Source organism: Sphingobium sp. YR768, assembly GCF_900111125.1.
GTDB lineage: Bacteria > Pseudomonadota > Alphaproteobacteria > Sphingomonadales > Sphingomonadaceae > Sphingobium.
Map to the genome: position 1 here is coordinate 1 of NZ_FOGE01000037.1, position 42001 is coordinate 42001.

General features: G+C 60.4%; 68 protein-coding genes. 44 read left to right on the plus strand and 24 right to left on the minus strand.

Annotation, left to right across the window (positions count from 1 at the left end):
• Positions 1–76: 76 nt before the first annotated feature.
• The 11 genes from BMX92_RS27090 to BMX92_RS27545 all read right to left on the minus strand — a co-directional run bounded on the left by BMX92_RS27090 (position 77) and on the right by BMX92_RS27545 (position 5811).
• Positions 77–274, minus strand: a complete 198-nt coding sequence (locus BMX92_RS27090; protein WP_143066864.1) for a hypothetical protein — start codon at positions 272–274, stop codon at positions 77–79.
• A 50-nt stretch (positions 275–324) separates the two neighbouring features.
• Positions 325–552, minus strand: a complete 228-nt coding sequence (locus BMX92_RS23515) for a hypothetical protein (protein WP_093021109.1) — start codon at positions 550–552, stop codon at positions 325–327.
• A complete protein-coding gene (locus tag BMX92_RS23520) occupies positions 552–875 on the minus strand; it encodes a hypothetical protein (protein ID WP_093021111.1) in 324 nt (107 codons plus the stop codon). The genes BMX92_RS23515 and BMX92_RS23520 overlap by 1 nt, the downstream gene beginning before the upstream one ends.
• 11 nt (positions 876–886) lie before the next feature.
• Positions 887–1102 carry a hypothetical protein gene (locus BMX92_RS23525; RefSeq protein WP_093021113.1) on the minus strand — a complete coding sequence of 72 codons (216 nt, stop codon included), beginning with the start codon at positions 1100–1102 and terminating at the stop codon, positions 887–889.
• Between the two features lie 14 nt (positions 1103–1116).
• Entirely contained in the window at positions 1117–1386 is a 270-nt protein-coding gene (locus tag BMX92_RS23530; RefSeq protein ID WP_093021115.1) for a hypothetical protein, read from the minus strand.
• On the minus strand, positions 1383–2060 hold the full coding sequence (locus BMX92_RS23535) for a hypothetical protein (protein WP_093021117.1): 678 nt from the start codon (positions 2058–2060) through the stop codon (positions 1383–1385). The genes BMX92_RS23530 and BMX92_RS23535 overlap by 4 nt, the downstream gene beginning before the upstream one ends.
• A complete protein-coding gene (locus tag BMX92_RS23540) occupies positions 2057–2887 on the minus strand; it encodes a lambda exonuclease family protein (RefSeq protein WP_093021119.1) in 831 nt (276 codons plus the stop codon). The genes BMX92_RS23535 and BMX92_RS23540 overlap by 4 nt, the downstream gene beginning before the upstream one ends.
• 2 nt (positions 2888–2889) lie before the next feature.
• On the minus strand, positions 2890–4038 hold the full coding sequence (locus tag BMX92_RS23545) for a hypothetical protein (protein ID WP_143066865.1): 1149 nt from the start codon (positions 4036–4038) through the stop codon (positions 2890–2892).
• 390 nt (positions 4039–4428) lie between these two features.
• Positions 4429–4800 carry a hypothetical protein gene (locus tag BMX92_RS23555; protein WP_143066866.1) on the minus strand — a complete coding sequence of 124 codons (372 nt, stop codon included), beginning with the start codon at positions 4798–4800 and terminating at the stop codon, positions 4429–4431.
• A gap of 62 nt (positions 4801–4862) precedes the next feature.
• On the minus strand, positions 4863–5588 hold the full coding sequence (locus BMX92_RS27540) for a hypothetical protein (RefSeq protein WP_177185223.1): 726 nt from the start codon (positions 5586–5588) through the stop codon (positions 4863–4865).
• Between the two features lie 55 nt (positions 5589–5643).
• Entirely contained in the window at positions 5644–5811 is a 168-nt protein-coding gene (locus BMX92_RS27545) for a hypothetical protein (protein ID WP_177185224.1), read from the minus strand.
• A gap of 203 nt (positions 5812–6014) precedes the next feature.
• Here BMX92_RS27545 and BMX92_RS23570 point away from each other — a divergent pair, with 203 nt between their 5' ends.
• Positions 6015–6854: a DUF3800 domain-containing protein gene (locus tag BMX92_RS23570; RefSeq protein WP_093021129.1), complete on the plus strand. Its 840-nt coding sequence runs from the start codon at positions 6015–6017 to the stop codon at positions 6852–6854.
• A 363-nt stretch (positions 6855–7217) separates the two neighbouring features.
• On the opposite strand, the gene BMX92_RS27095 is transcribed toward BMX92_RS23570, so the two are convergent.
• A complete protein-coding gene (locus tag BMX92_RS27095; protein WP_143066867.1) occupies positions 7218–7658 on the minus strand; it encodes a helix-turn-helix domain-containing protein in 441 nt (146 codons plus the stop codon).
• 90 nt (positions 7659–7748) lie between these two features.
• Between BMX92_RS27095 and BMX92_RS23580 the strand changes: the two genes are divergently transcribed.
• On the plus strand, positions 7749–7952 hold the full coding sequence (locus BMX92_RS23580; RefSeq protein ID WP_218145834.1) for a hypothetical protein: 204 nt from the start codon (positions 7749–7751) through the stop codon (positions 7950–7952).
• Entirely contained in the window at positions 7949–8149 is a 201-nt protein-coding gene (locus tag BMX92_RS23585; RefSeq protein WP_093021135.1) for a hypothetical protein, read from the plus strand. Before BMX92_RS23580 ends, BMX92_RS23585 begins: the two co-directional genes overlap by 4 nt.
• 1 nt (position 8150) lies before the next feature.
• Here BMX92_RS23585 and BMX92_RS23590 read toward each other — a convergent pair whose 3' ends face one another.
• On the minus strand, positions 8151–8348 hold the full coding sequence (locus BMX92_RS23590; protein WP_093021137.1) for a hypothetical protein: 198 nt from the start codon (positions 8346–8348) through the stop codon (positions 8151–8153).
• Positions 8349–8431: 83 nt separating this feature from the next.
• Between BMX92_RS23590 and BMX92_RS27550 the strand changes: the two genes are divergently transcribed.
• The 28 genes from BMX92_RS27550 to BMX92_RS23720 all read left to right on the plus strand — a co-directional run bounded on the left by BMX92_RS27550 (position 8432) and on the right by BMX92_RS23720 (position 28320).
• The gene (locus BMX92_RS27550; protein WP_177185225.1) at positions 8432–8602 is read left to right on the plus strand and encodes a hypothetical protein; all 171 of its coding nucleotides are present in this window, start codon (positions 8432–8434) and stop codon (positions 8600–8602) included.
• A 3-nt stretch (positions 8603–8605) separates the two neighbouring features.
• Positions 8606–9004 carry a hypothetical protein gene (locus BMX92_RS23595; protein WP_093021140.1) on the plus strand — a complete coding sequence of 133 codons (399 nt, stop codon included), beginning with the start codon at positions 8606–8608 and terminating at the stop codon, positions 9002–9004.
• Positions 9001–9480, plus strand: coding sequence for a hypothetical protein (locus tag BMX92_RS23600; RefSeq protein WP_093021142.1), 480 nt, complete (start codon positions 9001–9003; stop codon positions 9478–9480). Before BMX92_RS23595 ends, BMX92_RS23600 begins: the two co-directional genes overlap by 4 nt.
• A complete protein-coding gene (locus BMX92_RS23605) occupies positions 9477–9662 on the plus strand; it encodes a hypothetical protein (RefSeq protein WP_093021144.1) in 186 nt (61 codons plus the stop codon). Before BMX92_RS23600 ends, BMX92_RS23605 begins: the two co-directional genes overlap by 4 nt.
• A 2-nt stretch (positions 9663–9664) precedes the next feature.
• Positions 9665–9853 (plus strand): hypothetical protein, encoded by a 189-nt coding sequence (locus BMX92_RS23610; RefSeq protein ID WP_093021146.1) that lies wholly within the window; start codon positions 9665–9667, stop codon positions 9851–9853.
• Complete coding sequence (locus BMX92_RS23615; RefSeq protein ID WP_093021148.1) at positions 9850–10281, plus strand: hypothetical protein; 432 nt, start codon at positions 9850–9852, stop codon at positions 10279–10281. Before BMX92_RS23610 ends, BMX92_RS23615 begins: the two co-directional genes overlap by 4 nt.
• Complete coding sequence (locus BMX92_RS23620) at positions 10278–10847, plus strand: hypothetical protein (protein WP_143066868.1); 570 nt, start codon at positions 10278–10280, stop codon at positions 10845–10847. Before BMX92_RS23615 ends, BMX92_RS23620 begins: the two co-directional genes overlap by 4 nt.
• Before the next feature lie 49 nt (positions 10848–10896).
• Complete coding sequence (locus BMX92_RS23625; RefSeq protein ID WP_143066869.1) at positions 10897–12390, plus strand: AAA family ATPase; 1494 nt, start codon at positions 10897–10899, stop codon at positions 12388–12390.
• Between the two features lie 172 nt (positions 12391–12562).
• Positions 12563–12754, plus strand: a complete 192-nt coding sequence (locus BMX92_RS23630) for a hypothetical protein (protein ID WP_093021154.1) — start codon at positions 12563–12565, stop codon at positions 12752–12754.
• Positions 12754–13242: a hypothetical protein gene (locus BMX92_RS27100; RefSeq protein ID WP_143066870.1), complete on the plus strand. Its 489-nt coding sequence runs from the start codon at positions 12754–12756 to the stop codon at positions 13240–13242. Before BMX92_RS23630 ends, BMX92_RS27100 begins: the two co-directional genes overlap by 1 nt.
• Positions 13243–13290: 48 nt before the next feature.
• Positions 13291–13602 carry a hypothetical protein gene (locus BMX92_RS23635; protein ID WP_093021156.1) on the plus strand — a complete coding sequence of 104 codons (312 nt, stop codon included), beginning with the start codon at positions 13291–13293 and terminating at the stop codon, positions 13600–13602.
• Positions 13599–14891 carry a PBSX family phage terminase large subunit gene (locus BMX92_RS23640; protein WP_093021159.1) on the plus strand — a complete coding sequence of 431 codons (1293 nt, stop codon included), beginning with the start codon at positions 13599–13601 and terminating at the stop codon, positions 14889–14891. Before BMX92_RS23635 ends, BMX92_RS23640 begins: the two co-directional genes overlap by 4 nt.
• The gene (locus BMX92_RS23645) at positions 14891–16954 is read left to right on the plus strand and encodes a cell envelope integrity protein TolA (protein ID WP_093021162.1); all 2064 of its coding nucleotides are present in this window, start codon (positions 14891–14893) and stop codon (positions 16952–16954) included. The genes BMX92_RS23640 and BMX92_RS23645 overlap by 1 nt, the downstream gene beginning before the upstream one ends.
• Positions 16955–16997: 43 nt before the next feature.
• Complete coding sequence (locus BMX92_RS23650; protein ID WP_093021165.1) at positions 16998–17243, plus strand: hypothetical protein; 246 nt, start codon at positions 16998–17000, stop codon at positions 17241–17243.
• 66 nt (positions 17244–17309) lie between these two features.
• A complete protein-coding gene (locus tag BMX92_RS23655) occupies positions 17310–18239 on the plus strand; it encodes a hypothetical protein (RefSeq protein WP_143066871.1) in 930 nt (309 codons plus the stop codon).
• Positions 18240–18294: 55 nt separating this feature from the next.
• Positions 18295–19260 (plus strand): SU10 major capsid protein, encoded by a 966-nt coding sequence (locus tag BMX92_RS23660; RefSeq protein WP_093021172.1) that lies wholly within the window; start codon positions 18295–18297, stop codon positions 19258–19260.
• Between the two features lie 53 nt (positions 19261–19313).
• Positions 19314–19505: a hypothetical protein gene (locus BMX92_RS23665; RefSeq protein ID WP_093021175.1), complete on the plus strand. Its 192-nt coding sequence runs from the start codon at positions 19314–19316 to the stop codon at positions 19503–19505.
• The gene (locus BMX92_RS23670; protein ID WP_256213581.1) at positions 19498–19833 is read left to right on the plus strand and encodes a hypothetical protein; all 336 of its coding nucleotides are present in this window, start codon (positions 19498–19500) and stop codon (positions 19831–19833) included. Before BMX92_RS23665 ends, BMX92_RS23670 begins: the two co-directional genes overlap by 8 nt.
• Positions 19834–19840: 7 nt before the next feature.
• Positions 19841–20233: a hypothetical protein gene (locus tag BMX92_RS23675; RefSeq protein ID WP_093021181.1), complete on the plus strand. Its 393-nt coding sequence runs from the start codon at positions 19841–19843 to the stop codon at positions 20231–20233.
• A gap of 1 nt (position 20234) precedes the next feature.
• Positions 20235–20894 (plus strand): phage adaptor protein, encoded by a 660-nt coding sequence (locus tag BMX92_RS23680; protein WP_093021184.1) that lies wholly within the window; start codon positions 20235–20237, stop codon positions 20892–20894.
• A complete protein-coding gene (locus BMX92_RS23685) occupies positions 20888–22288 on the plus strand; it encodes a hypothetical protein (RefSeq protein ID WP_093021187.1) in 1401 nt (466 codons plus the stop codon). Before BMX92_RS23680 ends, BMX92_RS23685 begins: the two co-directional genes overlap by 7 nt.
• Positions 22288–22503, plus strand: coding sequence for a hypothetical protein (locus BMX92_RS23690; protein ID WP_256213582.1), 216 nt, complete (start codon positions 22288–22290; stop codon positions 22501–22503). Before BMX92_RS23685 ends, BMX92_RS23690 begins: the two co-directional genes overlap by 1 nt.
• Positions 22470–22877 carry a hypothetical protein gene (locus tag BMX92_RS23695; RefSeq protein WP_143066872.1) on the plus strand — a complete coding sequence of 136 codons (408 nt, stop codon included), beginning with the start codon at positions 22470–22472 and terminating at the stop codon, positions 22875–22877. The genes BMX92_RS23690 and BMX92_RS23695 overlap by 34 nt, the downstream gene beginning before the upstream one ends.
• Positions 22877–23746, plus strand: a complete 870-nt coding sequence (locus BMX92_RS23700) for a tail fiber domain-containing protein (RefSeq protein ID WP_093021196.1) — start codon at positions 22877–22879, stop codon at positions 23744–23746. The genes BMX92_RS23695 and BMX92_RS23700 overlap by 1 nt, the downstream gene beginning before the upstream one ends.
• Positions 23747–23751: 5 nt before the next feature.
• A complete protein-coding gene (locus BMX92_RS23705) occupies positions 23752–24471 on the plus strand; it encodes a hypothetical protein (protein ID WP_093021199.1) in 720 nt (239 codons plus the stop codon).
• A gap of 164 nt (positions 24472–24635) precedes the next feature.
• Complete coding sequence (locus BMX92_RS23710) at positions 24636–26969, plus strand: hypothetical protein (RefSeq protein ID WP_143066873.1); 2334 nt, start codon at positions 24636–24638, stop codon at positions 26967–26969.
• Between the two features lie 509 nt (positions 26970–27478).
• Positions 27479–27793: a hypothetical protein gene (locus BMX92_RS23715; RefSeq protein WP_143066874.1), complete on the plus strand. Its 315-nt coding sequence runs from the start codon at positions 27479–27481 to the stop codon at positions 27791–27793.
• Positions 27790–28320 carry an NUMOD4 domain-containing protein gene (locus BMX92_RS23720; RefSeq protein ID WP_093021208.1) on the plus strand — a complete coding sequence of 177 codons (531 nt, stop codon included), beginning with the start codon at positions 27790–27792 and terminating at the stop codon, positions 28318–28320. Before BMX92_RS23715 ends, BMX92_RS23720 begins: the two co-directional genes overlap by 4 nt.
• An 84-nt stretch (positions 28321–28404) precedes the next feature.
• On the opposite strand, the gene BMX92_RS23725 is transcribed toward BMX92_RS23720, so the two are convergent.
• Positions 28405–28704, minus strand: coding sequence for a hypothetical protein (locus tag BMX92_RS23725; protein WP_093021211.1), 300 nt, complete (start codon positions 28702–28704; stop codon positions 28405–28407).
• Positions 28701–28961 (minus strand): Arc family DNA-binding protein, encoded by a 261-nt coding sequence (locus BMX92_RS23730; RefSeq protein WP_093021214.1) that lies wholly within the window; start codon positions 28959–28961, stop codon positions 28701–28703. The genes BMX92_RS23725 and BMX92_RS23730 overlap by 4 nt, the downstream gene beginning before the upstream one ends.
• Positions 28962–29043: 82 nt before the next feature.
• Here BMX92_RS23730 and BMX92_RS23735 point away from each other — a divergent pair, with 82 nt between their 5' ends.
• From BMX92_RS23735 to BMX92_RS23780, 11 genes are all read left to right on the plus strand, one after another.
• Positions 29044–29208, plus strand: a complete 165-nt coding sequence (locus tag BMX92_RS23735) for an Arc family DNA-binding protein (RefSeq protein WP_093021217.1) — start codon at positions 29044–29046, stop codon at positions 29206–29208.
• A gap of 38 nt (positions 29209–29246) precedes the next feature.
• On the plus strand, positions 29247–30020 hold the full coding sequence (locus BMX92_RS27770; RefSeq protein ID WP_218145835.1) for a Rha family transcriptional regulator: 774 nt from the start codon (positions 29247–29249) through the stop codon (positions 30018–30020).
• Entirely contained in the window at positions 30017–30226 is a 210-nt protein-coding gene (locus BMX92_RS23745) for a hypothetical protein (protein WP_093021220.1), read from the plus strand. Before BMX92_RS27770 ends, BMX92_RS23745 begins: the two co-directional genes overlap by 4 nt.
• A gap of 75 nt (positions 30227–30301) precedes the next feature.
• Positions 30302–30598, plus strand: coding sequence for a hypothetical protein (locus tag BMX92_RS23750; protein WP_143066875.1), 297 nt, complete (start codon positions 30302–30304; stop codon positions 30596–30598).
• Positions 30599–30776: 178 nt separating this feature from the next.
• A complete protein-coding gene (locus BMX92_RS23755; RefSeq protein ID WP_093021227.1) occupies positions 30777–31391 on the plus strand; it encodes a hypothetical protein in 615 nt (204 codons plus the stop codon).
• A gap of 2 nt (positions 31392–31393) precedes the next feature.
• Entirely contained in the window at positions 31394–35401 is a 4008-nt protein-coding gene (locus BMX92_RS23760; RefSeq protein WP_093021230.1) for a hypothetical protein, read from the plus strand.
• A gap of 20 nt (positions 35402–35421) precedes the next feature.
• Entirely contained in the window at positions 35422–35688 is a 267-nt protein-coding gene (locus BMX92_RS23765; RefSeq protein WP_093021233.1) for a hypothetical protein, read from the plus strand.
• Complete coding sequence (locus BMX92_RS27555) at positions 35672–35809, plus strand: hypothetical protein (RefSeq protein ID WP_177185226.1); 138 nt, start codon at positions 35672–35674, stop codon at positions 35807–35809. Before BMX92_RS23765 ends, BMX92_RS27555 begins: the two co-directional genes overlap by 17 nt.
• A 14-nt stretch (positions 35810–35823) precedes the next feature.
• The gene (locus tag BMX92_RS23770; protein WP_093021236.1) at positions 35824–36183 is read left to right on the plus strand and encodes a hypothetical protein; all 360 of its coding nucleotides are present in this window, start codon (positions 35824–35826) and stop codon (positions 36181–36183) included.
• Positions 36183–36776: a hypothetical protein gene (locus tag BMX92_RS23775; protein WP_143066876.1), complete on the plus strand. Its 594-nt coding sequence runs from the start codon at positions 36183–36185 to the stop codon at positions 36774–36776. The genes BMX92_RS23770 and BMX92_RS23775 overlap by 1 nt, the downstream gene beginning before the upstream one ends.
• Positions 36773–37042: a hypothetical protein gene (locus tag BMX92_RS23780; RefSeq protein WP_143066877.1), complete on the plus strand. Its 270-nt coding sequence runs from the start codon at positions 36773–36775 to the stop codon at positions 37040–37042. The genes BMX92_RS23775 and BMX92_RS23780 overlap by 4 nt, the downstream gene beginning before the upstream one ends.
• A gap of 191 nt (positions 37043–37233) precedes the next feature.
• Here BMX92_RS23780 and BMX92_RS23785 read toward each other — a convergent pair whose 3' ends face one another.
• From BMX92_RS23785 to BMX92_RS23795, 4 genes are all read right to left on the minus strand, one after another.
• Complete coding sequence (locus tag BMX92_RS23785) at positions 37234–37650, minus strand: thermonuclease family protein (RefSeq protein WP_177185227.1); 417 nt, start codon at positions 37648–37650, stop codon at positions 37234–37236.
• Positions 37647–37874, minus strand: coding sequence for a hypothetical protein (locus BMX92_RS27560; protein ID WP_177185228.1), 228 nt, complete (start codon positions 37872–37874; stop codon positions 37647–37649). Before BMX92_RS27560 ends, BMX92_RS23785 begins: the two co-directional genes overlap by 4 nt.
• Positions 37867–38124, minus strand: coding sequence for a hypothetical protein (locus BMX92_RS23790; protein ID WP_143066878.1), 258 nt, complete (start codon positions 38122–38124; stop codon positions 37867–37869). Before BMX92_RS23790 ends, BMX92_RS27560 begins: the two co-directional genes overlap by 8 nt.
• A 258-nt stretch (positions 38125–38382) precedes the next feature.
• Positions 38383–39117: a hypothetical protein gene (locus BMX92_RS23795; protein WP_093021269.1), complete on the minus strand. Its 735-nt coding sequence runs from the start codon at positions 39115–39117 to the stop codon at positions 38383–38385.
• 97 nt (positions 39118–39214) lie between these two features.
• Here BMX92_RS23795 and BMX92_RS23800 point away from each other — a divergent pair, with 97 nt between their 5' ends.
• The gene (locus BMX92_RS23800; protein ID WP_093021250.1) at positions 39215–39394 is read left to right on the plus strand and encodes a hypothetical protein; all 180 of its coding nucleotides are present in this window, start codon (positions 39215–39217) and stop codon (positions 39392–39394) included.
• Between the two features lie 5 nt (positions 39395–39399).
• Here the strand turns inward: BMX92_RS23800 and BMX92_RS28185 are convergent, their stop codons facing one another.
• Positions 39400–39627 (minus strand): hypothetical protein, encoded by a 228-nt coding sequence (locus tag BMX92_RS28185; RefSeq protein WP_093021253.1) that lies wholly within the window; start codon positions 39625–39627, stop codon positions 39400–39402.
• Here BMX92_RS28185 and BMX92_RS23810 point away from each other — a divergent pair.
• Positions 39529–40680 (plus strand): ISL3 family transposase, encoded by a 1152-nt coding sequence (locus BMX92_RS23810; RefSeq protein ID WP_256213583.1) that lies wholly within the window; start codon positions 39529–39531, stop codon positions 40678–40680. The two genes, BMX92_RS28185 and BMX92_RS23810, sit on opposite strands and share 99 nt — an antisense overlap.
• Positions 40681–40717: 37 nt before the next feature.
• Here the strand turns inward: BMX92_RS23810 and BMX92_RS23815 are convergent, their stop codons facing one another.
• The 4 genes from BMX92_RS23815 to BMX92_RS27105 are packed head-to-tail and all read right to left on the minus strand — an operon-like array spanning position 40718 to position 41911.
• A complete protein-coding gene (locus BMX92_RS23815) occupies positions 40718–40960 on the minus strand; it encodes a hypothetical protein (RefSeq protein ID WP_093021259.1) in 243 nt (80 codons plus the stop codon).
• Positions 40957–41361, minus strand: a complete 405-nt coding sequence (locus BMX92_RS23820; protein ID WP_093021263.1) for a hypothetical protein — start codon at positions 41359–41361, stop codon at positions 40957–40959. The genes BMX92_RS23815 and BMX92_RS23820 overlap by 4 nt, the downstream gene beginning before the upstream one ends.
• A complete protein-coding gene (locus BMX92_RS23825) occupies positions 41358–41678 on the minus strand; it encodes a hypothetical protein (protein ID WP_093021266.1) in 321 nt (106 codons plus the stop codon). The genes BMX92_RS23820 and BMX92_RS23825 overlap by 4 nt, the downstream gene beginning before the upstream one ends.
• Positions 41675–41911: a hypothetical protein gene (locus BMX92_RS27105; RefSeq protein WP_143066880.1), complete on the minus strand. Its 237-nt coding sequence runs from the start codon at positions 41909–41911 to the stop codon at positions 41675–41677. Before BMX92_RS27105 ends, BMX92_RS23825 begins: the two co-directional genes overlap by 4 nt.
• Between the last annotated feature and the right edge of the window lie 90 nt (positions 41912–42001).

The window sequence follows — 42001 nt, forward strand, 5'->3', positions numbered from 1 at the left end:
TAATGCGACACAGCGGGCGATATCATCGCGCGATGACTCGGCATGCTCGATGGCGCGCGGGTCCAGATGTTGGCGGTCATGCTGGCACCTGTTCGACCGGGCGCACGACATATACGCCATAAATCGCCATGCCGATCGAATCGATGATGCCATTTTCTGCCAGCAGCGCGCCAACGACGCGGGCGCCGATGTCCGACGTTTCGCCGTTCATCTTCAGCAGCATGTCGAACAGCATTTCAGTGTCGACTTCGAATGTCACTGTACGGGTTGCCATATTCCTTACCGGGCGGCTTGTTAGGACCGCCCGGCTCCCTTGGTGAATGGTTAGGCCGGAGCGAAATAGACGCCGGCAATGTTGTGCTGGCAGAACTCGGCGAGGCACGTTTCCCCAGCCCAGACGCGGACATATGGGATGTTCGCGTGAAGCCCAGATTTCTGGCATGCTTCGATCCGGGTGACGCCGCTGCGGCCAACGACATATTCACTCTCGACGCCGGGGATGGTGTCGATCTGGACGGCCTTGATCGGCTGCTGAATGGGATGCTCTTCCATCACGCCACCACCTTCTTCGCCTTTGCCTTCGCCCGCCGCGCCTCATTGGCAGCGATCAGCGGGGCCATCCGGCGTTCGCGCTCGGCTTTCAGGGTGGCGAGTTCGGCAGCAACGCGAGCGTGGCCTTTGCGCGATTCCTCGTAGGCCATTTCCGCCGCCGTCATATCAGAGCGCAGTTGACTCGCCTCCCCCAACAGCCGCGCATTCTCCCGCTGCAACCGCCCGATCGTCTCGGCGTCGCGCACCGCATTTGCCGCGCGCTGGGCCAGCAAATCATCACCAGACTTCTTCATCTGGTCGTACCGCTTCTTCGTCACGAACATGTGGATTCTCCTTAGAAATCAGGTTCGTTGCTGACCGGATGATCAGCGATGACTTTTTCGGGATTGGCGGCTATCGCGTTCAGCACGGCGAGCGCCTGAACCAAGCCGTTGAAATAGGTTTCGCCAGTTTCAGACCTCGAATAACCGACGCCGTGCTGGACGCTCACATGGCCGACAAATCCGTTTTCGATCTTGCGGATGTGAACATTGACCGAATTAAAATTCATATCTCGTCTCCCTGTCAGGCCGCGCGCGTCCGGCGGCGATAATCAACCCGGTTCTGAAACCGCCGCTTTTCGGCGTAGAGCCAGTCATCGGCGTAGCGGTCACGCTTGCGCGCATTGATCTCGGCGCGGCGCTTGGCGTGGTTCAGGCGCTTGATCTCATTGTCCCGCGCCCGCTGTTCAGGCGTACGGCTGTAGTAGCGGACGAGGCAGGCGAGGCGCGCGGCCTCCTGCTCGGTCAGCGGGCGGGTTGCGGCGATCGCGTTAAGGCGGTCTAGGGCGGTCATTCCCCATCGCTCCAGTCTTCAGCGCCGGTAAACCCCTCGCCCATTTCGCTTTCCGGCTTGCCTTCGCCCGGCGTCAGCATGTCGCGACGCACGGCATAGGCGTTCATCACCTTCTCATGCAGGTCAGGGCGATTGGCCTCCAGACGTGCAACGAACTTGGCACCCTTCTCGATATGCGCATTCAGCGCTTCGAGACTGTCGATCTGGCCGAGGTGCGCCATATGCTCGTTGGCCCAATTCGCGGCGGCGGCAGGGTCGGGCTGGCGCTGCTGCTGCATCTGGAGCGGCAAGACTTTGATGCCAGCCTTCTTGCCCTTGGTCTTCATGACGACGACCATGGTTTCCTTGTCCATGTGGCTCATGTGGCTGATGCGGATGCCGCCGACATTCAGGCCGCCGAACGTCACGCCATCGTCACGGTAGAGCGTCATCGATCGGCCGACATATTCAGCGGCATTGCGGCCCCAGATGGCCAGCAGGATGCGTCGGATGGTCTTGCAAGGCTTGAACGGCTTGTTGTTGTCGCCTTCGTAGAAGATCGACACCGGCTGATCGCCGTCATTTCCTGCCACCTTGCGAACGGTGATCGTGCGGGGGGCTCCCATTAGATCGTCCGCATTGAGCTGGTCGCTTTTCGCCTCCACGAATTGCGACATGTCCACCATGTCGTTCATATCACTAGCTCCTGATGTTCCCGCCGTTCGGTCGGCGTAAGGCTGTAGCGGGCCACGGTGGCCTCATAGATCGCCAGCTTTTCAGCCAGCTTCCGCTCAAATTCCCCGGCGGCGTTGATGATGGCGTCCTGAATCTGATGGTCAGGATGGACGCGGATGAAGGCTGTCGGCAGGCCGCCGCTGTAGCTAATGAAGTCGATCCACTGGCGTTTGGACACGGCCATGCCGGTCTGATGCTGGATCAGGTAATCGGCCGGGATCGTCTCGCATTGTGCGACCCCCATGTTCTCGATGATGGTCTGCACCTGATACTTGGCCCGGCGGCTTTTCGCCTCGATCGCGCCGTCATCGCCGACAAGGCCATCCGGGCTGTAACCCAGCGTAAAACCCCATTCATCGTTGGTGATGAAGCCGCATTCCGTGACCGGCGCGAACTTCTCTTCATACTCGGCGCGGGCGTAAATCTCGTCTTCCTGACCGCGCAGCATGTCGTCGCTGATGTATTTCGGCTCGACATATTTGGTGATGCGTTGGGCCAGTAATTCGTAGAGGTGTGCCCGTTCCTTGTCGTTGTTGGATACCTTAAGCGTCGGCGTGATGATCAGCTTCATTTCCGAAGCCGTCAGCAGACCGCAGCGGGCTTGCAGCCATTCGTCGGTGCCTTGCTCCAGCTTGAAAAAGTGGGTGATGCTGCCCGACTTCGCGCCGGAAGGCTTGGCGGTCTCCGGCTTAGGCTTGGCGACCTCCACGCGCTCGCGATCGAACGCATCGTAAATGTCGTCCTGCTTCGGCTCGACATAATCGAGGGCAAAGGGGTTGTCCGTCATGGTCAGAACCTCAGCGTCACGTTGGGGACTTCGCCGGCAAGTATGGCGACCACAATCTTGCGAGCCGTTTCCTCGTCAGCGCCGCAGGTCATGAGCGCCTGCTTTGCGGCAGTCTTGATGGCGGTCCGGTGCGCCTGATCGGCGTCACGCTTGGCCTGCTCTGCGGCAAGACGGTCGATTTCAGCTTGGCGATCAGCCTCAGCCTTTGCGATGCGATCACGCTCGGCCTGCGCCTCGGCAAGCTGTGCGGCATGTTCGCGGTCGCGGCGCTCCTGCTCGGCGCGGGCGGCCTGCTCGGCTTCACGCTGCGCCCGTTCGGCGGCTTCGACCTTGGCGCGCTCGATGCGTTCGGCCTCTGCCTTTTCAGCGGCGAGGCGGCGTTCCTGTTCAGCCTGCGCGCGCTCCGCAGCTTCTTGAGCGGCGCGTTCGGTAGCGGCCTTTTCAGCCTCGATCCGCGTCGCTTCCTGACGTTCAGCTTCGGCTTTCTCGGCGGCAATGCGATCGGCCTCAGCGCGCGCGGCAGCTTCGGCCCGCAGCTTTTCCAGTTCGGCGCGCTCAGCCTCTTCCCGTTTCAGGCGGGCGAAGGCGGCCTTGAGCATGTCGGTCGCATGATCCTTGGCCTTCTGGGCCGTGTCCAACTTGTCGCCGAACAGGGTGGGATCAAGAACCATTTCATGGACTGTAAAACCGCGCGTCCGGACATCTTCCGCAGTCTCATCCAGGCTGACCATAGCATCGCGGGCAAGCTGGTTGATAATCGCATCTGCCTTGGCAACGCGAGCCTTTTCAGCCTCTTCCCACTCGGTCAGCGGCTTGCGCACCGACTTCGCCAGTTCGTCCAGCGTCTCGCGGGCGTCACGTCGGGCAGCATCGACAACGCCGATCTTGGCCCGCGCCTCCTCGTTCAGCTTCTTGCCAGCATCATCGATCGCCGTCTTGGTGCGGGTGATCTTGAAGGCGAACGACTTGATCGCGTCGCGCCCCTTGGCGGTAGACACATCAGGCTCGAAAGCCTCGATCTCCCGGCGGATATGGGCGAACAAATCGTCGCGCTTCCCGGCATCCACCAGCACAAGCTGCGGCGTCTGAGCTACGATTACCGTAATGTCACCGGCGGTTGCAGACTGATCAATTGCGACGGCACTAGCCATTTTCAAAACCCTTCCGGATTAGGGCAGGCAAGCAGAAGCCCGCCGCCGATGAGGATGATTGCCAGCGCTACGGCCAGCATCTGGGGGAGTGTGAGGAGGCGGGGCGTCATGACTCCCACCGCCGCGCAATCTGGGTGGACAGTGGGGGTGTTAGGCGCGCCTGTCCGCCGTGACCGGGCATATCCTGCTCAAGCCGAAGCGCGGCCCGATAGTCGCATGAATACGAGCAGACGAAGCCGCCATAATGGTTAACCTTGGCCTGTCCGCCACCTTCATCCAGAGGCAGATAGGCCGGCTTGCCCATATAATATGGATGTCCACGGAGAGCCTTGCCGCATCCTCGACATTCGGCGCCATGATAGCCGTTTTCGGGCGTTCTGGTTTCCTGCCTCACGCCGCAGCCCTCCCCGCATCACGAAGGACAGGCGGGACATAGGCCACATAGACCGGCGCTTTCGAAATCCGCTCAACCTGCTCGATCAGCGTATCAACCTTGGCCAGTCGACCATTCGGGCCGAGATAGCCGCACAGATACGACCCATCAGCCTGAACCTGATCAGCCCGCCCCAGATAGTTGCGGCGGTTGCACATCAGTTCGTCACGAACCGCATCAAAGGTAAACGGGCCGCAGCGGTGGCGGTTGTTCTCTAGCTTGGATATCGCAGCATCGATGCGCGCGACTGTCGTCTGGATCAAATCCGCAGCACGAACAGCGGCGTCGGCGTGATACTCTGCGCTTGTTGCGAAATCGGAGCGGGGCATTCTCGTCTCCTGTTGAAACTGAACTCATCCGCGCGGGCGCTCTGACCGCCCGTCTGGGGAGGTCAGGCTTGCCCGTAAGTTTCGGGGCGAGCAGGAATGTCGTCGGGCGTTGCGAACCCGAAAAGCGGCAGGAAGAAGAAGGATTGCCCGCGCTCGTTCATGAGGCTGGCGCCTTGAATTTCATAAGAGGCCCCTGCGGCGTCCCCTGCGGCGGCCCGTGCGGCGGCCCGTGCGGCGGCCCGTGCGGCGGCCCATGCGGCGTCCCCTGCGGCGGCCCGTGCGGCGGCCCATGCGGCGTCCCCTGCGGCGGCCCGTGCGGCGTCCCCTGCGGCGGCCCGTGCGGCGTCCCCTGCGGCGGCCCATGCGGCGTCCCCTGCGGCGGCCCGTGCGGCGGCCCATGCGGCGGCCACCTTCTGCCAGTCAGCCGGCGTGAACTGATCCAGTACCCACCAGAAATCGAGCAGCTTCGACCACTGATCACCAAGCACCTTGCCCGGATCGGTCAGAACAACGGCAGGAGCGCCATCCACAGTGTCGTTGACGTTACGCAGCAGGATAGCGTGCGCGCGGCTGATCTTGAGCAGGTCCGCCGTCATGCGGTCAGCGTTTCCCTGCGCGGTGCGGTTCAGGTCTTCGGCCGACATGCCGCCGATCAGGTGGAGAACCTGGCCCTGCGCGCACATGCACGACAGGTTGCCCTCCTCATATTCGGCCATGTCGATCAGTTCACCCTTGTAGGGCTGGCCGTCTCCGCTGTTCCAGCGCTCCAGGATTTCCGCGAGCTGCATTTCCGTCCTCCATCTAAACTCATCCTCGCCCCGACCGCATCGGGGTCCGGTCAGTTCAGGCAGCAACAAGATTGGCAGCAGGCGCGCCCAGCTCACGGCGCAGCGATGCGACCGAGCGGCGAAACATCGCGCGCATCTGGGCATCAAAGCGGCTGTCGAGCGCGTTGACTTCGTTGCGGCGGATCGCGGCAACCAGTTCGTCAGTGGTGCGGGGGTTGGTCACTTGCTTCTCCATCATAGGGAGCGATGTGCTGCCCTGATGGAGTGGTTATAGGTTGGTTCAATCCAACCCGTCAAGCGAAAAGGTTGGTTCAATCCAACTTTCTTCACAGCCCACGAAAAACCCCGCCGATCCGGGGATGGCGGGGTGGTAGAAGTTGACCGAAAAGATTCGACTCTTGGTGGGCCTCGCAGCAATAAAACGATATGGAATTCACGGCATATATTGACGAGGCAGGTGACGAGGGAATCACCAAGCTAAGAGACAAAAAGAACGGCGATCCTGGAGGCCAGTCGCGCTGGTTGGTGCTTGGCGGCATCCTCGTTTCGAAGGACACCGATAGGTCGCTCCCGAAAATCCGAGACGACATCGTGGCTTTGTTTGTAAAAAAGAAAGGCCGGGATCTTCACTTCCGCGAACTAAAGCACGAACAGAAGGTTGTGGCAGTAGATGCCCTGTCCGAAAAACGCATTGGAATTTGCGGCATATGTTCGTGCAAGGAGACACTCCTTGATGGCGGAAAATTCGAACAGTTGTACCAGCAGAAGGGCCATCTTTATAACTACCTAACGCGCTTCTTGCTTGAGCGCCTGACTGCGGCTGTGGCGGCGGCGGGACGGCGCGCCGGCGAGCAGGCTCGTCTAAAGGTAGTCTTCTCGCGGCGAATGAACACGGACTATCACGCTATGCGCGAATACCTGATGCTCATGCGAGACGGGAAGGAGAAACAACAGCCGGTAAGAAGCATAGACTGGTCCGTATTCTCCCCAGATGACATATGGGTCGAGAACCATTCAAAGTGGGCCGGCCTTCAGATTGCCGATGTCGCTACCAGTTCGATATTCAACGCGCTCGAGCAAAATTTTTACGGAAAATACGAGCCGCGATACGCACTAACCCTGGCCAAACGCTTTTTATCTGCGAACAAGTCTGTGATGAACTGCGGAATGACGCTTATCCCAAAACTCGCATCTTGCCCGCTGGACAAGGAGCAGAGAGACTTCATCAACGAGCTGCAAAAAATGTGGCAGGCCCCCGGACCCTGATGCACATCCACTGGATGCTGCTGCTCGAAAGCAACTCGGGCTTACTCCGGCGCATGCCTGCCGCAACCCATATGACATCAAGGCATTTGCAGGTCAATAATTGACAATCCAAAATCACCGATTTCTCGCGATTCGCGGATCATTGTTCTGATTTTGTTCGCTGGAATTATTGTTGTGCCGGCGCACTTACCCACAGGTTTGTGTGTCGACAGATAGGAAATCTCCTTTCCTACAACCCCGACTCGGGATAAGAACAAAATAAGAACAAGTGAGTCGAGACGTTGGAGATGGAACGTGTCCTGCTGGAAGCCCCGGTCTGCCCGGAAGATTGCCCAGAGTGCAATCTGCACTGCGCCGGGATCGTCATGCTGCTGGCCGATCTCCGGCGGGATCAGGAGATGCTTCTGAGGGAGCGGAGCTTGCACCTTCGCTCAGGCCTGCGTGAAGATCTGAAACTCGTTGAAGGGCATTTGGAAACTGCCGCGCAAGCCTTTGAGCGCGTTCGTCCTGGAACGGGTCGATCCCCACGGACTCAAGTAGCATTGCGAAGGTCGACGTCAGCACGTTTGCATTAGGCAGCGCTATAGAAGCGCCAGGCAGCAGATCGCGCACATCGATTTCGAGGGCGTTGGCAAGGCGTGTCAGTGTCGACAGCTTGATATCTTTGCCGTCTTCCAAAATTTCTTTCACGAGCGACTTACTTTTCCCGACCGACTGCGAAAGTGTCGTCGGCGCTATGCCTTTGCGCTTTATCTCCCGCGCCAAAGCCGAACGTATAGAATCAAAATTAAATTGCTCACCCATGGGGAGATTTTCCCACGGGCGGGCTATAATTGCATAGGTACTCGCAATCCAACTTGACGGGTTGGGTGTATCCAACCTATACCATTGGCTATGGCCGATCTCATCCACGACATCGAGACGTTCTGTCAGCAACAGAGCATGTCCCCCTGGCAGTTTGGCGTTCTAGCGCTGAACGATAAGCCATTCGTCAAGCAGGTAAAGGCGGGGCGGCGTGTTTGGCCCGAAACCGAACGCAAGGTCCGCCACTTCATGGCCACATACCGCCCCACCCACCCCAAGGCGTCGGCAGCATGATCCGCGCCGCAATCCTCCGCTGGCTGGGCATCCCGACCCGCGCTGAAACCCGCGCCATGATTCTGCGCGAGATAGACGCCGACCGCGCGTGGCTTCGCGATGACGACGACATCGGACCGATCCGGCACCGTCAAAGAGGCGAGATGCGACGCTACCTCGCTATCGAGAGCGGCAAGCGGGAGGATACCCGTGGCTAAGTCATTCCACCAGTTTGGCGGTGCTATGCGCCGGCTTGATGTCAACCTCGCGAACCGCGTCCCGGAAGGTGATGTACGTTTTGGCGATCGCTTCTTCCAGCGTGATATGCGGCTGGGGCGTCCATGTTCCGGTCTTTGCAGCCCACGCAGCAGTAAGCTGGGCAGCAACAAGCGCGGCGGTATCATCGCTGATAGCCATAGCAATTCCTTTCGTGGTCGTTTCGCACCCACCACGATGACCGAAGCTGGCGGGGAGTCAATCTCCGCCAGTGGAGGCCGGGCATGATCGCGCCTCTCACCGAATTGCAGGCGCTTGGACAGGCGTTTGACGCCGACGACATCGATGTCTGCGCGACCTGCGGCGAAATCGTCTGCAACCATTCGGACGCTGATTACCGGGGCTGGATCGATCCTGCCGCCGGTGTCGTGCCTTCGCCTTTTCTGGAGAACTGAGTGATGGGTGAAAATGCATACCGCATCGAAGGCCCGGCGCTGATCTCCTTTTCCGGCGGGCGCACGTCTGCCTACATGCTCAACAGCCTCCCCAATCGCCTGCGCGCCGCGCCGCACCTGATCCGCGATGTCGATGGCGACGGCCTCATGCTGACCGTCGAGCCGCTTGCCTTCCATCGCGTCGGCCACAACGGGCGCGGCGTCTACGTCCACAAGAAACCCACAGCCGTCGCCCCTAGCGACGCAACCGGCGGGCGTCCTGCCAAGGTCGCTGACAGTTCTCCCGCCACCCTTTCGGTTCCGGCCTGCACGCCGGACAGCGCCAGCCGGGGTGTTCGCCCCTCTCTCGCTTCGGCTGGCGCTGATGTTTCTGACCTCCTTCATGGGAGCATTCTTAAATGATGCAGCGCAGCAATGTCCTACCGCCCGCGATCCCTCTCACGGTGGAAGACGCCCGCGAAATCCTATCGCACCCGCTTTTGGCGCTGTGCAGCGAGTACGGCCCAACCGCTGTTGCGCGCGCGATCGGTGTTCGTGAAGACAAGACCGTTCGTGATGCTCGCGACGAGAAGGCCAGCCTCAGCCTGCATAGCGCCGCCAACCTGCTACTGCTGGACGGAGCTGCCCTAGACGGCTTCCTGGCCCGCGTTGGCCGCCGCTCGGTCCCGGTGGATGCCACATGCTCGACCGACGCGCTCCCGTCGATGACCGGTGCAGTGCACAAACTGGTGACAGCCACCAGCCCAAGCAGCCCCGGCGGATCGGTGCTGACGCACTTCGAGTTGCTCGATAGCGAGGCAGAGTTGCGTCAGGCGTTCGACGCGATCGGGGCGCTGCTGATCAGGATTGACCGGATTAAGTCCGGTGTCGCCGCATGAACCTCACCCAGGAACAGGCGATGGAGATCGCTAGCCGGAAGGCGCGGCGGCATGATGCGATATCGCCTGCCGAACGCGATATGATCATAGCGCAGCTTGAGCGCTTTCCCCTGCCGGTGGTGAAGCGGAACACGGGGCGGTCCTACGTCACACTGCTGCGGATCGCGCAGGTGGCTCTATGAGAATGCGCACCAACGCCAAAGACAGCGCCGTCACGATCGCAACAGCCTGCGCACAGTTGAAAGCGATGCTCGCGAATGCGAGGTCGCTGGATCACCTGACCGTGGAGACGCTGGTGCGGTCTTATCGGGTTCCGGTCAAGGAAATTGAATATGAGCTGGCGATCGCGCGTCAGAAGCGTGGCGCGCAATGAATGCGCTCGGCATCTTCCCCGCGGAGCCGGAAGGCGATGAGCCGTGGCACATTGATCCGAAGGACAATGACCCGCGCGACGAATTGAAGCGCCAGTCCGCGTTCCTGCGCGATGCGAAGATCATCTGCCCCGGAGTCGATATCTTCGCCGTGCCGAATGCCGCCAAGCGCAGCCAGTGGGCCGCCAACAAGGCGCGCCGCGAAGGTATGACTGCCGGCGTCCTTGATCTGGTGGCGACATGGAAAGGTGGCGGTGCTGCCTTCCTGGAATTCAAGGATGGCAAGAAGATGCCGGACGCCAACCAGCGCGATCGGCTCAATCTCCTGATGCGTCAGGGCCATCACTGCGGGGTGTTCCGGCAGGAGAAATCCGCGCTCGACTTCCTGCGCCGGTGTGGCGCGCCGTTCATCGATCGGAGGGGGCTTTGATAGCAGACGCCCTTGCCAGCGAAATGCGCGCGATGGCCGGAACGGTGACGTTTCGCCACGTCGAGATTTTGCGCGGCATGGGCGTGCCGGTTCCCTCGCTACTGGCCCGCGATCTGATCGGGGTGACCAAGGTCGAAACGGACAGCCGGGATTTCTGGCAACCGTGCCCGACCGGCAAGACCATGGTCGTCACGCCGCTGTTCGAGGTCGGGCAGACCGTCGACCTGATCGTGTTCGACCTAAAGGCGCCGGATATCTGGTATTTGCGGACCGGTCGCGGCTGGGCTTTGGGCGCCGCCCACATCGAGGACATTTTTCGCAACATTGGATGGGCCGAAACGCAGCAGTGGGTGGACCTGTGCGCCACACCGCTCGACTGGCTCCGCGGTGGCGCTGCGGGGGCCTGCGTGACGCAATGGACGGACGAGGCCCGGCGCACGCTGCGGATGCACCAGCAGGTGCAGGTCACCAGTCCGAAATTCGCCCGCGCGCTGAGGCTGGAACTGACCCGGCCGCCGCGCATCCCGGAAATCGAAGTGAGGGGGATGCAGTCGCGTGCCGCGTAACATCGAGACAGAAAACGACTTCGACAATGACAATGGGCCGCCTCGCTGGATGGACGAGGCGCGCGACGCCATGTTCATGGAGGACGACACCCCGCCGCCCGCACCGCCGCTGCTAAGCCTTATAGACCCATCCGGCTGGGCCGGCCTTGGCGTTCCTGAAAGATCGTGGAAGGTCAAGGATTATATCCCTGATCGGCAGGCAACCCTCCTGACCGGCAAGGGCGCTGCGGGCAAATCTCTGGTGTCCCAGCAGCAGGCGACATGCATCGCGCTCGGCCTCCCTTTTCTTGGCCTGGAGACGGTCCAGACGAACGCGCTCTATGTGACCTGCGAAGATGATGCGGACGAACTGCATCGGCGCCAGGTGGCGATCTGCGCCAATCTCGGCGTGGATATCGAGGCGCTAAGCGGCAAGCTGTTCCTGCTCTCCCTGCAAGGCGAGATGGCCAACGAACTGGCCACCTTCGACCATGACGGCCGGATGCGCGTGGCGCCGCGCTACCAGCAGATAGAGGCGGCCTGCATAGAGAATAGCATCAGCTTCGCCGTGCTGGACAATACCGCCCACCTGTTCACCGGCAATGAGAATGACCGGCATCAGGTGGCGTCTTTCATCAACCTGTGCAACCGGCTGGCTATCTCCATCGACGGCGCGGTCGTCATCGTGGGCCACCCCAACAAGGCCGGCGACAGCTATTCAGGATCGACGGCATGGGAAAATCAGGTGCGATCGCGCCTGTTCATGGAGATCCCGGTCGATGACGACGGCAACTGTCCCGATCCGGATGCGCGCGTCATGCGCCGCGAAAAATCCAACTACGCCCAGCGCGGCGGCGACCTCAATTTCATGTGGTTCAAAGGGTCGTTCGTGCTGCCTGAGGCGGTTCCTGAAGAGCAGAAAATCGACACGGCTAGCATCGCCAAGGCCTCGCGCGAAAACGACCTGTTCATGACCTGCCTCGCCAAGGCTGCGAGCCAGAAGCGCGCCGTCAGCCACCAGAACGGCATCAACTATGCGCCGCGTATTTTCGCCCACATGCCGCAGGCCAAAGGGGCCAAGGAAGCGGACATGCGCGCCGCCATGGAGAGGCTGCTGAGCCTTGGTAAAATCGAGCTGGAAGCCAATCTCTGGAAGGGGTCAAATCGTCACTGGAAAGTGGGCATCAGGGCCACGGATGAGGTGCGCCAACCCCCCTCAGAAAATGGCGGAAATGCGTGCGCCAACCCCGCGCCAACCCCCTGCGCTGACCCGCGCCAACCCCATAGCCAAGTCATTGAAAATACTGCGCCAACCCTGCGCTGCGCTGACCCCCTCCCCCTAAAGGGGGAGACAGGCGGCGCCGTTGGCGCTCCGCCGCCTGTTCGTTCGGAGGACTGGAAATCCAACCCGATCCTGAACCCCAGGGCAGAGGTTGCGCGCCCGGCGAACGACCCGCCGGACTGGATGAACGAGACGCCTCCGATCGGGGAGGATGATTGGTGTTTTGATGGTGATGACGATGGCGATGGTGGCCGCAACGATATGGGGAGGTTTGAGGGATGAGCATGAACAACCGAGGCCGCCCACCCATCACCCGCGCCCGCGTCCTGACCTACTGGCGCAAGCATGGGCCGTGTTCGATCATGCAGGTCTGTCGGGTGACCGGGGCTGAGCGGAGCCATGTTAAGCGGATATTGCGGGCGCAAGAAATCTCAATCTAAATAAAGAGGTGCCAATGAAAACGCTATCAGACGTAAAAAGCGACATGAGCGCTCTGTATGAAGAAGTGAGGAGCGGGACATGTGATTTGAAAATCGCGGCAGAACTTGCAAACATAACGGGGAAATATTTGAAAGCTGCCCAGCTTGAGTTTGCTAAGGAATTGTATAGCGAGAGGGTGGCCACGGAGATGCAGAAGAGGCTGTAGTGACTTACCCGTCCAGAACTCCAGAAGCGCGCCGCGCCGAATATTTAAGAAATATTGAAGCAGTTAAAAGGAGGGAGGCGCGGCGCAAGGAGTGTATCGAATATGCTAGGAGGATTCTGGCAAGAGAGATTGGGTGCCAGCAAGCCGATGTGCCGATTGCCATGGCAGAAGCGCGGTTTAAGCAGATAAATCTGCGGCGGGCGATTAGGAGCGCGCAACAGGATGCTTTGTACCCGGCGGCATGCGGTGACTATGAAAGTGGACTTACCGTTCGCCAGATAGCGGAAAAGTATGGGTTTGATCGCGGGCGAGTTACGGCGATTTTGAAGGCGGTCGGCATTATCCCCAAGTTTAGAGCGTACTGCAAAAATGGACACGAATTTTCAGGCTCCAATCTGCTAATTTCGAAAGAAGGGTTCCGTCGCTGTCGGCAGTGCAGTCGTGATAATTCAGCTAGGCATGCCCTGAAAGTTAAAGCAAGCAACTGATTTTTGCCCCATGCACAGGCTTAGGCCTGTGCTGTAGATGGTTTGCCCATGAGCGCGGGCCAGCCTTCCGTAAAAGAAACGACCGGGAAACGGAAAGTCGGGGATGGCACCCCCGGCCCCGGCCGGCGCAAGGGCGTTCCAAACAAGACTACGACCCTGCTCAAGGACGCGCTGCTTGAGGCGGCTACCAAGGCGGGCGGTAAGGATGGGCTGGTAGGCTACCTGACCGTTCAGGCCACCGCTAACCCGCAATCCTTCCTCCCCCTGCTCGGCAAGGTATTGCCGATGCAAATCACAGGGGAGGATGGCGGACCCATCAAGGTCACCCGCATCGAACTAGTCGGGGTGGCGCCGGAATGACCGCGGCGCAGATCAAAATCCCGGCCAAGCTGGTTCCGGTGTTCGATGGTGAGGCTGATGTGCGTGGCGCGCATGGTGGCCGTGGGTCAGCCAAGACCCGAACCTTCGCCCTGATGACCGCAATCCGCGCCTACAAATGGGATCAGGAGGGCCGCCAAGGCATCATCCTGTGCGCCCGGCAGTTCATGAACTCGCTGGCCGATTCCTCGCTGGAGGAGATCAAGGCGGCGATCCGTGAAACGGAATGGCTGGCCCCGCACTTCGACATCGGCGAAACCTATATCCGCACGCTTTCGGGCCGGGTCAGCTATTCGTTCATCGGTCTGGCGCGCAACCTGAACAGCATCAAGTCGAAATTCCGCATCCTCCTGGCGTGGATCGATGAAGCCGAGCCGGTCACCGAGGAGGCGTGGGTCAAGCTGATTCCGACGCTGCGCGAAGAGGATAGCGAACTGTGGCTGACATGGAACCCGGAGCGCAAGAATAGCGCGACAAATCAGCGTTTCCGCCACGCCAATGACAACGACCGCACCCGCATTGTCGAGATGAATTTTCGGGATAACCCATGGTTCCCGGCGATCCTCGATCGCGTTCGGCTCAAGGACAAGAATGAGCGGCCTGATCAATACGGGCACATCTGGGAGGGTGAGTATCTCACCGTTGTTGAAGGTGCCTATTACGCCAAGCACCTGACCCAAGCACGCTCGGACGGTCGTGTCGGCCGCGTTGCCGCCGATCCGCTGATGACCATTCGGGCCATCTGGGACATTGGCGGTACAGGCGCAAAGGCTGATGCCACCGCGATCTGGATCGTGCAGTTCATCGGCAAGGAAATCCGGTTCCTCGACTATTACGAGGCGGTGGGCCAGCCGCTCGCCACCCATATCCATTGGCTGCGATCACATGGATACGAGAACGCTTTGTGTGTGCTGCCGCACGACGGCGCGGCGCATGAGAAGGTCTATCAGACCACCTACGAGGGCGCGCTGCGGCAGGCTGGCTTCGCGGTTGAGGTAATCCCGAACCAAGGCGCAGGCGCGGCGATGCAGCGCGTGGAGGCGGCGCGCCGGCTGTTTCCGCAAATGTGGTTCGACGCCGACAAGTGCGCCGGCGGTTTGGATGCAATCGGCTGGTATCACGAAAAGAAGGACGAAGAGCGCGGGATCGGTCTTGGCCCGGATCATGACTGGTCCAGTCATGGTTCGGACGCCTTTGGGCTCGCCGCCGTGTCCTATCGTGAGCCGAAAGCCTCCCGCCCCATCAACTACAACAAGAGAGGGATCGCCTGATGCCCGGCGCGCCAGACATCACGCTCGAATATGACGCTGAAGCACCGGACAACACCGCGCTGGTGCAGTTCCTCATGGACGAGGAAAAGCGCGCAGAGGATGGCGCGTTGCAGGAGGAGCGTGAAGTAGCGCTGGATTTCTACAACGGCGAGCCATTTGGTGACGAGGTCGATGGCCGCAGTCAGCTTGTGACGCGCGATGTGGCAGAGGTGATCGATGACACAGTGGCCGAGCTGCTGGACATCATGGTCAGCGGCGACAAGGTGGTCGAGTTCAGCCACCCGGACAAGCGCATAGCTGAAGAGGCCACCCACGCGGTCGGCCGGCAATTTCATGAGGGCCAGGACGGCTTTCGTATCCTGCATGACTGGATCAAGGCGGGCCTGCTGGAGAAAACCAGCGTTGCCAAGGTCTGCGTTGAACCTCAGCCGCCGAAACGCCGGGAGGCCGTGTTGTCGGTTGAGGAAATGACGGCGCTTGCGGACCAGGGCGTCCAGTTCATTGCGTCGGTGCAGATGGATGATGCGGGCCTGCAATGGGGCGCCGCTTGGCTGGAAGAGCAGCCGCCCAAGTTCATCGATTATGTCACCCCAAACGAGGAGTTTGGTGTTGCTTCGGATGCCCGCGATCTGGACGACGGATGCGTCTATGACGTGTTCAAGATGCGCCGGACGATCAGCGACATTGCCGAAATGGGCTATGATGTTGACGGCCTGTGGGATGATGGCAACGTCACGCTGACGACGCTGTCCTCGGTGCGCGACAACGGCCTCAACGCCAATGACGTTGACTATCGCACCGGCACCAACCGGTCGGTGTGGTTCCTCGAAGAATATGCGCGCTTCGACCTGAACGGTGATGGAATTTCAGAACTGATCAAGGTCCACCGCGTCGGCAAAACAGTCCTCAACATCGAAGAGGTGGAAGAGCAGCCCGGCGTCGTCTGGTGTCCGTTCCCGATGCCGGGCCGCATCGTTGGCCAGTCTCTCGCTGACAAGGTGATGGATATCCAGCGCACCCGGTCGGTGGCGCTGCGCCAGACGATGGACGGGTTCTACTTCTCCAATAATCCTCGCACTTTCCTGAGCGAGTCATCGATCGGAGATAACACGATCGATGACCTGTTGACCGTCGTGCCGGGCGGCATTGTCCGCCATGCCGGGCCGACGCCGCCGACCATCGCCACGCCAAGTTTCGATATCGGTTCTGGCATCACCCTCATGGAGACGCTGGCGGGCGAGAAGGAGAGCCGCAGCGGCGTCACCCGCTTGAACCAGGGTATGAGCAACCCCGATACGCTGAACAAGACGGCAACCGGCACGAAGCTTATGCAGGCAGCGGGCAAGAAGATTGCCCGGCTGATCACGCGCAATTTCGCCGAAGCCTTCGCCCGGCTGATGCTCAAGAAGTACCGGCTGATGCGACAGTTCGGCCGGCCCTACACGATCGTCATCGACGGTGAAGAGCGCCGCATCGATCCGCGCCAGTGGCCTGACGACATGAACATCAAAGTCCGCGTTGGTCTCGGCACGGGCAACAAGGATGAGATTCTGGAGCGGCTGATGATGCTCCTTCAGATCGCGCAGGCGGCCATTCAGAGCGGTTCGCGCACTTTCAACGACACGAATATCTACAACATCATTCGCGCCCTCATCGAAACCGGCAATCTCGGCAACATCCGTGAACTGGCCACCGATCCCGAAACGCTTGGGCCGCCGGAAGAGAAGCCGGACCCCGAAATGGCGAAGGCGCAGGCGGAAATGCAGATCAGGGCGGCCGAGGTCGATGCCAAGAAGCAGGAGGCCGCGCTCAATCTCCAGCTCAAGCAGGATGAGGCGGCGGCGAAGATCCAGCTTATGCGCGAAGAGGCCGCCGCCAAGCTGGAACTGGAGCGCCAAAAGGCGGCGGCAGAGCAGAATCTAGCACTTCGCCAGCAGGACTTCGAAATGGCCATGGCGCGCGAGCAAATGGCGCTCCAGCGCGAGCAGGCTGAGCATAAAGCCAAGCTCGATGCGGAAAACGCTGTGAGCAAGAAGCGGCCAGGAGGCGATCTTGACAAGTGATCCGGAAGAACGGCGGCGGCGCGGCCTGGCGGCGCAGAACGCCATGGAGTTTGTCGGCCCCGCGCTTGAGGCGCTGCGCAGCGAATATCAGGTAGCCCACATGAAGCTGTGCGTCGATGACCCAACGGCCACAGACAAGATGATCAAGTTGGCTGTGGCCCAGCGCGTCATCAATGCGGTCGAGGGTCACATCAAGGCGGCGATGGCTGATGGCGCTTTCGCCATGAGCGAAAAGGCCCGCGCCGACGAAATTGCCAAACTGCCGGAAGCTAAGCGGCGCTGGATTTGATGGAGGTGAATGATCATGGACGAAAGCACGCTGGAGAGCGTCCTTGGCCCCGAACTGGACGTGCTGATGGGGGAGGAGCCGCAAGACGAACAGGAACTGGTCAGTGAAGACGAGTTGCTGGGCGAGGAAGCGGGAGAAGAGGCGGCGGATGATGCCGAGCCGGGCGAGGACAGCGAAGAAGAGGCGGCGGCAGAACCGGACGCGGTAGCGCCGCCGCATAGCTGGTCGAAGGAAGACAAGGAGGCGTGGGCGGAGTTGACGCCCAAGGCGCAGGCGATCGTTGCCCGCCGGGAGGCTGAGCGCGATCGCTTCGTGCAGCAGAAGTCCGTCGAGGCGGCTACCACCCGCAATCAGGTGGCCAATGAGGCGCGCGAGATCATCGTGAAGATGCATGAGGATCACGCGGAGAAGCTCGCCACCTATGCACGGATGATTTCCCCGCAGGCGCCCGACGAAAAGCTGCTTTACAGTAACGATCCCGATGCTGTAATTACCTATCAACGCCAGATGGCGGCCTACCAGCGCGCGCAAGGCCAGCAGCAATCGCTGCACCAGCAGATCGCGCAGGCCCGTGCCGCCGCAGAATCTGAGCGGGAACAGTCGCAGCAAGCCGAACGCGCTTCGGATGCCCAGCGCCTGCGAGAACAGCTCCCGGAATGGTTCGACCCATCCAGCGGTCCGAAGCTGCAACAGCGGTTGCAAGCGATCGGCGCGGAACTCGGATATCCGCCTGAGCTGATGGCTGAAGCATCGTCCACCGACATTCTGGCGCTGCACCGCGCGGCTGAGAAATTCGACAAGGCCGCAAAGTACGACGCCCTGATGGCCCGGAAAATGGAAACGGTGCGCAACGCCAAGGGCCTGCCGAAGATGGCACGCCCCGGCGCTCAGCCGAGCAAGCAGCAATCGAATGCAGCCAAAGGTCAGCAGGCGTGGGATCGCCTCAAAGCGAACCCCAAGGACGCAGAAGCAGCGGCGGCATTTCTGGGCATCTGAACAACGGGTTTCCGCGTCGTGATGACGCCGACCCTCCCTTGATGGAGATTTTTCAATGGCTGTTCCTTCGAACACAATTCAGGCGGTTGGCCGCGTCGGCGTCCGCGAAGACTTGTCCGACCGCATCGGCGAACTGTTCCCCGACGACGCGCCGGTGAAGCGCGCGATCGGCACCGGCCCCAAGGCCCGGCAGGTCTATACCGAATGGCAGACCGATGGCCTCAAGGCCGCCAACGGCGACAACAAGGCGATCCAGGGTGATGATCTCACCAACGAGAGCCGGCCCAACACCGTTCGCGTCGGCAACTATACGCAGATCATGACCAAGGTCATCAGTTCGTCCACGACCATGGAGGCCACCGACACCGCAGGCCGCCGCTCGGAAATGGCGCGCGAATCGATGAAGGCGCTCAAGGAGCTGCAAACCGACCTCGAAACGCGCATCTGCTCGAAATCGCCCGCCGTCCCGCCCACGACTTCGGTTGCTGGCGAAATGGCCGGCATGCTGGCGTGGATCAAGACGAACGACAGCCGGGGCGCGGGTGGCGCCGACCCGACCTATTCGGGCGGCGCATCCGGCTATCCCAGCGCGGCCATGACGAACGGCACGCTGCGCAGCTACACCGAACCGCTGCTCAAGACCGTGCTGGCCAATGCATGGAACGCGGGCGGCAATCCCAAGCTGGTCGTCACCAGCATCGGCCTGAAGCAGACGGCGGCCACCTTCGCCGGCCTGGCCACCCAGCGCCGGGAGGCTGGCAACAAGCGTCTGACCATCGTTGCGGGTGCGGACTTCTATGTCTCCGATGTGGGTGAGGTGCAGTTCGTGCCGAGCCGTTTCACGACCGGGCGCGATGCGATCGTCCTCGATCCGGACTATTGGGAGCTGGCCTACCTCGATCCGCTCCAGCCGCGTGAGCTGGCTGTCACCGGCCTCGCCACCCGCAAGGCCTGGTATCAGGAAGTCACCCTGCGCTCGATCAACGAGGCAGCTTCCGGCGCGGTCTGCGACATTCAGTGATGATGGCGGGGCGGGCTAGTGTCCGCCCTGCTCCTTTCGTTCAGGAGCCTGATATGACAACCATCGAAACGAAGCCGGTCAAGGTCCAGTGCATCACGCACAATGTGGCGCTTGGCGAGCAATATGACATCGCCCGCGACAAGGAATCGCTGCGCGACGACGAACTGAACAAGGGCGATGCGGCAGAACTCCCCGCCGACCTCGCCAAGTATCTGATCGATCGCGACCAGGTGAAGCGTGTCTGAACGCTGGGAGCTTATCGACCATTGCGCTGACACTGGCCTGCGCAAGTGGATGAATTATGAAGCGGACGGCGACCAAATCCAGATCGCATATGATCAGGATCGCGCCGCGCAGAATGTCATCCTTGACCGCAACAAGTCCAGTCAAGCCGATGGTTTCGATAAGCGATCCGACATGTGGCACGCCGCCCATATCCCGGTCGGCGTGATGTACGAATGGCTGGTGAAGCACGGCGTCAATGCTTGGGATCCAAGTCATATCGACGGAGTCAAACGGCTCCTGAACGACCCGGAGTATCGCTATCTCCGGGTCAACCACTTCATCATGTGAGGCTGTTATGTGGTTCGGTATCTTCAGGTCATCGCCCGGCACGCTCACGGATGGCGGTCAGAGCCAGCCTCGGCTTGACGCGAAAGGCGCACTCGTCGTTTCTTCGGAGGATGGCAGCGGCAATCCGCAAGGCACGCTGCCCGCCGGAACCGACCGAAGCGGCTCTGCGGCCACGTCGAGCGGCCAGATCGTTGCTGCAAACAGCGCGCGCAAGGGGCTGGAAATCCAGAACATCGGCGCGAACAATATCGGTATCAATGAATTTGGCGGGACGGCAGAGATTGGCACTGCCGGCACCTATACCATCGCTCCCGGCGCTTCGATGAAAATTCGAACCAATCGCGCCGTCACAGCGATAGCCGCGACGGGGACGACCGCGTTCACCGCAACGGAGTGGTAAGGTGGCAATTGCCCTCAATATCATCGAACCCGGCACAATCGGCACCTATACCGACCTCGTATCCAAGGTGGCCGACTGGCTGGATCGCGACGACCTGACCGATCAGATACCGGATTTCATCGCACTTCTTGAAAGCGAACTGCGCGACAAGCTGCGCACGATCTATCAGGAAACAGCGGATATCTGGGTTATTTCCGATCAGGATTTTGCAATTCCCTCCGACGTGCTGGCGATCCGGCGCATGTATCCGTCTGGGCAACCCAACGCGCTCATCCGCGAGGTTGTCCCCGATGCATTGCAGAGATTCCGATCAGCCGGCGGCCCGACACGCGTCTATGCTATCGAAGGGCGGTCCATCCGCTTTGCGCCCGCGCCATCCTCGTCGGTTCCGGCCAATATCGAAGTGCTGTACTGGAAGCGCATTCCCCCTCTCAGTGCATCGGCGCCTGACAACTGGCTGCTGAACCGCCGCGCCGATATCTATATGTGGGGAACGCTGCATTATGCGGCGGCTTATGTCCGTGACACCGACGCGATGGAGGCGTGCCGTCAGTATCTCGACGCAGCCATCAACGCGCTGGTGGCGCAGAGCCGCAATGACGCATGGGCTGGCCCCCTCGCCCCGGTTGGTGTTACGCAGGTCAGGGGCGCGCGGTGCTGAAGAGCATAGCCTTTGGGGAATTTCTACCCGATCGATCGGAGAGCGTTTTCCGCGTCCAGAATGCATGGCCGACCCCGGAAGGCTATCGTCCGGTCCTCGCCCCTTCAGCGATCACGACGGCCCTGCCGGGATATGCTGGCGGCTCAGCGTTTGTCGGCTCGGATGGCGCGGCCTCACTGCTCTCCGGGACGGTTGTTGGCCTGTATCGGTTCAGCAGTGGCACATGGTCGGAGCTGATCCTGGCCAGCGCCAACGTGTGGCGGTTCGATCAGTTTGGTGATCGTGTGATTGCCGTCAATGGCGGCGCGCCCGTCTCTTACGACCTTACAGCCGGATCGGCGGCAACATTGGCAGGCGATCCGCCCACCAGCAGCCTTGTTGCAACAGTCCGCCAGCAGGTCTTCCTTGCGGGCGATCCGAACGCCAACAATGTCGTGTCGATCTCCGGCTATAATGACAGCGAGGGATGGGCGGCGGGCGTCAATCAGTGCCTCTATGTGCCGTTCCCGTCTGGCGGCCGGATTACCGGGCTGGCGGGTGGTGAAACCGGCCTGATCCTGCAAGAGCGCTCGATCAAGCGCGCGACCTATACCGGAGACGACACGGTCTGGCAGTTCGATGAAATCAGTCGAGACGTCGGGTGCATGGCCCCCGGTTCGATCGCGCAGGCAGGTTCTGCCGTGTTCTTCCTGTCAGAGCAGGGTTTCAAAGTCACGGATCGCAACACTGTGACTGCCATCGGCGCTGAGAAGGTGGACCGCAGCTTTTTCGCCACCTACCAGCGCGAAGACATCGTAAACCGCATCAGCGCCGCAGTCGATCCGCGCACTACGACCGTGATATGGTCGATGCCCGGCAATCCCGGCACGCTCTGGTGCTACAACTGGACGCTGGACCGATGGTCCACCATCTCCATCCCGACGCTTGGCGTCTTCTCCGGCTTCACGGCCAATGTCAGCTTGGAAGGGGTGGATATCCTCTATCCGGGCGGCATTGACAGCGTCCCGTACAGTCTCGACGCGCCTATATTCGCGGGTGGCAATCCTCTTTTTCTCAACGCCGCATGGGATGGAACGATAGGCCCTCTGGCAGGCGCCACATTGCCAGCACGCTTCAACATCCGGCCGATCGAGATTGAGCGTGGATATCGTGTTCGGATCAGCGGCGCGCGGGCCCTGTCGGATGCCGTGACCGGAACCGTCACCCTTGACGCCCGCGCCCGTGCCGGTGATCCCGAAAAGCGCCGCGTATCCGGCACGATCCGGAACAACGGCCGGGTCGCGATCCGCGCCAATGGCCGGCATGTCGGCACCGAATACACGCTGCCAGCCGGAGCAACATGGACCTATGTCAATGGCCTTGATCTTGAATATGAAACGGCTGGGGTGCGCTGATGCTTCACCTCCCCCCGACTGCCAGCAGCGTGCCGGAATGGATCAGGAAGGCGGCCGGCGCCATCAACGGGCTGATCAAGCAGCGCGGGGCGCCGTTCGGAGAGCCATCTGACACCGCGCCACCCTCGCCCAGGATCGGAGAGGCGTGGATCGATAGCACGGACAGCAATCGGGCGAAAATTTGGGACGGATCGACGTGGCAAGCGCTGTGGTGACGCCGCACCCGCAATGGGGCGCGTATCTGCTATGGCGCGATGCGTTCGCAGATGTTCTTGACCCGGAATGCTATGCCATCGACTGGCTCGATCAGCAGGTGGCGGCCGGGACGTTCGTGCTTTTCAGTGACGAAAAATCCGCTATACTGGTAGCCGTCAAGCGCTACCCCACCGGCCTTCTTGAGCTGCACGGGCAAATCGCTGTCGGGGAACTGAACGCGCTCATCGCGTCAACCATCCCATCCGCTGAAAATTGGGCACGATCGATAGGCTGCGCGCGCGCTGTCATCGAGAGCCGCCGTGGATGGTCGAGGGTTATGGCGCAGTTCGGATATTCGGAGCATCAGGTCCACATCAGGAAGGAGCTTTCCTGATGGGCTTGTCATCGAGCAAAACCACGACCGGCCCGTCGAAGCAGGCCCTCCCCTATCTTAAGGCCGGCTCGTCCGCCGTGCAGAGCGCCTATGACAGCAGCAAGGGCGTCACGGCCGATGTCACCAATGCGCTGCAAAGCTCGTTCGATAACTATTCGGTGAGCAACCCGACGCTGAACGCGGCCAACAGCTACACCACCGATGTCCTGAGCGGGAAATATCTCGATGCAGGCAATCCATATCTCCAGGGCGTGATTGACGACACGAACGCCAGCGTGTCGGACCAGATCAACGCGCTGTTCTCCAAGGCCGGGCAAACCGGATCGTCTCGGCAGGTCGGGGAGCTTGGCAAGCAACTCGCCAGCGCGGAGAATAATCTGCGCTATAGCGATTACAACAACCAGCTCTCGCGCATGGACACGGCGGCGAACACGGCCACCTCGCTCAACAGCGCGAACAACGCGAATTACGCCACCCAGGCGTCGCTTGGATCGACGCTGAACGGCATACCGATGCAGAACGCCACGGACTACGCCAATGCGCTGGCCAGCCTGTGGGGAAACAGCACGACGACCAAGCAGAGTGCCGGGATCGGGCAGATGCTTTTGCAGGCGGCAGGCGCGGCAGCAGGCGCTTATGCGGCGTCCGAACCAACCTTGAAAACCAACGTCGAATATCTGGGGGAAGGCGCGCACGGCCTCAATGTCTACGCCTTCGACTATATCACAGCGCCGAATGACGCCATCGCCGCATTCATGCCGACCGGTCGCCAGATCGGCGTCATGGCGGACGAAGTAGCCCTGCTTCGCCCCGATGCGCTTGGTCCGACAATCGGCGGCTATCGCACCGTCGATTATGGAGCGCTGTGATGGCTATGTTCGGCGGCCAGTTCCAGCGAGGGAACCCGATCGATGACGCGCTAGCGCAGGCGAATGCGCCCTTCGCCAATTCGCTTCAGCAGCCGATGCCTGCGCCTCAGCCTCAGCAGCAGGCCTCGAAATTCGGCGCGCGTGATATCGTCGGGATACTTGGCGACGCGCTGGCTGCGGCTGGCGGCGGTCAAGGCGTCTACACGCAGATGAAGCTGCGCGACCGGGATGTTGCGCGCCAGCAGCAGGCAGCGGAGACGCAGCGCCAGCGTGAGCGCGATGACTGGCTGTGGAAGCAGCAGTGGGAGCGGGATAATCCGAAGCCGGTCAACAACGACACGGTGGCTGATTTCAACTTCATCGCTTCCCAGATCGGTCCGGAAGCGGCGCAATCCTATCTGCGCAACAAGGCTGACCCGGTAGTGAGCATTCCCGTGCCGGGCGGCACCTATCTCGGCCCACGGTCGGGTATCGGCTCAACCATAGGAAAGGAAGGTGATCCAACATCTGGCGGCGCGGGAGGCGGAAACGCCTCCTCCCCGTCCGGCTCGTTCATGAGCGTCGATCAATACCGATCCATGCGCCAGTCAATGGGCGCAGGCTATGATGCATGGTCGCGCAAATACAATGTCCCGGTTCTTGTAAATTCGCCGGAGGAAATGGCTGGCTTGCCGTCCGGAACGCCAGTTGTGAGCGCTGATGGTCGCCGTGGGGTGAAGAAATAATGGCACAGGATGATTGGTTCGGCCAAGGCACGACGCAGAGCAGCGCGGCGGCACCAAGCGGCGGCGCAATCCTGCGCGACCCTTATGCGGATGGGCGAGAGGCGCGGGCTGAGCGATCCGACGCGCGCGCAGCGGATGCGGCGGCTCGATCGGCAGATGCAGCAATGCGTGATGCGCAGAACGATACGCTCAGCCTGCGCCTTAAGCAGCTCGAAATTGACAAGGAGCTTGCAAAGGCCAACGAGGGCAAGCAGACCGATGCCGAAAAGGCGGCGGTGCGTGCCGAGGCTGTAGACAAGATCAAGTTGGCCCGATCCCTTATCCAGCGGTCCCGCGATGGGTGGTTCACGACTGGCTTTGGCGCCGGGATGGCGGGATCGTTCAATGGTAGCGCCGCGTTCGACGTGGCCAAGGACACCGAGACGCTGAAGAACGCGGGCGCCCTCACCCGCATCATGGAAATGGCGGCGACCAACGGCGGCAAGAACCCGTTGACGCCGCTTTCCAACTCCGACTTTCAGGCACTCGCCAGCAGTCTGTCGAACCTCGATACCGGCCAGAGCGACGGCCAGTATCAGGCGAACGTCCAGCGCGTTATCGACCTCTACACCCGCGCCTATCAGGCGGCAGGCGGATCCGATATTGAAGGGGACATTGACCCGTCGAAGCGCCGCCGTACCGATGGCGGACTGCCAATTTCCACCCTTGGCCCATCCGATGGCCGCCCAACGATCGATCCTACCGGCAACCGCGAGTTCTCGACCGAAGCAGATCGCGCATTGTCGGCAGAGGCACAGGCGGCATTCAATGCTGGCGCGACCCGCGAGCAGATCGACGCCATCGCGGCCAAATATGGTGCCAAGCCGTTTGGCCCCGACCTTGATCAGGCCATCAAGGGCCGTGATGCGGGCGCCAAGACGCAGTTTACGACGCCGACGACCGGGCGGGAAACGTCTGGCTTGGCCAGGCAAGTAATGGGTGCTGCTGCTAATTCGCCGGTTGGGTCATATGCGATCAATAGCGCCAACGCGATGACGCTCGGCACATTGGATGAACTTTCAGGCTTGCTGGGCGCAGACCCTAACCAAACGCAGGCAGCAAAGGAACTTGCGGCCGAAAACAACCCGATGTCTTCCGCTCTCGGAAGCATCACAGGCGGAACCCTCGCGCTTGCAGCTCCAGAAGCGGCCATGTCTCGCTTCGGCATCGGTGGTGGCGCTGGCATCATTGCGCCCCGGCTCGCGGCGACGGACGCAGCCTATGGCGCCGCATATGGCGCAGGGGAAAACAATAACGATCGACTGTCCGGCGCACTGTCCGGTGGCACGATGGCAGCGCTGGGAGGGGTTGGTGGCCGTGGCCTGATGACGGGCGGCGGCATGGCTTTCCGGGGCGTGCGCGATGCTGGCGTGCGCCGGCTGGCTGATGCGGGCGTTCCCATGACGCTTGGCCAGCTCGTCAGTCAGGGCGGGCGGGTCGGTCGTGCCGTAAAGGGCGTTGAGGACAGGCTAGCGGGCATGCCGCTAGTGGGCGACCTGATCAATGGCCGCCGATTGGAGGGCCTGCGTGAGTTCAACCGCGCGGCCTATGACGAGGCTCTTGCACCGATCGGCGCAGGTAGTGCCGGTCAGGTCGCGGAGGCTGGCATTAATCGAGCGCAGCAGGCGGTCAGCCAGGCCTATGACGACGCCTTGAACGGCGTGAATATTTCACCTGACGCGCCGTTTATCGGTGGCATGCGCCGGGTACGCGGCGATGCAATGGCGATTCCCAATCATGGCGCTACGCTCGGACACACGCTCGACAACGACCTTGGCAATTTGTTCGGCAATAACGGCATGCTGAGCGGCGAAAACCTTCAGGCTGGGCTACAAACTCTCCGTCAGGAGGCAGCGGCCTATAAAGGCCAACCCCTCGGATCATCCGCCATGCGTTCGCTGCGGGATGCGGAGGGGGAAATCACCGATCTGGTGGGCCGTCAGGCACCTGATGTGATGCCTGCCCTGAACAACGCAAATCAGGCCTATCGCAACCTGCGCATATTGGAGGATGCTGTAGGCGAGGCGGGCCGCAATACCGATGGCATCTTTACGCCTGCCCAACTCACGTCGATGTCGGCCCGCAATACGAAGGCCTACGGCGGCAAGGCGGCGAACGCGCGCGGCGATCGGCCCTTTTTCGAACTGAGCCGCGACGGGCAGGAGATTTTGCCCTCCAAGGTTCCTGACAGCGGCTCTGCTGGCCGCCTAGCACTCCCGGCCATCCTTGGCGGCGCTGGCGCTGGCGCTGGCTACCTTGGCGGCGATACCGAGAAGGGCGCCGCTCTGGGGCTGGCGCTTGCCCTGCCCGCAACCCGCCTTGGTCAGCGGACGATCCAGTCTGCCCTTATAGATCGCCCCGATGCATTCGTGCGGATTGGGGACCAGTTCTATCGCAAGCGGGCTATTGGTGGGATGTTCGGGGCGGCAGCGCTACCGTATTTGTCACAGGGTAATTGATGACCATGGCATATCCCAGCGCGATATGTCCGAAAACCAGCGCCCAAAAGCCGATTCTCGCCCGGCGCTCCCACTTCTTCAGCTTCAGGTCTGGCTCATACACGCCGGTCCTGGGGTTGAGATCGAGGGGAATTTCGCGGCGTCGCGCCTTCCAGTCCCGGTACTCGTACAGTGCCGCGCGCGCCGCGCCGCCGCCAAGTGCTGCCAGGAAGATTTGCCAGTTTGCGTCCACACACTGGAGTTACGACGAAAGCCCCTTTTCGACAAGACGGCGAATTGCCTCCGCTCTTGGAGGTAGGTCAGGCTGCGTTCTACGCCATTCATCGACCATGCGCAGCCAATCTTCGGAGGCGCGCATTTCGAACCTAACGGATTTTGTTTCATCTGACATGATTTTGTCCGTACACCCCATTGACACCATGGTCAAGTGTACGTACATAGTGGGCAAGCCGGTTGGAAGTTGGAGCTTCCGACCGGCTCTAACCGCAACGATCATTGGAGTGATCGCAATGGCTGCACAAATTATCCCATTCCCCCAGCGCGCTCGTCAAGTCCCACACGACCCTGTTGCATGGATGTCAAAGCCTCATGAATTTTGGACGCTGGAGGACAGCGCCGAAGAAGCGCGCTATCGCGTCGCAACACTCCGCGAAGAAGTGGCCGATTTTAAGTTGTTCTGTCCTGCCGAAAAACAATTAAAATACGCTGCTAAGCGCGGGGCGCTTATGTTCTGGGAGGATGAACTCATCGCACGTGAGGCGGCTCTCAAAACCGGGTTGATCTACAACGGCATAACTTATGCAGAAACGGTAGGTGTTGCATGACCACCCCCGAAGAATGGCGCGACATTCCCGGCTGGGAGGGGCTTTACCAAGCCTCTTCCCTTGGCCGCATTCGGAGCCTGCCTCGCAACGTGGTTCGCGGAAGTATTAGGGGGCGAACAAAAATCAGAATTTTGACAGCCGGCATCAAATCCACCGGATACCCGCATGTGACCTTAACTGCTGGCGAGAGTGAAGTTACTATTGCAGTGCATCGCCTAGTTTGCTCGGCATTCCATGGGACAGCGCCGAAATCAACATCGCAGGTGGCGCACAGGGATGGTACTAGGATCAACAACAAACCGGAGAATTTGCGCTGGGTCAGCGCCAAAGAAAATGCTGAGGATCGGCATTCCCATGGCAGGACTGTCAAAGGCGCCCGCCATCACAACTTAAAGTATTCTGATGAACAAGTCTCGATTGTCAGGCGGTTAAAATCTGAGGGTAAAACGTACAGCCAAATAGCTGAATTTGTTGGCTGTTCACGATCACAGGCGTTCAATATCGTTAAGCATACCCAGCGTAAATGACTGGTATTCGAACATAAGCGCGCGGGCGCCTGCGAAACCGGCGGATGCCGCTATGATGTTCCAGTCGATTTGCACCCAACTCCATTATCTGAAAGGCTGCTGCCGCTCCACCTCTAAAGCGGCATCCCAGTCAAGACGGTGTAGGTAGTAATTGCGTACCGTTACGTCGATGAAATATCTAATTGACCAAAATCCGAAAATGGCCGCCGCAGCAATAAACCATTCACGATACCCATGAAAATTTGCAACTGCAGCCAATACAGAAAACCCAGCAATAAGGTCTAGTGTGGCTATTTTCTGGAAGTCGCGCTTTTGGTCGCGCAAAAGACTGTCGTAAACTTCCTCTGCGTTGTTTCCATTTTGAAAGAGGTTAACGTGGCTCATTCGCCTCTCCCGGTATCTTTTTCGGCAATAATTTGCTCCACAGCCACATCCAGAGCCGTCTTCAAAATATCCTGCGTCCATTTTTTCATAGCATCGTACTCTTCGCGACTTGGCCCTTCGAATGAAGACTCTAGGCGGGCGATGATTTCGGCATTGAGGGAGCGATTAGCATCGTCCGCTGACTTCTGAACCCGCGCTTTTAATGCAGGCGGCAGGCGAAGGCCAAAAGGGGCAATGCGCTTCTCAGATTCGCTCATGACTGCCTTTTGCAATCATCGATGTTGACAGGCAATGACTTCCAATGGTAGCTAACTTCCATTGGCAGCTATAGAGGAGCGTATGACACACCAGATTGCACCATTCGGCCTGCGAATACCGGATGACCTGAAAGCCGAAGTGAAGGCGCTCGCACGCCGAGACGGCCGTTCGATGAATAACCACATTGTGCACGTCCTGAAAAAGGACGTTGCCGCAGAGAAAGCGGCGTCGAACCCCACGGCCTAGACAACCAGGGCTCGACGCCTTATCAAAGGAACCAACCAATGAATGCTCTCATAGGTAGCAGTGGCGGCGGAAAAACGCCAGCCAAGATGACCAGTCTGGAAATTGCCGATTTGGTCGGCAAGCGCCATGACAATGTGCGTCGCACCATCGAAACTCTCGCTGAGCGGGGTGTGATCACTTTACCTCAAATTGAGGAGAAGCCCACGAATGGTCGTCCGACGACCATGTACGTCTTCTCCGGCGAGCAAGGGAAGCGCGACAGTATCATCGTCGTCGCCCAACTTTCGCCGGAGTTCACTGCTCGCCTTGTCGATCGGTGGGCCGAATTGGAAAAGGCGCGGTTGACCGCCCCTGTTCGGATGCCCCGCATCGACGTTTCGCGTGAGGTACGTCTATGCTTCGGCCAGCACCTCCGGCTGGCCAAACTGATCGGACTTTCAGGCAATCAGGCTGCAATGTCCGCAAATCGCGCGACGGTGGCTATGACTGGCGTCGATACTCTTGGCTTAATGGGAATCACTCATATCGACGCTCCGCAGAACGAAGCGCTCCTGACGCCTACCGAGATCGGCCGACGCTCTGGAAAGGGCTCCGGGCAAGCGGTGAATCGCATCCTCTGCAATATGGGGCTGCAACAGGATTTCCGCGACGCGAAGGGCCATGTTTACTACGAGCTGACCGACGCTGGTCAGGAGGCTGGCGGCACGATGCAGGACACCGGCAAGAAGCACAGCACCGGGACGCCGATCCGGCAATTGAAGTGGCCAAGCTCCATCATCCGACGCATTCAGGATCAGGAGACGGTTCAGTGACCAAGGAACTGCAATATGAAAAGGTCGAGGTTCTTTGGGCCAATCCCGATGAAACCGGCAAGCGTGCGTGGCTGATCGACGTATACTTCGATGACGGCTCGCACATCATTATGGACGATCAGCCTTCGCACGAGAAGGCGCTGGTCGAGGCGCACAGCTATGGCGTTCCGGTGATGGATTGCAATCCGACATTGGCCGTAGACTAACCCACTAAAATCAGAACGGCGCGGGTCTCGCACACCCGCGCCGCTCCTAACCCTCAACTAAGGAGCACCTTAGTCATGGCTACCCGCCCCAATAACATAGTTGCATTCCCCGCAGAAGTGCTTGCCGACCAAAAGGTCCGCCAGTGCGAGCGCATGGTGAAGAAGCTCCTCGGCTGGATCGAGGATGCGGAACGATTCCCCAATGACCGAGTGTTGCAGATCCACGCCGCCACGGCCGGGCCGATGCTCGAAATGTGGAGCGACGACCTCAAGGCCGCCAAGATCAAACGCGAACTGTTGAATGCTGGCGACACCATGCGCCACGGCGGCATGATCTACCGCGCCCAGCCCAGCCAGAATGGAGCGCACTAACCTATCGGCGGCCTTCGCGCCGCCGCATCTTCCCCCTTCCCTCCCCCGCATTTTCTGCTAAATTGCGGGCATCACCGGGAACTGAGCCGCCGCCACGGGTCGCGCGCCAATCATCCCTAATCCCACATCGCGAGAATGCAGCGGCAACCCCGCCTCTCGCCGGATTAGGAATGAGGCATTGGCCGTCGCTGACTGGAATACCGATCCAAGCCTGAACACGTCGATCGGCGGGATCAACATCGCCGAAAACTGCCCTGCGGGGAACGTCAACAACGCCATCCGTGAACTGATGGCTGAGTTTGCAGCATGGCTCGACGGCGGTTCGGGGTTTCAGCCCAGCGACGCGACGCTGTCCGCTCTCGCGGCCGTCACAACCGCCACAAATAAGCTGATCTACGCCGCCAGCGCAGATGTATTCGAAACTGCCGATTTAACGGCTTTCGCTCGCAGCATATTAGCCATGACATCCGGTTTCCAAATCGCGCAAGCAATTGGGGCGGTATCGGTCAACTCTGCGAATCTGGCCAATCCTGGGCATCTTCGGTTCGTTATCGGGGATAAGCATTTTCAGGTCGGGTGGGGCACCTTCACTGCATCTGCTAATGGCTATACATCAATTGCGTATAGCGCGCCATTTCCGACTGCGTCTTTTCCGGTAATGTCCGGCGTTGGCGAATTTTCTTCGACCGCGCAGGACAACAATCCGGGCCTCAGCTCTGCCAGCACTACAGGCTTTCAGGTTTTCAACGCCAGCAACGCTGCCGCGTGCTGGTACATCGCTGTGGGCTACTGACCATGGCGCTCATTCATATCTTCGATCTTGTGGTCAACAAGAACACCGGCGTGCCGATTCAAGGCGCTTCGGTTCGTCTGCGCTATCAGGACAGCAACCTGCCCGCGCCGATCTACTCGGATGAGTTGGGAACGCCGCTACCGAATTACGAAGCGCTCACGGATTCGACCGGCACCTACAGTTTCTATGCCGAAGCAACGAGCAAGTATAAGCTGCAATTCTATGTCGGCGGCACGCTCTATCGTGAGTTCGAAAACTATTCGCTGCTAAACAATGTCATCACGGCGGCTGAGCAAATCAGCACGACCGATGGCAGCAATGTCCAGACTTCGCTTGACGACAAGGCCCCCAAGGCATCCCCCGTCTTCACCGGGCCGGTCAACGTGGCCGACCGGGTGCTGGTCAACAAGACGATCAGTGGCGCAGCTCCAGCGTTCTCGGCCAACGGGGACATGGTGGCGAACAATGCCTTCCTTGTGAACGATCGCCAACTGGCGGCCGGGGCCGGGCTGGAAAATATCACCGGCATATCCTCGATCAGCTCCCAATATGTCGGGTATAGCAGCCCGCAGCGCGGCTCTGCCGTCTCCCGCACGACCAGCGTTTATGTGTTCGATACTGACCGGGGCGCAAACCCCGGATCGATGGAATTTGCGCCTGAAATCCGGGTGCTCCGCGCGCGTCCTGACCGAACGAATGGCGGGGCTAACTGGTGGGGGATGGACAGCACGCTGGCCGGGCCGGTGGCCGCCCGCGAGCAATATATGGGCGACGTCCACCTGTTTCGGAAGCAGGCGCCCGGCGGCGGACCTGGGCTGATCGGTGGCGTTCGCTATTATGGGTCTGTCGGCAAAATCGTTCTCGCCACCACCCTGACACAGGGCGGCGGATCGTTCGGTGCGGTCGATGAAGTCACGACTTATACGATGGACGCCGGTTTTCAGGTGGCGGGCTGGGCGGGCCCCTATGGCACGCCGAACGGCCAGCATGCCAACGCCACGCCAGCTTTCGGCGTGGGCATCGCGGTCGGCGGCTATCCGATCGCTCCATGGGTCGGTCATGATGGCTCGATCCGGTCGAAGATCACGACAGGCGTTCAGGTGCAGGACTTCACCGGCACCGGCATGATCATCGAGAACGGCTATGACGGCTCGACGCCGCTTATAGTCCGTTCGCAAATCCTGCCTTCTACGCTGGGCTCGTTCGTCAATGCGCAGGCATCAACGGCACGATCGACGAGTGCAGGCGGCAACCTCTTCCAGATGACGCAAGGGTTCCGGCGATATGCTGCCGGCACCGACTGGATGAGCGTCGAGCACCGGACCTTCATGGCGGTCGATAATGACATCAGCGTAGGCGCCTGGATGGCCTACCGGGGCAAGGCTGGTGCTGCGACCGAAATCCTGTTCGGGCGCGGCGCGTCCAACACGGGCGACGTAACGATCCGCTCCACCGGCGCGCTCAATCTCAACCCGATGGGCGCCGCGCCGACTGCCAAGTCAAACGGCGATATCTGGCACTATAACAACCAGATCGTCGCACGCCTCAACGGCGCGGACATTGCCCTCGGCGCGCCCGGCGGGTTCCCAGCCTATACGAGTTTCGGCGCGAACCTGATCGCGCAGGACATCAACACGGCTGAAAACACGGTCCTCTATTATGAGGCTTCCGGTGCAGCGCGGGCGGTGCAGCGCGGTCAGGTCTGGCTGTCCGACCCGCAGTTCGGGGCGCAGGCCAACAACCCGGCGTTTGACAATGCTACCGCGATCGTGGCCGCCGCCGAAAAGGCCATGGCGCTGGACGCCGATCTTGTCATTCCGGGCGGCCAGTGGTGGACGACGCCCGCCAATATCGGCGCTGTCACCAAGACCACGAAAAAGCTGGTCATTCGCGGGCTGGTGGGCGCGGTGCTGGTCGGGATTGCCGACACCGTGGCCAACGATCTCGCGGTGCTGCGCGTCAATTGCGATACGACGATCAAGCCTGACGTGATTGTTAAAGGTTTCAAGATCGATAACAGCCGGCGCACGTTCGCGGAGGCGCAGCCTTCCGGCACCGGTCTGACAGTCCGCGACGCCGGCACCTTCACCTTCGACCTTATGTATTTCTATGCGGGTAAGGATTTCCGCGACAATCTCGAAGCATTCAAAGGTGACAGCGGCGTCTCCACGACGGGCTGCACCAACGTCTTTGGCAGCCGCAGTACCTTTGAAGGTCAACCCGACAAGGGTGTCTATAACAGTCTCGGCACGCATATGCGCCTTCGGGACCTCATCTTTCTGTCGTGCAACACCTGCGTCGGGATGACGCGGGCGGGCCGCCACAGCCTGGTTATCAACGGTTGCCGCGCCTATGGTTGCGGGTCCGGCTTTGGCATCTACTGGTGGGATGGGCTGGGCTATTTCGAGGAAGCGGGCACGCTTCTGGCCAGCGATATCTATTTCGAGAAGTGCGAAGGCCGCCTGCTCTTCACTCTGGGCGGCGGCACGATCAAGGCTACCGGTATCGTGGGGCGGGATTTCGGCTTTCGACCGCGTGAGGCGGGTGCAGCCACGCCGGCTTATGTGCTTCCCACGGCCCCGCAAGCATTTCGGCTGGAAGGGGCGCATGATTGCGACATTGAATTCGACATTGCGCAAGTGGACTGGCCGGACACGAACTCCCATGCCCTTGTCAGATTGCAGGACTTCACCGATGGCGGCCAGAACATAGCCTGCCGCAATAACAAATGGCGAGGTGTCGCGCGCAATCTCCCCAATGCGCTACGCGCGCATGAACTGAACAATACGCAGGGCTCATTCTCCGACGTCACCTATGACAATGTCTCCACGGCCAGAAATTCCGGTTATGGCGACAATGGTCTGTCGCTGAGCGCGACGGTCACGGGTTCGATGCATTTCGCCCGCACGCTGAGCGGCGGCCTGTCGATCTACAAGAATGGCGTTCCGCTGTCGGATTTTATCACCATGGCGCCGATAGCGGTGGGTGGCGGCGTCCTGTTCGACGCGCCGACAACCAATGAATGTCATATTTCGCGCTCGGCCACCGATGATGAGATGACGATCCATGCATCATTGATCAGCCCATACAGCTTTGTCGATGCAGCAGTTGTGACCGCGTCGGTCAGCGGTACGACGATGACTGTATCTGCGGTCACCAGCGGCGCGCTCGCGGTGGGGCAGGCGATCCGTGGCGTGAATATCGCGACCGGAACGACGATCACGGCGCTCGGGACCGGCACCGGCGGCACGGGCACCTATACGGTCGACACGTCGCAGACCGCTGCTTCGGCAGAGGTGCGGGCGATCGTCGACGGCGAAATCCGGATCGCGGGCCAGAGCTTCGTCTTGGCCACTGGCACTGGGACGATCGTACCAGACGCCGCCAGCCTCCCGCTCTCACGCGGCATCATGACCGTGTCCGGGTCCGGCTGGGAAGTTGGCATGGTGGTGGGCGGGGCCGGCCTGCTGACTGGTACGACGATCACCGACATATTGGGCGGCGGGCAATATCGGGTTTCCCGATCGCAGACGATTTCCTCGACCACACTGACCGGCGCGAGTGTTGTGCAGCGGAACGGCACCGGGTCGATCAGCTCAACGACGCTGACGCTGACGGATGGTGTGTTCGCTCTTGGCCACGGAATCACGGGAGACGGCGTGACGGCCGGGACGGTCATCACCGCCGTTTTGGGCGGCGGCCAGTACACGGTCAACAAATCACAGACCGTACCCGCTGGCACCAAATTCAGGACACTGGCCTCGGGCTTTCCATGGGCGGCCGCGCCTACTGGCGGCGGCAATGGCGAAGGGGCCGCCGGGCTCAACGCTGGCGTCACATGGCCGACCGCTTCGCGCGGCCTCTCTGCCCAAATGCCAGCAGGCCAGTTCTACGCGCGGCTGCGCTGGCTGGGGTCCAGCACGGTCGATCGCAGTATCAGCGCGCGCGACATGGATCGCACCGGCACCAATTTCCGCATGCAGTTCACGATTACCTGTCGGGCTGCGTGATTTTTAAAAGGGAGTCAAGAATGCAACCGATGATCAAGGTGGACCTGGCCGCAGCTCAGAAGGCAATGAGCCTTCTGAACATTCAGGAGATCGAAAAGACGCTGGAGCAGGCGCGCACGCAAGAGGCGCTGAACGACATAGCGTCGGTCAAACAGGCATTCTCTCGCGCCTCCATCGTTCAGGATGAACCGCCGCTCTCGCCTGGGGCGCCGTCTCCGGAAGCGCCGGCCCCTGAACCCGCTCTTGGCCCAAACGCCCCGGAGGCGCCCGATGTTCCGGCCCGCTGATTTCGAGACGCTGCGGACCTGCTTCGCAAGCGGTCAGATGAGCGAGGCGCAACTCAAGCAGCACTTCGCCGACAACCCGATGTTCCGGCGCTGGTGGGATCGGCGCGCCAAGGGGCGGTAAAAGGGAGTTAGGGCGTGGCCTCTGAATATATCGAACAACTCGGCGCGGTGGTCGGCCTGGGCGGTGGTGCCGGGGGCGGCTTCTTCGCGATCAAGTGGTTCGCCGAATGGATCGCGGGCCGCCTGGACAAGCGTGAGGCCCGTCTGGACGACACGGCGGCAAAGCTGATCTCCGCCCTCGAAAAGCGCATCGAGACACTGACCGAACGGCTGGATGCGGTCGAGAAGATGCTGGCTGACTGTCAGCGGATGCACTCGAAAGCGGAGGCGGAGGTTCTGAAGCTGCGCGCCGTGGTCGAGGGCAAGGGTATCATTGACCAGAAGGCGCAGGCGATCGTCGCGGCGGACCGGCTGGCCCAAATGGGAGGTGAATGATGACGACGATCGAAGACGATGCTTTCGTGCGCCTCTTTCAGGAGCGCACCGGCCTGTCGCCGGTCGATGGCTGGGCTGGCCGCGACACGATCGCGATGCTCGACAAGCTGGCGCCGCCGAAAGCGACGGCAGCGACCGGGTTGCCTGACGACTATTGGCCGATGCTCTCCAAGATCGAAAGCGGCGACCGCCCATATATCAAGGCTAGCACCTCCAGCGCGTCCGGCCTGTACCAGTTCATCAAGTCAACTTGGCTGGGTGAAGGTGGGTCGTGGGGATCTGACGGTAACGCAGCTTTCGGCGGCCTCAAGCCATCGACCGACGAGCAGACCGCGAGAGCTAAGACGTTTACCGCCAAAAACGCGGCCTATTTGCGCGCCAAGGGTATCCCGATCAACAAGGCCTCCCTCTATGCCGCCCACTTCTTCGGCCCGGTCACGGCAGCGGCTGTCATCGGCGCCGATACCAAGGCGCGCGCTGATCTGATCGCCGGCTCAGCGGCAACCAAGGCGAACCCGTCGATCCTCCAGAATAAGACGGTCGGTGAATTTCTGTCCTGGCTGCAAAAGAAGACCGGAGATTGGGCGCGATGAACAACCGTCACAACGTCCTGTCATATCTCGCTACGCTCGCCGCGATCGTCATCATGACCATCGTGGCGGCGGTCATCTGTGTGGTCGTGGAGCCAGATACCCACCTGCCCCAGATCGTGGCGGCGCTGGGCTTCATCGGTGCCGCTGTGACCGGCCTGATCGGCGTCATCGGAACCTTCAAGGCCCGCGACAATGCGGATGTCGTCAGCGAGCAACTGATTGCGAAACTGCCGCCTGCCACGTCGCCGGAGGAGACGCAGCCATGACCCCCGAAGCGGCAATGGGCCTGTTCTGGCTGACCGTGGCGGTGCTGGGCTGTTGCGCCTGCATCGCGGCCAATCATCTGGTGCGTCGGTGATCCGGCTCCTTCCCATCCTCCTGCTGGCCGGTTGCCAGTCCCTCCCCTCCGTCGACTGCGCCAGCGCGGAGAAGGTCCGCACGGCTGCGGAATTGGCGATCAGGACGATTGATCGGGTTTGCCCGGCTGAGTTTTAGCGTCAGCCGCCCTGCACTTTTTCGCCAACCGCCGGCCGTTGTCCCAAGCGCGCTTGTACACGGCCATCCCGGCCCGCAACTGCTCGCACGCCAGGTTCTTCCCGCCGCTGTAGACCTGCCCGACCGTCCGCCCATATCTGTCCCGCGTGACCGGCGAAATCACCACGTCGCCACGGATCAGCTTGGCGAGGTGCGCTTTGCTTTTCTGCGGGTCGCCGGGCGCGCAGACGCGGCCTTTGCGGCAATGGCCGGGCATTTCTGGCGCATCGATGCCGAGGAGCCTGACGCGGCCGATCTCCGGGCATTTGAGGGTGTCACCATCCACGGCCACGCAGGTCATCGGGATCTGGTAGATGGCCAGGAGGATGGGAAGGATCAAAACGCAGGATCTCCAGCTTGGTGACAACGATGCGGCTCGACGCGCCGGCCGCATTTGCAGATGTATTCGGTGGCGCTGGCGATCGTTTCGGCTTCAAAGCGGGCAAACAATTGCAGGCCGGTCACCGCATCCCATTCGCCAGCAATTATCCGCCGCCGATCAAACGCTGGTGGATTGAATAACTCGACATAGGCCTCTCTCGCCCTCTGGCTCACCTCAACCATTGCTTGCTCCCTTCATGAGGATGGCGCGGACGGCGAGGCCGAGAGGGGTCAGGGGCCAGACGATCGCTGTTTGCGGAGAAAACATAGTGCCGCGCCCGTCCGTGTTGCGCCGACACAGGCCGCGATTGTAAAGCGCTTCAACCGTGCGCATCGACGCCCATCGGTATGAGCATTTACCGGCGTTCGGATGAAGCAACGCCTTTTTCTGCGCCTCACTCAGCCCCGCCGCTATGCGTTCTGGGTCGGTCATCGATCCGCGTCCTTCATCATGCTCAACATCTTGTTTTCGAGCCGCCATCTCGCGCATTTTCGCCAGTCACCGCATCGGTGGCACCAATGCATCCATTTGCCCAATTTCCCATTCCACAGAAAATTGGTGACAGGGTGATTTAAGCGGTTCTCCGGCATTTCGGGTTGATGCGACGGTTGTGTTGATGGGAGGGACGACCGGAAGGGGCTTACCCAAATAGCCCAAGGGAGGGCGTCCCTTCCATCAACTAGGCACTGGTTAAGCGGCTATGTCATGCTCAGCAATGTGGCACATGATCGAGCATTCAATGTCAGGCTCAGTCCTGATGTCACCGCGATCGGGTGAAAGTTCATCGAGATACAACCCATTGAAAATGGACATGCCCAGTTTGCGCTCTAGCGCGGCCATCCGGTCGAAGACGGGAGGGAAATGCTTACGGATCATGTTCCAGTAGCCCATGCCGCCTTTGCAGCAGCCGATGCAATTGTTGTTCCGGAAGCCCAATCTATACATCACCGGCAGTTCGATACCTGCCCTTTCGACCATGGCAAGACAATCCGCCTTGGTCAGCCCCGCGTCGATCAGAGGGGTGAGCAATTCGATCTCGAAGTTGTTCTCTCGGAAATTAGCCGCCCGCTTTCTTTCCTCGACCGTATAGCCGAACACCTGAATGTCGTCCGGCCGTTGGAATTCAAACCGGGGAACTCGCTTCAGTTCGCCGGTGCAAGGCGCGCCGCCATGATGAAGGACAATCATCTTGCGTTTTTCCCAGACCTCCCATGGGTCGCGATATTCGGTCGAGGCCAAGCGCACAACAGGCTGACCGAACCACACCTCGCAATCGCGCAAGAACCGCTCGCTATCTGCATGTTCCGCGCCCGGATCGGTGTAAGCAATGACCACATTCTCAGCACCATATTTTGCCAGTGCGAGCTTTGCCGCAACTGCGCTTGCGGCTCCGCAAGAGAACCAAACAATCACCCTACGACCCATGCCACTTGCCTCCATATCCACTAGCGGTTATATCGCATATCCACTAGCGGATAACAAGAGGTAAGCACTAGTGGTTATGATAGATTCGACTAGCGGAATGAAAGTCGCTAAACCTCGCCGGGTGACGCGCCCCAAGGAATATACCGAGCAGTTGGCCTTCCTTGTGAAAGAGGGAACGGGCGACCGAATCGATGCGGTTCGCGGCGACAAAAAGAAGGCTGACTTCCTTCGGGACGCGGTCGAGAGCGCTCTTCGACGGCAGGAGAAGAAGCGCTGAACTGGTTAGGCCTGCCCGGCTTCGACGCCGACGAACCCCAGCATATCCTTGATGACGCGGGCGATCTGGCGGAGGTCCTGATTACCGTCCGGCCGATCGATACGACCTATGCCATCTGCTGCCTTGCCCAGAAGCTGGTCAAGAACGGGACCAAGGCGGTTCGTTATCGCGACCGGCGGCGCGACCCTGCGCCAACATGGCTGGTCGTGAAGCGCCAGCGGATGAAGTGCCATAGCTGCGGCAAGACGCTCTATCAGGACGTGCCGCACATGGACGATCGGCATTACATCACGGCCCGGCTGCGTTACGACATCGCCATGTCTTCCGCCAAGCGGACGTTCGCCGATGTCTCGGCTATGCATGGCGTTGAAGAGACGCTGGCGCGTCGGGTGTTCAGGAGCTTCGCTGACGAGAAGCTGCTCGCCTATCGATACGATGCGCCCCGTGTCCTCGGTATCGATGAGAACCATGTGCTGGGCGGCGCGCGCGGTGTGATCGTGGATGTCGGCAAGGGGTTGCTACTGGATGTCCTGCCCGGCCGGACGCAATCTGACGTGCGCCGGGGCTTCATGGAACGCATGGATAACTGGCAGAATGTCGAGGTATGGTGCCAAGATATGGCCGGGGCCTACAAGGGTGTAGCGACCGATCTGTTCCCGAAAGCCTTGGTGGTGGTGGACAAGTTCCACGTCGTCATGAAGGCCAACTACTGGTGGAATCGCATCCGGGTCGCAGAGACGCCGAAGCTGCCCAAGGAGGCGAGAGAGAAGATACCCGGACTGATCCGCGCCTTTGATCGCCATTGGGATCAGATGAAGCGCGGCCAGCAGGATCGGGTGGCCGAGTTCCTTGAATACAGCCCGCGCTTGAAAACCGCATGGACCATCAAAGAGCACTTCTATTATTTCTACGACGCCAAGGATCGAGAGGCGGCCGAGAAGGCCTATACCGCATGGGTCCAGTTCGCGATGAAGAACGGCCAGCACGCCGAATGGAAACGGCTGATGACCATGATGCAGCGATGGAAGCCGGAAATCTTCAACTACTTCGATCACCGCTGGACCAGCGCCAAGGTCGAGCGCCTGAACAGGTCGATCAAGGACATCAACCGTGCCGCCAATGGCATGGACTTCCAGACGCTACGGGCGAAGGCGCTGCTTCGCCATGGGCAACTGATCGCCCCAAAATCGTTCACTCATTATCATATTGACACGATGCCTACCGATCTGATCGTTCACGATCTCGACTGGCTGCCAGAAGCTATATCAACCCCGTTTGCCGGATGACCATTTAAGCGGCACCAAACCGCACGAAATATGCCCATCACTCCCCCTCCTTCATCGGGGCGGCGTCGCGGCGCTCTTGCGCGCGCTTTTTTCGCCGCGCCATGATGAACTCCAGAACCTCAAAAGCGTCTTCGTCATCGACGCTCTCTTGATCCTGAACCAGCGAGATTATCCCGATTCCAAGCGACCTTATTCTGTTCATGACCCACAGGAAGGCGTTGACAGCCATCGTGGGGTCAGGGTTTGCGGTTTGGACCACAATGTTCGGATACTGGCTCATGCCTTTCTCTCCCCCGCGCCAGTGGGGTAAGATGCTTGGGCGACAAACTGGCGTACAATGCGGTCGATCAGGGCCTGCTCAGCTTGGCGGACATAGCCATCTGCATCCGCCTTGCCAGAGCGAAGCATTTCTTCCGCCTGCCTTTTCAGGACTGGACCTAAGAGAACGCCTGTGTCCCACCAGCGCACCAACTCGCGGGCCGCCTCTTGGTCCTCCCCACTCGTCAAGTCTCGCTTGACAGGTGCGGCTGGCTCGACCTCTTGCGAGGCCCGGAAAGTGTGCCACTCTTCATCAGCAATGTGCATGGCATCCATGGAGGGGAAGCGGAAAACCATCTCATACTTGCCGCCGCCAGAAATGGTTGTGCGGAACGCCGCCCGCATGGTTGGTAATTCGGTCATGGCAACGGCAACTCCCTAATGGCGCGGGCTATCTTTCGGGCGGCGGTGTCATAGCCATCCTGGTACCGACCATTTCCGCTCATGACGTTTCCGTCTGCCACCTTCGCAGCCGCCTCCCGCATAGCCGCCACATCCCCGCCCTTTGCGTTTTCTGCGGGTTGGGCGAGGACGGCGGTGCACAGTTCAACAAACTCTTGGTTCGTTGCCGCCTTTTCCATGTCAGGTGGAGCTTTCGCCAGATGCTGTTGCACGTAAAATTCGAACTGATTGCGGCACTTCTCCAGCGCGCTCCGCAAATCCTGATCGTTATCGCTCATGATCGATCCTCCAAAAGCAGGCTGACGAACACGGCTAGGCCAAAAAGAAACATGGCCACTGCGACCGCTAATTCCCAAGCGCTTTGATGAAAAGCGACACCAATTGAACCAGACCAAATACCACTAACTGCCAGAAAAAGGCGCGCGATTACCCCTGCCGCTCCACTTTCTTTGACCCATCTTTTGTATTCATTTTTCAGCCGCGCAAATCGGCGCTCTTCTTCATCACTCATGATGTTCTCCTTTGAGGGCGACCTCCGCGACGATCAGCGGCCAAAGCTGCCGGTTCGTCCAAAAGTCTTTCTCGCAATCACCGGCCAGCA

Bases quoted from the DNA above. Each gene is read 5' to 3' on its own strand.
- BMX92_RS23760 (WP_093021230.1), top strand. From the start codon at position 31,394: ATGGCGCTCATTCATATCTTCGATCTTGTGGTCAACAAGAACACCGGC.
- BMX92_RS23790 (WP_143066878.1), bottom strand. From the start codon at position 38,124: ATGACCGACCCAGAACGCATAGCGGCGGGGCTGAGTGAGGCGCAGAAA.
- BMX92_RS23515 (WP_093021109.1), bottom strand. From the start codon at position 552: ATGGAAGAGCATCCCATTCAGCAGCCGATCAAGGCCGTCCAGATCGAC.
- BMX92_RS23650 (WP_093021165.1), top strand. From the start codon at position 16,998: ATGGAGTTTGTCGGCCCCGCGCTTGAGGCGCTGCGCAGCGAATATCAG.
- BMX92_RS23645 (WP_093021162.1), top strand. From the start codon at position 14,891: ATGCCCGGCGCGCCAGACATCACGCTCGAATATGACGCTGAAGCACCG.
- BMX92_RS23655 (WP_143066871.1), top strand. From the start codon at position 17,310: ATGGGGGAGGAGCCGCAAGACGAACAGGAACTGGTCAGTGAAGACGAG.
- BMX92_RS27560 (WP_177185228.1), bottom strand. From the start codon at position 37,874: ATGGTTGAGGTGAGCCAGAGGGCGAGAGAGGCCTATGTCGAGTTATTC.
- BMX92_RS23730 (WP_093021214.1), bottom strand. From the start codon at position 28,961: ATGAGCGAATCTGAGAAGCGCATTGCCCCTTTTGGCCTTCGCCTGCCG.
- BMX92_RS23610 (WP_093021146.1), top strand. From the start codon at position 9,665: ATGCGCACCAACGCCAAAGACAGCGCCGTCACGATCGCAACAGCCTGC.
- BMX92_RS23780 (WP_143066877.1), top strand. From the start codon at position 36,773: ATGAACAACCGTCACAACGTCCTGTCATATCTCGCTACGCTCGCCGCG.
- BMX92_RS23700 (WP_093021196.1), top strand. From the start codon at position 22,877: ATGGGCTTGTCATCGAGCAAAACCACGACCGGCCCGTCGAAGCAGGCC.
- BMX92_RS23590 (WP_093021137.1), bottom strand. From the start codon at position 8,348: ATGGCTATCAGCGATGATACCGCCGCGCTTGTTGCTGCCCAGCTTACT.
- BMX92_RS27095 (WP_143066867.1), bottom strand. From the start codon at position 7,658: ATGGGTGAGCAATTTAATTTTGATTCTATACGTTCGGCTTTGGCGCGG.
- BMX92_RS23820 (WP_093021263.1), bottom strand. From the start codon at position 41,361: ATGACCGAATTACCAACCATGCGGGCGGCGTTCCGCACAACCATTTCT.
- BMX92_RS23815 (WP_093021259.1), bottom strand. From the start codon at position 40,960: ATGAGCCAGTATCCGAACATTGTGGTCCAAACCGCAAACCCTGACCCC.
- BMX92_RS23750 (WP_143066875.1), top strand. From the start codon at position 30,302: ATGGCTACCCGCCCCAATAACATAGTTGCATTCCCCGCAGAAGTGCTT.
- BMX92_RS23690 (WP_256213582.1), top strand. From the start codon at position 22,288: ATGCTTCACCTCCCCCCGACTGCCAGCAGCGTGCCGGAATGGATCAGG.
- BMX92_RS23735 (WP_093021217.1), top strand. From the start codon at position 29,044: ATGACACACCAGATTGCACCATTCGGCCTGCGAATACCGGATGACCTG.
- BMX92_RS23825 (WP_093021266.1), bottom strand. From the start codon at position 41,678: ATGAGCGATAACGATCAGGATTTGCGGAGCGCGCTGGAGAAGTGCCGC.
- BMX92_RS23640 (WP_093021159.1), top strand. From the start codon at position 13,599: ATGACCGCGGCGCAGATCAAAATCCCGGCCAAGCTGGTTCCGGTGTTC.
- BMX92_RS23795 (WP_093021269.1), bottom strand. From the start codon at position 39,117: ATGGGTCGTAGGGTGATTGTTTGGTTCTCTTGCGGAGCCGCAAGCGCA.
- BMX92_RS23800 (WP_093021250.1), top strand. From the start codon at position 39,215: ATGAAAGTCGCTAAACCTCGCCGGGTGACGCGCCCCAAGGAATATACC.
- BMX92_RS23525 (WP_093021113.1), bottom strand. From the start codon at position 1,102: ATGAATTTTAATTCGGTCAATGTTCACATCCGCAAGATCGAAAACGGA.
- BMX92_RS23600 (WP_093021142.1), top strand. From the start codon at position 9,001: ATGATGCAGCGCAGCAATGTCCTACCGCCCGCGATCCCTCTCACGGTG.
- BMX92_RS23520 (WP_093021111.1), bottom strand. From the start codon at position 875: ATGTTCGTGACGAAGAAGCGGTACGACCAGATGAAGAAGTCTGGTGAT.
- BMX92_RS23625 (WP_143066869.1), top strand. From the start codon at position 10,897: ATGGACGAGGCGCGCGACGCCATGTTCATGGAGGACGACACCCCGCCG.
- BMX92_RS23775 (WP_143066876.1), top strand. From the start codon at position 36,183: ATGACGACGATCGAAGACGATGCTTTCGTGCGCCTCTTTCAGGAGCGC.
- BMX92_RS23595 (WP_093021140.1), top strand. From the start codon at position 8,606: ATGGGTGAAAATGCATACCGCATCGAAGGCCCGGCGCTGATCTCCTTT.
- BMX92_RS23665 (WP_093021175.1), top strand. From the start codon at position 19,314: ATGACAACCATCGAAACGAAGCCGGTCAAGGTCCAGTGCATCACGCAC.
- BMX92_RS23585 (WP_093021135.1), top strand. From the start codon at position 7,949: ATGATCCGCGCCGCAATCCTCCGCTGGCTGGGCATCCCGACCCGCGCT.
- BMX92_RS23675 (WP_093021181.1), top strand. From the start codon at position 19,841: ATGTGGTTCGGTATCTTCAGGTCATCGCCCGGCACGCTCACGGATGGC.
- BMX92_RS23765 (WP_093021233.1), top strand. From the start codon at position 35,422: ATGCAACCGATGATCAAGGTGGACCTGGCCGCAGCTCAGAAGGCAATG.
- BMX92_RS28185 (WP_093021253.1), bottom strand. From the start codon at position 39,627: ATGGCACTTCATCCGCTGGCGCTTCACGACCAGCCATGTTGGCGCAGG.
- BMX92_RS23570 (WP_093021129.1), top strand. From the start codon at position 6,015: ATGGAATTCACGGCATATATTGACGAGGCAGGTGACGAGGGAATCACC.
- BMX92_RS27090 (WP_143066864.1), bottom strand. From the start codon at position 274: ATGGCAACCCGTACAGTGACATTCGAAGTCGACACTGAAATGCTGTTC.
- BMX92_RS23535 (WP_093021117.1), bottom strand. From the start codon at position 2,060: ATGAACGACATGGTGGACATGTCGCAATTCGTGGAGGCGAAAAGCGAC.
- BMX92_RS23715 (WP_143066874.1), top strand. From the start codon at position 27,479: ATGGCTGCACAAATTATCCCATTCCCCCAGCGCGCTCGTCAAGTCCCA.
- BMX92_RS23545 (WP_143066865.1), bottom strand. From the start codon at position 4,038: ATGGCTAGTGCCGTCGCAATTGATCAGTCTGCAACCGCCGGTGACATT.
- BMX92_RS27770 (WP_218145835.1), top strand. From the start codon at position 29,247: ATGAATGCTCTCATAGGTAGCAGTGGCGGCGGAAAAACGCCAGCCAAG.
- BMX92_RS23615 (WP_093021148.1), top strand. From the start codon at position 9,850: ATGAATGCGCTCGGCATCTTCCCCGCGGAGCCGGAAGGCGATGAGCCG.
- BMX92_RS23530 (WP_093021115.1), bottom strand. From the start codon at position 1,386: ATGACCGCCCTAGACCGCCTTAACGCGATCGCCGCAACCCGCCCGCTG.
- BMX92_RS23630 (WP_093021154.1), top strand. From the start codon at position 12,563: ATGAAAACGCTATCAGACGTAAAAAGCGACATGAGCGCTCTGTATGAA.
- BMX92_RS27550 (WP_177185225.1), top strand. From the start codon at position 8,432: ATGATCGCGCCTCTCACCGAATTGCAGGCGCTTGGACAGGCGTTTGAC.
- BMX92_RS23705 (WP_093021199.1), top strand. From the start codon at position 23,752: ATGTTCGGCGGCCAGTTCCAGCGAGGGAACCCGATCGATGACGCGCTA.
- BMX92_RS23555 (WP_143066866.1), bottom strand. From the start codon at position 4,800: ATGCCCCGCTCCGATTTCGCAACAAGCGCAGAGTATCACGCCGACGCC.
- BMX92_RS23660 (WP_093021172.1), top strand. From the start codon at position 18,295: ATGGCTGTTCCTTCGAACACAATTCAGGCGGTTGGCCGCGTCGGCGTC.
- BMX92_RS27105 (WP_143066880.1), bottom strand. From the start codon at position 41,911: ATGAGTGATGAAGAAGAGCGCCGATTTGCGCGGCTGAAAAATGAATAC.
- BMX92_RS23540 (WP_093021119.1), bottom strand. From the start codon at position 2,887: ATGACGGACAACCCCTTTGCCCTCGATTATGTCGAGCCGAAGCAGGAC.
- BMX92_RS27555 (WP_177185226.1), top strand. From the start codon at position 35,672: ATGTTCCGGCCCGCTGATTTCGAGACGCTGCGGACCTGCTTCGCAAGC.
- BMX92_RS23710 (WP_143066873.1), top strand. From the start codon at position 24,636: ATGCGTGATGCGCAGAACGATACGCTCAGCCTGCGCCTTAAGCAGCTC.
- BMX92_RS23580 (WP_218145834.1), top strand. From the start codon at position 7,749: ATGGCCGATCTCATCCACGACATCGAGACGTTCTGTCAGCAACAGAGC.
- BMX92_RS23720 (WP_093021208.1), top strand. From the start codon at position 27,790: ATGACCACCCCCGAAGAATGGCGCGACATTCCCGGCTGGGAGGGGCTT.
- BMX92_RS27540 (WP_177185223.1), bottom strand. From the start codon at position 5,588: ATGCAGCTCGCGGAAATCCTGGAGCGCTGGAACAGCGGAGACGGCCAG.
- BMX92_RS23605 (WP_093021144.1), top strand. From the start codon at position 9,477: ATGAACCTCACCCAGGAACAGGCGATGGAGATCGCTAGCCGGAAGGCG.
- BMX92_RS23635 (WP_093021156.1), top strand. From the start codon at position 13,291: ATGAGCGCGGGCCAGCCTTCCGTAAAAGAAACGACCGGGAAACGGAAA.
- BMX92_RS23725 (WP_093021211.1), bottom strand. From the start codon at position 28,704: ATGAGCCACGTTAACCTCTTTCAAAATGGAAACAACGCAGAGGAAGTT.